Raw genomic sequence first — 57,671 nt, 5'->3', positions numbered from 1 at the left:
CTCGCATACAGCGATTTAGGCGCCCGGCCCGTTTTTTCGATTTTGAATCCGGAGCTTACTTTTTCTGTCCCGGCTTACCATACGGCAGCGGGAATATCAGATGCGATTGCCCATATTATGGAGCGCTATTTTACAAAAACAGAGCATACCGACGTTGTAGACAGGATGTGCGAATCGGTGATGCGCGGCTTGATGCGCAATGCAAAGGCGGCAATTACCCAGCCGGAAGATTATAATGCACGTGCGGAAATTATGTGGGCGTGCAAGGTGGCTCACGACGGCTTGCTTGGCATGGGGCGTGAAGAGGATTGGGGCTCCCATGCGATTGAGCATGAAGTATCCGCTGTTTTTGACGTTTCCCACGGCGCAGGGCTTTCGGCCATTTTTCCGGCGTGGATCAAATATGTCTATAAAAATAAACCACAGCGGTTCATCCAGTGGGCGATGCGGGTGTTTGATGTGGAATACGATGTAACTGATCCGGATTGGACTGTCATGCAGGGGCTCAAGCGTTACCTTGGCTTCCTCAAATCGATCAACATGCCAACCTCCCTGCGCGATCTGGGCGTTACAGATAAAAGCGTATTGGATGAGATGGCGCATAAGTGTGCTGAAGATAATGGCGGTACAGTAGGACATTTCGCCGTATTAAAGGAATCCGATATCCGTAATATTTACGAGCTGGCATATTAATCCAAAGAAAAGATGAAAAGCTTCCGGGCGTTCCGGAAGCTTTTTTGTTAGGACGATTTGCATTTCAAAACCAAAAGCAGGGGCTTAAATAATCTGGCCGGTCCATACAATTTAAAAATGAAATATGATATGATAATCATATTGTTACTATGCTGTAAATGGAGGAAACGCAATGCGGATATTACATACATCGGACTGGCATCTGGGCCTTAGCCTCAATAATACCTCTTTGCTTGAAGAGCAACGCCATTTTATTGGAAGGCTACTGGAAATCGTGGACGAGGAAAAAATCGATGTGGTGATCGTTGCTGGAGATGTGTTTGATAACGCCGTATCCAATGCAGACGCGATCGCTCTATATAATGAAGCAATGACACAGCTTTGCATTGAAAAAAAAGTTCCCGTACTGGTTTGCGCCGGCAACCACGACGGCGCTGCGCGTCTTGCATCGTGCGGCGCGCTTCTTGAAAAAGCAGGTCTTTATATTGCAGGCAGTGTCAGGGATGGACTCAAAACTGTTCTGATCAAAGATACGGCGTTCCATTTGCTTCCGTTTTTTTCAATCGAAGAGGTTCGGTTCCTGTATCCGGACGAAGAAATAAAAAGCTATGATGCGGCGATGCGTGTATTGATGGAGAATGAAAAAAAGGAAAAGGGAAAAAATGTTCTTGTAGCACACTGTTTTGTGACAGGCGCGCAGGTTTCGGACAGCGATCATTCCGCTATGGTTGGCGGCGCGAATATGGTAGGCTGGGATGCCTTTCAGGGATTTGATTACGTGGCGCTGGGGCATCTGCACCGCGCGCAGGATGTTGCAAAAGGCGTGCGCTACAGCGGCGCGCCCGTCAAATATTCCTTTGGGGAAGCGAACGCGCAAAAAAGCGTGACAGTAATCGACACGGAGGATTTTTCGTATCGGGAGGTACCTCTTGAGATGTGTCATGATGTGCGGGTAATCAAGGGAGCCTATGAAGAGATACTGGACTTTGCACAAAACGATCCGCGCAGGGAGGACTACGTCAAAATAGAGCTGACCGACGAATATGCGCATATGGAGATTATCAACACATTTCGTAACTTTTACAGAAATCTGCTTTCGTTTGCAGGAAAACAGCTTTCTGATGGTAATGATGAAACAACGCTTACCGTGGACGAAACCGTAAGCCTGCATCCGGAAGAGATCATGAAAATGTTTTACAGTGAGTTTACCGGAGGGGAAGAGCCGTCGGAAAATCAATTAAGCTGGTTCCGAAAGGCGCTTTTCGCAAAAAAGGGAGGTGACGCGCAATGATGCCGGAGGTTTTGACATTCGAAGCGTTTGGCCCTTATGTAAAAAAGCAGGAGATCAATTTCCGCGATTTTCGCAAAGCGGGGCTTTTCCTGATTCATGGAAAGACAGGGGCGGGAAAAACAACAGTTCTCGACGCGATGACCTATGCACTCTTTGGAGAAAGCAGCGGCGGAGGGCGCGGGGATATTACCGCTATGCGCAGCAATTTTGCAGCAGAGGATCAGGATACGCAGGTAAGCTTTGCCTTTCAGGTAAACGGCAAACGTTATCGCTTCACGCGCGGAGTACGCGTACACGTCAAGCGAAGCGGAGAAAAAGAATTGCAGGCTTATCAGAGCGCGTTTTTTATGAACGATGAGGGTGAGTACGAGCCGTATTTTGAAAATCCGGGACTGAGAAACGTACGCCAAAAGGCGGAGGAAATATTAGGGCTCAGCTATGAGCAGTTCCGGCAGATTATTTTATTGCCCCAGGGTAAATTTGAACAGCTTCTGGTTGCGGATTCCGCAGCCAAGGAGGAAATTTTAGTGACGCTGTTCAAGGCGGAACGGTGGAGTGAGATTACGGAGTGGCTGGCGGAGCAGGCGCTGCGCTTAAAGCGTGAAAAGGAAGCGGAGGCACAAACAGTAAAAACAGTTTTGGAGCAGTTTGGATGCACATCCCGCGAAGAGCTGGAGGAATTGACCGCGCAGAAACAAAAGGAGCTTGAGGAGCAGGAAGCAGACAGCGGATCGGCAGAGCTGGCAGAAAAAGCGGTTCAAAATGCTTTGCAAAACGCATTGGCAGTACAGGAACTGTTTGACGAATGGGAGCGGGTGCTCGCAAAGAAAAAGACGGTTGAAGCACAGGCGAAGGAGGCTGCGGAGCTGGAGGAAAAATGCAGGCGCGCGCAGAGCGCAGCGCAGCTTTTGCCACGAAGGAAAGAAGCCTCGGCTTTGCAAAAACAAATGCAGGAACGTGAAAAAATGCTTTCTGACGCGCAAAGGAAGGCGGAGGAAAGCCGAAAAGCAGTGTCGGAATGCGTAGAGAACCTAAGGGGGATTTACGCCGCAATCCAAACGGAGGAAAGCCTGCTCAGGGAAAAAGAGCAGGGCCTTAAGAATGAAATCAAAAAACAGGAGCAGGAGTACCGGAGGCTGTTTACGGCATATGTGAACGACGCGGCTTATATGCTGGCAGGGGAGCTTGAGGAAGAAAAACCGTGTCCTGTTTGCGGAAGTACGCATCATCCAAAACCGGCGGCGCAATCGGATATAAAAGCAACTGCGCAGGAGGTGGAGGCGGCGGAGCAGCAGGTGAAGAATTTGCAGCAACAGCTGGCGCAGCTTGACAAGGAGCTTTTTGCAATCGCGCAGGATATGCAGGTGTGCGGGAACGGGCTGAAAAAATTTGGGCAGGGTGCCGTGGGCGGCAGGCAACGAAAGGCAGGGCGTAAGCAGCTTGCTTCCGTTCTGGAAGAAGCCGAAGCAGCATACAGTGCGCTCAAAACATCGGAAGCGTCCTGCGAATTGTTTGCGGGAGAGCTTGAAAAGGCGAAGCTGGCATTCGAAGAAGCAATGGAAGACTTCAAACAGGGATGTTTAAAGAGGGGATTCCAGACGGATGAGCAGTTCAGGAGCAGCTGCATGACAGAGCAGGAAATTGCAGCGGCAAGGGAAAAAATACAGCAGTATAAAATAGAATACGAGCTGGTGCAGAGCCGGATAAAAACATTGGAAGAAAAACTGGAAGGAATTAAGAGGCCTGAAACTGACGTATTGAAAAAAGAGCTTAAGGAAAAAGAGGAATACAGGAAGGCGGCGGATGCGAAGGCTGCCCAAACAAAGGCGCGGCTTGAAATGATGCAGCAAGCTGTATCGCGACTCGAAAAACAGGAGAAATCCCTGCGTAAAAGGACGGAAGAATATGTGGAGCTTGACCAGTTTTCACGATTGCTGCGCGGCTCGAATGGCGTAAGCTTGCAGCGGTATGTACTGGGGGTGATGCTGACCGCGATCACACGGGAGGCAAATACGCTGCTTTCAAGAGTGCACGACGGGCGCTACCAGCTTTTCCGTACGCTTGAAGGAGTTGGACGAACCAGACGGGCAGGGCTTGACCTCGAGGTTTTTGACGCGTATTCAGGGGAGCGGCGCGGCGTGGGAAGCCTTTCCGGTGGGGAAAAGTTTCTGGTTGCACTGGCGCTTTCTTTGGGGCTCTCTACTGTGGTACAGGCGCAGAGCGGGGGAATCCATATTGATGCGATGTTTATTGACGAAGGCTTTGGATCGCTTGATCCGGCTTCGATCGAAAATGCGCTTGACGTTCTGGCAAGCGTACGCGGGGGCTCTAGGCTCGTGGGAATTATATCCCATGTCGAGCTCCTGAAAGAAAATATTGAAGCGACGATAGAAGTCCAAAAAGGACGGACGGGAAGCGATTTGATAATAAATTGTTAACTTTGGAAAGAAGTATTGAAATATGCCATAGCGTAAGGTATGATGTGAATAAATACAGGGGGTGTTTCAATGGCATTTGATAAAATGGATTGGCACGCAGTAACTTTTCCGGACAGCATCCCATACGAAAATGCGGGGACGCATATTGGAATGTATCTTGCGTGGCTTGTGAACAATGAAATGATCCAAAAAGAATGGTATGATGATTTTTCAGATGAATTTGAACGGGTGAAAAATCGCGATATGTCGGGCAGGGACATGCTGATGGAGTGTTTTGATGAAACGCTGCTGGAGGATCTGATGACGGACGAGGCCCTTGAATTTACCAGCGATTACTATGATTCCGCATATGTGGACGACTATGCGCAGGTCCTGTCTGGCGAGGATACTGACAGTGAATTTGCGGTATACCTGCACGAAGACAGCTGGGAAAACTACGATAAGGTTGAGGCTGTAATCAACACAAAGTTTGAACAATGGAAAAACGGACAATTTGAATAAATAAAAAAACCTCCTGAACAGGAGGTTTTTCTTTTATATAGCATTGCTTATTTCACGCCGCGCGTGAAATGCCCGCGCGTGAAATCACTGGGAGGGGAAACAGGCTTTCCTGCCATCGCGTCACGGTATTCCCGGGTGATTTTAACGCATTCCTGAGGAGTTTCGATGGTAAACAGAAGCCGTATTACATTCGCGCTTACCTGTGAAAGCCTGTCGGCCATGTAAATTGGCGCGCTGTTTAGGATTTCAACCCGGCAACCGCTTCCGGTTTTGCGGAGCGGAAAGCGTTTTCCCATACGGTCGGTAAGCAATTCCCTGCCGGAAGCAACGCGGCAATTTTTTTTGTCACAATGCAGTGGGCAGTGCATGGTCGTCATGAGCGTCAGCCGTCCGTAGGCAATCATCTCAGTAGGCATTACATCCGGAAGGTCGGTGATCTGCGCGGCGTTGAGCTCAACACTCACCGTCGCGCGTTCAAAGCCAAGAGACCGCAGCGTTTTAAGCGTTTCGCCGTTTGTCACGTGCAGGGAAGCGTCGGAAATTTTGTGTTCGGCGTTTGTTTTGGTAAGCGTTCCAAACAATTCGCCGTCAAAGAGGGAAGCGTCAAAACCTGTCTGTTCGCCTTCATGTGAAATCAATGGATGTACGCCGATAAGCTGCGGTGAGCCTTCTTTTTGCATTTGCTTCAGCTCTACGGCCCATTTTGCATCAATGGGAATGTAGAGAATGTCCACAAGCGGCAGCACTGCCTTTGCCTGCGACAGGTTTTGCACCTGTGCGGCGAGTTTGCGCGGCTTTTTCCGTTTTCCCTTTTTGAGAGGTTTATAAGCATCAAAACAATTATCCTTTTTGACAGGCGGGGTGGGAAGGGGCATGGAGATTGGAGCGGTTGTTTTCATATTGCCGGTAAACGGCAGGTTTGTAAACCCGCGGCGGCTGTATGCGCGCAGCAGGTCTTCCTTATCCTGCTTTGTGATTTGCCCGCCGTCCAGTGCCTTGCGGTAGATACGCGTAACCGTGCCGACATACCCGGCAGGCTTCATGCGTCCTTCAATTTTGATACTGGCGATTCCGGCCTGCCTGATCCTGAATATATGATCGATAAGACATAAGTCCCTTGTACTCAAAAGCCTTCCGGATTTATCGCCCGCCCGGTAATCCAGGCGGCAGGGCTGCGCGCACAGGCCGCGGTTGGCGCTTCTTCCTCCAAATATACTGCTCATCAGGCACTGGCCTGAGTAACAGGTGCATAGCGCGCCGTGAACAAAAATTTCAAGCTCCGCACCGGTGCGGCTGCTGATAGCGTAGATTTCAGAAAAAGAAAGCTCGCGGGAGAGGATAATGCGTTCAAATCCCAATTCCTGCAGGCGCCTGACATGATCCGCGTTGTGTGCGGTCATCTGAGTGCTCGCGTGCAGGGGAATGGAAGGGCATAGCGATTTGAGAAGCATCGCGCAGCCAAGGTCCTGCAGGATAAAAGCATCGACGCCCGCGTCTGCGGCGGCCTGCGCTGTCTTGAGCCAGGGTTTTATTTCCCGGTCGCGCACAAGCGTATTGAGCGCAAGATAAAGCTTAACGCTGGAGGCATGGGCATATGATGCGGCTTTGGAAAGATCGGAAAAATTATCCGCAAGGTTGCGCGCGCTGAAATTTTGTGCGCCGACATACACCGCGTCTGCGCCGTTCTGGACTGCTGCAATGAGACTGTCAAAATTACCCGCAGGCGATAAAAGCTCCATAAAAAACTCCTTATTGAATCAATTCCTTCGTTTCTATTATACATCATCCTGTCAAACCGCGATTTTCCTTGATTTAAAGCCCTTTTTGGTATATAATAAATTGTTTGAAAAGAAAGGGAGAATAGAATTGGTTAGAGAAGATTTGAGAAATATCGCGATTATCGCGCACGTAGACCATGGAAAAACAACGCTTGTGGATGAGATGCTCAAGCAGGGGGGGAGCTTCCGCGACAATCAGGTGGTTGCAGACCGTGTAATGGATTCCGGCGACCTCGAACGGGAACGCGGCATCACGATCCTTGCTAAGAATACGGCTACTTATTATAAGGATGTAAAAATAAATATTGTGGATACACCCGGCCATGCGGATTTTGGCGGGGAAGTAGAACGCGTACTTAAAATGGTCAACGGCGTTGTGCTTTTGGTGGATTCCTTCGAAGGGCCGATGCCGCAGACGCGTTTTGTATTGCAGAAGGCTCTGGAACTTAACCACAGGGTGATTATTGTGATCAATAAAATGGATCGCCCGGACGCGCGTCTCAATGACGTGGGAGACGAAGTTTTGGAGCTGCTTTTGGAGCTTGACGCTACAAACGAACAGCTTGACAGTCCAATCGTTTATTGCTCGGGACGCGAGGGAACGGCGACGATGGATCCCAATGCACCCGGGACAGATTTAAAGCCGCTGTTTGATACGATTTTGGATTATATTCCCGCACCCCAGGGCGATCCGGATGCGCCGCTTCAAATGCTTGTGTCCTCTATTGACTACAATGATTATGTCGGAAGGATCGCCGTAGGGCGCATCGAGCGTGGGACGATTAAAACAGGGCAGGAAGTGTCCCTGTGCGACTTCCATGTCGAGGATTTGTGCACAAATGGAAAAGTGACGGCAATCTATCAATACGACGGGCTTAAGCGTGTTGCCGTCCCCGAGGCGAAAGCGGGCGATATTGTTGCGTTTTCCGGTCTTGACACGGTGAATATCGGTAATACGGTATGTGCGCCGTATGAATTCGAGCCGATTCCATTTGTTAAGATATCGGAGCCGACGGTGGAAATGACCTTTTCCGTAAATGACAGCCCCTTTGCGGGCAGGGAAGGGAAGTTTGTCACATCGCGGCACCTGCGCGACCGCCTGATGTCAGAGCTGCGTAAGGACGTATCTCTGGGTGTGCATGAGACGGATAAAGCGGAGGCGTTCCGTGTGCTTGGGCGCGGTGAAATGCACCTTTCGATCCTGATTGAAACAATGCGCCGCGAGGGATATGAATTCCAGGTTTCGCCGCCTAAAGTGTTATATAAGACGATCGACGGGCACATGTGCGAGCCAATCGAGCGTTTGCTTGTGGATGTACCGGCAGAGAGCGTAGGGGCTGTGATCGAAAAGCTCGGTTCGCGCAAATCGGAGATGATTCACATGACGCCGCAGGGCGAGCGAATGAGAATCGAATTTAAGATACCTGCACGCGGCTTGTTTGGATACCGTGGAGAATTCCTGACAGACACGCGCGGCGAAGGAATTCTCAATACCGTATTTGACGGATATGAACCGTATAAGGGAGAAATCGAAAAGCGCAGCGTGGGATCGCTCATTGCCTTTGAAACAGGCGACGCGGTTACATACGGACTATATAACGCACAGGAGCGCGGAACGCTCTTTATTGGGGCCGGCGTCCCGGTTTATATGGGGATGGTTGTAGGCAGCTCTCCCAAAAACGAAGACCTTGTGGTCAATGTATGCAAGAAAAAACACGCATCCAACGTCCGCGCGTCGGGAAGCGACGATGCGCTGAGGCTGGTTCCGCCGAAGAATATGAGCATGGAAGAGATGCTTGAATTTTTAGGGGAAGACGAGCTCCTGGAGGTAACTCCTGAAAGCCTGCGGATTAGGAAACGTGTGCTGGATCACCAACTGAGGATGAAATCGAATAAAAAATGAAAACGCCGGATAACGTATTGCAAAATTGTAAAATGCCACAGGGGAAGCTTGGAGAAGAGACGCTTAGCCGCATGAATGAAAGCCATGCGGCGCTTACGGAATGGGCATTTTCGCATATCGATATGAAAGATGACGCTATCGTGCTCGATGTTGGGTGCGGAGGCGGGAATGCGCTTAAGATGCTTTCGAACCGCGTGAAAAGCGGAAAGCTCTATGGGATCGATTATTCCGAAACTTCTGTAGAGGTCGCGGCAAAAGAAAACAAAGGAGATGTGGCAAGCGGTAAGATGGAGATACTCCACGGCAGTGTGTCCGAGCTTCCGTTCCCGGACGATATGTTTGACGTGGTCACAACGGTGGAAAGCTATTATTTCTGGCCGGATCTGCCGCATGACTTTGCCGAAATATGGCGCGTCTTAAAACCGGGCGGCACATTTGTAATCGTTGCCGAGATGTATACCCATGAAGGGCAGGACGAGGAACAAAAGCGTATTGTAGATGTGCTGGGAATGCACAATAATACGCCCAAAGAGCTGGAACAACTGCTGGCGGGGGCAGGGTATTCCAGCGTGAAAATAGAGCTTGATGAAGGGCGCGGCTGGCTGTGCGCGCTTGCAGGCAAAGAATAACAGAAAATAAGAAATGGCTCTATACATTTTGTATAGAGCCATTTGCGTTATTTGCTGTAATAATTCATGGATCGCAGCATTGCAGACCCTTTCGCGCACCGGAATTAGTCCCAATAGGGGTGCGCAGGTTGACAAACATCTTATTTGTGAAGCAATACGTTCAGTCTGATAGCTTTTGTATAAGCCATGCCATATTTTCGCCCAAATTGGTAAGGGTTTCAATGCCTTCGACGTCATTTTGCCATTCGCCGGGCTCACCGGCCATCACATAGTTCCAGTTTGAAGAGCAGGGTACGATCATCTGGTTTGCATGAAATAAATAGTTGATTGCTGAAAAAGCAAACGCTCCGCCGTTTCTGCGCGCTGTGACCACTGCTGCTGCAGGTTTTCGTTTCAACAGGTAACCATTGCTGCGTGCGACGCGTCCAAGCCTGTCGATCAGGCATTTGGTTTCAGGTGTTATATTTCCATAAAAAACAGGCGAACCGATCAGCAGGCCGTCAGCGTCAAGTGCGCTTTCTATCAGCGCGTTCATATCATCCGATGCAATTCCACAGCGGCGGTCATTGATATTTCGGCAGTGCCGGCAGTCGATACAGCCCTGCAGAAGCCTGCCTCCCAACTGTATGATTTGGGTATCGATCCCATGCTTTTCCAGTGCATCACATACGATGAGAAGGCCTTGGTAAGTATTTCCTTTTTTGTGCGGGCTTCCGTTAAACGCGACGACTTTCATGCCGATTCCTCCAAAATAGTAATCAAAATGGTTTTCTCACGGAACAAATGATTATATAATTATATACAAATCTATCAATAAGATAAACAGGAAAAAGGCCAAACAACATATAAAATGTTTCTAAAATGTATTTTCATTGAATTGATAGAATGATATACTAAATTTTGTATGTAAAAACAATATAAGGAGAAAGCGATGGATTTTCTAGTAGAAGGTTTTATGGCTCTCACATGGCAGCAGGTTGTGATGTTTATTGTTGGAATTGTCCTCATTTACCTTGCAATCTCAAAAAAACTGGAACCGGCGTTATTATTACCGATTGGATTCGGCGCAATTTTAGTAAATATTCCATTTTCCGGTGCAGTTGACCAGGTGATGGCAGGAGTAGGGCCGGTTCAGGGTATTATTGACTGGCTGTTCAGCGTTGGGATCAACGCCAGTGAGGCGATGCCGCTGTTGCTGTTTATTGGAATCGGCGCAATGATTGATTTTGGACCGCTTCTTAAGAATCCCAAGCTGCTGTTTTTTGGCGCTGCGGCACAGTTTGGTATCTTTTTTACGATCCTTGCTGCCGCGGGAATGGGATTTTCGCTTACAGACGCTGCTTCGGTCGGCATCATTGGCGCTGCGGACGGCCCTACGTCTATACTGGTATCGCAGGTGCTTGGCAGCCAGTATATGGGAGCGATCGCGGTTGCGGCCTATTCGTATATGGCGCTCGTGCCGATCATACAGCCCCTTGCGATCAAGCTCGTAACGACAAAGAAGGAACGGGCAATCGAAATGAAGTACGACGGGGGAGATATCCCCAAGATTGCAAAAATCTTATTCCCGATTGTGGTCACGATGATTGCGGGACTCGTGGCTCCGGCTTCTATCGCGCTTGTAGGCTTCCTGATGTTTGGCAACCTGCTTCGTGAATGCGGCGTGCTCGATTCACTTTCCGATACGGCGCAGAAGGTTCTTGTAAACCTGATTACGCTGCTGCTGGGAATTACAATCGCTTCGACGATGAAGGCGGAAAATTTTGTCAATATACAGACGCTTATGATTATGGCGCTCGGCCTGATTGCATTCTTCTTCGATACGATTGCGGGCGTGATGTTTGCAAAACTGATCAATTTGTTCAGCAAGAAAAATAAACTGAATCCGATGATTGGCGCGGCGGGCATATCGGCGTTTCCGATGTCGGCACGGGTTGTACAAAAAATGGGTCTTGAAGCAAATAACCAAAACCACCTGTTGATGTTTGCGGTGGGGGCGAATGTTTCAGGACAGATCGCTTCGGTCATCGCGGGCGGCGTAATTTTAGGGCTCGTGCCCGCGCTTCTGTAAAGGAGGATTATTATGGATGTAGTTGGTGCTTCGCTGCAGCTGATGTGGCAGGGAATGGTTTCGATTTTTGTAGTCATGGCGGCAATCTGTATTGTCGTATTGATTGTAAATAAGGTTACGACAAAAAAGAAAAAACAATAGAATGGACTATCGGCAAATATTGGATGAAAAGCTTGTCCCGTTATACGGAACAGCGCGTCTGCCACAGGGAATGGAAGTCTATCCCGGGCTGCGTAACGTAATTTCTTTTGCACTGCCGCTTCCGCGCATAATTATTGAAGGGATTCGCAAACACGGACCGGATAAAGCTTATTTTCACCATTACCGTACGTGTAACGCGTATATCGATCATGTGTCCTTCACGTTAGTGCTTGCGCTTGAGCGGGAAGGCTACGCAGCCGTATATGTACCCGCTTCACAGTCTGTGAGCGATGACGGCCTGCGCGGAATGCTTTCCCATAAGGCTGCGGCGGTTTTGTGCGGGCTTGGAGGGATCGGCCAAAACGACCTTCTGGTCACACGCGAATATGGCTGCGGCGTGCGCCTTGGAACGGTGATGACGGATTATCCGGTGGAGGAAAGCGGGGTTATACAAAATCCATGTACAAATTGCGGGAGCTGCGTGAAGCGGTGTCCGTCCGGCGCGCTCGTAGGAACAGAGTGGAGTATCGATACGCCGCTTTGCGATATCATCGACGCTGAAAAGTGCAGCCGGTATATGAAAAAGGCCTTCCAAAAAATTGGAAGGGGAGCGGTCTGCGGAATCTGTATGGCGGCGTGCCCGGTGGGAAACAACCGCAAATGACCATCCTTTTTGAAAAATCTGTTAATAAATTATTACGAAACTATTTACAAGACAAGAAAAAGGATGTATAATGATCAAAGTTATAAAAATGGGTAAAACCTGTTTAGAACGAAAAAACAGAGGAGATTAATATGAACCATATTATATCTAATGTTAAGAAAAGTTTTTCTAAAACGGTAAAAACCATGAAAAACAAGCTTGCGAGTATGAAAAGCGGCTTTTCTAACATGAGGACAGTAACCAGAAAAAGTACCCACAGGCGTGGCAGCGTCGGTATTCATCCGGTAAGGGCATCACGGACGGGCAGGGCATCGGTTGTGATGCAGGCCGCACCGCGTAAAACGCGCAGATATGCTACAAGAAGAGTAAACCGGAAACGTTTTACTGTAGTTGTAGCGATCGCCACTGTGGCAATTATGGTACCGGTAATGGTTATGGCTGCGAACGGCGATACGGGCGTACCAGCTGCGCAGAATGAGCCGGAGGCAGTTGTAGAGCCGGTTGCAGAGCCAGTGCAGAAGGCAGCTCCTTCAGCAGCTGCGGCAACGCCAGCTCCCGAGCTTACTGATATGACGGAAGCAGTGACTCCGGCGGCAGAGGATGCAACTGTAGCGGAAGCCACAACGGAACCGGAGCCGACTCCGGAACCGACTCCACAATATGTGACATTGACGGCAGGAATGAATGATCCGTCGGTACCTGCGCTGCAGGAAAGACTGATGGAGCTCCATTATATGTCTCAGGATCAGCCGACCGATTTCTTTGGCCCGGCTACACTGATGGCGGTTCAGGCATTCCAGCGTAAAAACGGTCTTGATGTAGACGGAGCTGCAGGCCCGGCTACACAGGCGGCTATCTTCTCTGACTCGGCGAAAGAATACACGGCAGCTCTTGGAGCTGAAGGTGACGATGTATCGAAAATTCAGGACAGGCTGCAGCAACTTGGATATTCTGTGAGCGTTACTGGTTACTTTGGCGAGGATACGGAAAAGGCAGTGAAATATTTCCAGCGCATGAACGGACTTACGGATGACGGCAGCGTTGGCAACCAGACAAAAGAGATGCTTTTCTCTGATAATGCTGAACCGGCTGAGGAGAAGAAGGCAGAAGATAAGAAAAAAGAAGAAGAGAGCAAGAAGGAAAACAGTTCTTCTGGCAATAAGGGCAACAGCTCAAGCGGAAATAAGGGCAATAGTTCCTCTTCCGGCGGAAGCAGTTCGTCAGGTTCCTCTGGCGGCGGAAGTGCTCCTTCGGCAAATCCTGGTGATGTAGAAGCGTTTATTGACGCGGCTATGGCTCAGGTTGGCAAGCCGTATGTGCTTGGCGGAAAAGGCCCGGATTCGTTTGACTGCTCTGGATTCGTATACTATGCGCTCAAGCAGAGTGGTAATGGTATCGGGTACATGACCTCCGGCGGTTGGGCAAGTTCTGGTTACACCTCGGTAAGCTGGGATAACCTCCAGCGCGGTGATATCGTATGCGTGTCCGGTCACGTTGGTATCTACCTTGGCGGAGGACAGATCGTAGACGCTTCGTCAGGTTCCGGACAAATCGTTGTCAGAAACATGGGTTCCTGGTTCCAGAGCAGATTTATCTGCGGGAAACGAGTCCTGTAACATTAAAAAGTAAAACAAAAATACGGGAACGGACGCTTAAAACAGTGTCCGTTCTTTTTTATGTTCTTGTATAGTTCACATATATTTGCTATAATATTTTGTCAGCAGGAGGTTAGTATGGCAGGTTATAAGTTAGGTTTGGATATAGGCTCTACGACGATCAAGCTTGTATTGATCGATGATAACAAAAATATATTATTTGAGCGCTACAGAAGACATTTTTCGGATGTGCGCGGGGAATTATTAAATTTATTCAAAGAAATAGCAGAAGAATGTGGAGAATATGAAGTGACGTCTGCCGTTACCGGCTCAGGCGGCCTTTCGGTTGCGAATTTATTGGGGCTTCCCTTTACGCAGGAGGTTGTGGCAGGGGCAAAAGCCACGCAGGAATTCATTCCGCAGGCTGATGTTGTACTCGAGCTTGGCGGCGAGGATGCAAAGATTACTTATATGAAACCCTCCCTCGAGCAACGTATGAACGGTACATGTGCGGGAGGAACGGGCGCGTTTATCGACCAGATGTCCACGCTTCTGAATATGGATCCGATGGGCCTGAACGAATACGCAAAAACCTACAATACAATCTATCCGATTGCGGCCCGTTGCGGCGTATTTGCAAAAACAGATGTTCAGCCGCTGATCAACGAAGGCGCTGCAAAGGAGGATATTGCTGCGTCAATATTTCAGTCTGTGGTGAACCAGACCATTTCAGGCCTTGCCTGCGGCAGGCCAATCAGGGGAAATGTAGCCTTTCTGGGCGGACCACTGCATTACCTGACCGAGCTGCGGAAGCGATTTATCGAAACGCTCAATTTGCATGACGAGGCAATTATCCATCCGGAAAATTCCCATTTGTTTGTTGCAATGGGTGCGGCGCTTATGGCGGAAGGAAGAAAGTTTAAACTTAAGGATTTGCCGGAAATGCTGCAAACGGCTGGGGAAGGCGAGCATGAGACGCGCCGGCTGCAGTCGCTCTTTGCATCGCAGCAGGACTATGATGAGTTCGTAAAGCGCCATGCACAAAAAAATGTGCAAAGAGCGGAGCTTTCGCAGGCGCAGGGCGAGTGTTTTCTTGGTATGGACGCAGGCAGCACGACCATCAAAGCTGTCTTAATCGATGGGGAAAGCAGGCTTTTGTATTCCCATTACCATTCCAATGAAGGCAATCCGCTTGATTCGGCGGTTCAGATTGTACGGGATATTTACAGTAAGCTGCCGGAAAAGGCTTATATTGCAGGCGCTTGCGTTACAGGCTATGGAGAGGCGATCATCAAGGAAGCGCTGAAGCTTGATCTTGGAGAGATCGAAACGATGGCGCATTATAAGGCTGCGGAATTCTTTAACCCGGATGTTGATCTTATCATTGATATCGGCGGACAGGATATGAAATGCCTGCGTATCAAAAACGGTGTTGTGGACGGTATTATGCTCAATGAAGCATGCTCCTCCGGTTGCGGAAGCTTTTTACAGACGTTTGCGCAAAACCTGAGTATACCCATTCAGGATTTTGCTCAGGAAGCGCTGAAAGCAAAAAACCCTGTAGACCTCGGTACGCGTTGCACGGTGTTCATGAACAGCCGCGTTAAACAGGCGCAAAAGGAAGGCGCAACAGTTGGAGATATTTCTGCGGGGCTTTCCTATTCGGTCGTGAAAAATGCCCTGTATAAAGTTATCAAGGTGAAAGATCCGGCAGACCTTGGGAAGAATATCGTAGTGCAGGGGGGGACCTTTAAAAACAATGCGATCCTGCGCACGTTTGAGCTTGAACTGGGACGGGATGTTGTGCGCCCTGATATCGCCGAGCTTATGGGCGCGTTTGGCGCTGCGCTCCTTGCAAGAAAGGAAATGCGCGGCAGGAAGAGCTCCATATTGACCGTAGAAGAGCTTGCGGCTTTCAATTATAAAGGCAGCTTTGCACGTTGTGGGAAATGCGAAAACCGTTGTATGCTTACGATAACGACCTTTGACGACGGCAGGAAATTTATTTCCGGGAACCGTTGTGAGAAGGGCAGCGGCATGATGAAAAAGAACGATCTGCCGAATCTTTATGATTACAAATTAAAGAGGGTATTTGATTACAAGTCCCTTGATGAAAAAGATGCGCCCAATGGTACGATAGGGATTCCACGCGCACTCAATATTTATGAAAATTATCCTTTCTGGCATGCGATGTTTACAAAACTTGGCTTTCGCGTGGTTCTTTCCGATCCTTCGAGCCATTCGATGTTTGAAAAAGGAATGGAGACGATTTCATCCGATACGGTCTGCTATCCTGCAAAGCTTATTCACGGGCATATTGAAAACCTCGCGGAAAAAGGCGTAGCGAAAATATTCTATCCCTGTATTCCCTTTGAACGCAAGGAATTTGGGGATTCTAACAATCACTATAATTGTCCGGTTGTCACATCTTATCCAGAGGTAATCAAGAGCAACATGGATGTGCTGAAGGAACGTGAAATTGAATTTATTAATTTCTTTGTGGCTCTTGATGAGCGGGAGTTTATGCCGGCAAAGATCATGAAGGAATTTGGAAAATACGGCATAACAGAGCAGCAGGCGCAGGAAGCCTCTGACGCTGCCTATGAGGCGCTTGACCGCTTCAAACAGGATATGCGCGAGCAAGGCGAAAAGACGATCAAATGGCTTCAGGAGACAGGAAATACGGGCATCGTGCTTGCAGGAAGGCCGTATCACGTGGATGCGGAGATAAACCATGGGATTCCGTCGCTTATTACAAGCTATGGGCTTGCGGTATTGACGGAAGACAGCGTGGCCCATCTGGGGCACTTGGAGCGTCCGATCCGCGTCATGGATCAATGGGCGTTCCATACGAGGCTTTATGAAGCGGCGGCGGCAGTGGGCAAATATGACTGCCTGCAGATGGTGCAGCTCAATTCATTTGGGTGCGGACTTGACGCGATTACGACAGATCAGGTGCACGAGATCATTGAGGCTGCCGGAAAGATTTATACGGTGCTGAAGATTGACGAGATCAGCAACCTGGGCGCGGCAAAAATCAGGCTCCGCTCATTGATTGCTGCCCTCAAAGAGAAGAAGGAAGAAGAAGCGGAGCATCCAAGACAGGAAACAGAGCATAAAAATGCGGTCTGGAAGCGGCGCATTTTTACCAGGGAAATGCGGGAAAAGGGAACGATTGTCTGCCCGCAGATGGCGCCTTTGCAGTTCCAGTTCTTAAAACAGGCGTTTGATCCGACAGGATACAACTTCACGGTGCTCACAGAGGTAACCAAGGAAGATATCGACGTGGGACTGAAGTATGTCAACAACGACGCGTGCTATCCGACGATTATCGTTGTAGGGCAGCTCGTGAATGCGTTTCTGACGGGAAAGCTTGATCCGGACAATACGGTCATTATGCTCACGCAGACGGGCGGTGGCTGCCGTGCGTCCAATTACCTTGCGTTTTTACGGAAAGCGCTTAAGGAAGCGGGGTTCCCGCAGGTGGTCGTGGTATCCATTAACTTCTCCGGCCTGGAGAAAAATCCTGGGTTTCGTTTTACGCCGGGGCTCGCGATGCGCCTGCTTCTTGCAATTCCGCTGGGAGACCTCTTGCAGAAGCTGCTTCTTGCAACCAGGCCGTATGAAAAAAATAAAGGCGAAACGGATGCGCTCTTTGATAAGTGGGTTGGAAAAGTACAGGATATTGTGGAACATACGCGATATTTTGGCTACCGCAAGGCGGCAAAACAGATGGTAAAGGATTTTGAAGCGATCGAGCGCACAAATGAGGTGAAGCCTAAGGTAGGTATTGTCGGCGAAATTCTGGTAAAATACCATCCGGACGCCAACAACCATGCCATTGAGGTCATCGAGCGGGAAGGTGGCGAAGCCGTGATGCCCGCGTTGATGGAATTTTTCACGTATAGTTTGTACAGCTGTAAGTTTAAATACGAGGAAATGGGAAAATCCAAAGGGGTGTATAAGGCGTCCATGTTTGGCATCTGGCTGGTCAACTGGTTCCGCAATCCCATCCAGCGCGCGCTCAGGAAGAGCAAGTACTATACGCCATATCCTGATATACGCCATTTGGCGGAGCAGTCCGAGCAGATGATTTCCTGCGGCAACTGTACGGGTGAAGGATGGTTTTTGACTGCGGAAATGCTCCACCTGATCGAGGAGGGCGCGCCGAACATCATCTGCGTCCAGCCGTTTGCCTGCCTGCCAAATCACGTTGTGGGCAAAGGGATGATCCGCGGCATCAGGAATACGTATCCGCAGGCAAATATAGTCGCGGTGGATTACGATCCTGGAGCGTCGGAGGTCAACCAGCTCAACAGGATCAAGCTGATGATCTACAGCGCTTTTGAGAACCTGAAGATGCAGCAGGAGCAAAAGCAGGGAAAATAATGACGATACAGAGAAGCGGCTCTTATTATGGAGAGTCGCTTTTTGTTATATTTATGGAACAATATCGCTGATAAATGAACAAAATGAAAGATGTATATTATGTAAAACAGGCTTTTTTGTAATTGACTGCGTTCATATTTAATGCTATGATTGTAAAATATAAGAAACATGTAAAAAGTAGGTAAGTGGAGAAATGGGTATGAAGCGGTTTTTCGCTGTTCTTTTGCTGGTTGTAATGCTTTTTTCCATGACGGGTTGTATGGGGAAGAGCGATAACACAGTGGTCATTTATTCGAGTGCGGAAATGTACCGCAATGAATACATCCAGAAAAGGCTGCGGGAGGAGTTTCCGCAGTATGATATTATCGTAGGATATATGCCTACCGGAAACCAGGCTGCAAAGCTTCTTGTCGAGGGCGAAAGATCGGAATGCGATATTTCTTACGATCTTGAATATGGATATGTGGAAAAGCTCAAAGACGTACTTGCCGACCTTTCAGGCTATGACACCTCGCGTTACATGGAAGATATGCTCGATGAAAACCATCGCGTAATACCTGAATGCAGGAATGGTGGATGTATCGCAATCAATACTGAAATACTGGAAAAACATGGGCTGCCCGAGCCGGAAAGCTATGAAGATTTGATCAAACCGGAATATAAGGGGCTCATTTCAATGCCAAATCCAAAATCATCGGGAACCGGATATATGTTTTTAAAAAGCCTCGTGAACGTATGGGGAGAGGAGAAAGCGTTTGCGTATTTTGACGCGCTCTCCAAAAACATACTGCAATTCACTTCATCCGGATCGGGGCCCGTAAACGCGCTTGTGCAGGGCGAAGCGGCGATCGGCCTTGCGATGACAAGCCAGGCAGTCATGGAAAACAACAACGGTGCAAAGTTAAAAATCAAATTTTTCAAGGAAGGCTCGCCATATTCGAGATACGGCGCCGCAATGGTAGAAGGAAAACAGGACCGTCAATGCGTGCGGGATGTTTTCGAATTTCTGGATAGTACGCTGATAGCGGAGGATAAAGAGAAATTCTTCCCGGAAAAAATTTATAAGGATGTTGATTTCAAGGTGGAGGGATATCCGCAGGACATTCAGTACGCGGATATGAGTAACGATACAAAAGCGGAGAAAGAGCGTTTGCTGGAAAAGTGGGTATACTGATGGGGAAAGAAAAACTGGTCATTGAAGGAATTTCAAAGGAATTTGGGACAAACGAGGTATTGCGCAATATAAGCTTTACCGTTAACGAGGGAGAATTTTTATCGATCCTCGGCCCGTCCGGCTGTGGTAAAACGACGATACTGCGTATTTTGATCGGACTTGAGCAGGCAAGCAAGGGAACGATCAAAAAGGATGGAGTGGATATCACAGGGTTTGCTCCTGCAAAAAGGGGCATGGGAATCGTATTCCAGAATTATGCGCTGTTTGAAAATATGACGGTACTGGGCAATGTGGAATACGCGCTGAAAAGGAATCCTGAATTGAAAGGGCAATCACGTGAGATCGCAGAGCGCCTGATCGAACAGGTTGGCCTGAAAGAGCACAGCGCGAAACGCCCGCACAAGCTTTCAGGAGGACAGCAGCAGCGTGTCGCGATTGCTCGTACACTGGCGCTCAATCCGGACGTTATTTTATTCGACGAGCCCATGTCCGCGCTGGATGTGGATACGCGGCTTTCCCTTCGCGCAGAGCTGAAGAGTATTCAAAAGCAGTTTGGCTCAACGATGATCTATATTACGCACGACCAGGAGGAAGCGTTTGCCATGTCGGACCGTATCATGGTTTTAAATGACGGCAGGATACAGCAGATCGATACGCCAAGGAATATCATCGATCATCCGGCGAATGATTATGTGGAGCGCTTTGTCATCCATAATATACAGCTTAAAATAGATTCCCTGATTGGATTTGCGAGGGCAAAGCAATGAAGACTGCAAAGAAGGGCGTCAATGGTATTCATCTTTTGCTTGCGGCATTTTTTATTGTAGCCGTACTGCTTCCGCTGATCCGTATGCTGTCTTCCATGGCAGGCGAGGATGTTTCAGGCATTATCACGTCGGAAGCCTTTTTGACCGCAATGCAAAACTCGCTTTTGGTGTCAACGGTTTCCACGCTGATTTCCGTGGGACTTGCAACGGCACTGGCCTGGTTCATTGCACGTTCCGCAATACGTTTTAAAGGCCTCTTTACCATTCTGTTTACATTGCCAATGCTGATTCCATCTATTTCACACGGCATGGGCCTTGTCGTGCTGTTTGGCTCAAACGGCGTCATAACGAATCTGCTTCATCTGGAAGGAAACATATATGGCTTTTGGGGCATTGTGATCGGTTCCGTCATGTATTCGTTCCCGGTGGCGTTTTTGATGATATTGGATTTGCTCAAATATGAGGACAGTACGCCCTATGAAGCGGCGAGTGTGCTTGGAATATCAAAAGCCAGGCAATTTGGTGCAATCGGCTTTCCATACCTGCGTAAACCTATGATTTCCGTAATTTTCGCAGTTTTTACGCTGATCATAACAGATTACGGCGTGCCGCTTACCGTCGGAGGACAGTTTTCCACGCTTCCGGTTATGATGTATCAGGATGTAGTAGGTCTGCTGCAGTTTGGAAAGGGAAGTGTAATCGGCCTTGTTTTACTTGTTCCGGCGTTTGTGGCTTTCCTGATTGACCTGCTGGATAAAAACAAAGGAAATTTGTCGTTTGTAACGAGGCCGTTCAGAATCATCAAGAACAAAATAAGGGACGCGACTGCATACGTATCCTGTACGGCAGTCAGTCTGTGTATCCTGCTGCCGATTGCGGCGTTTGCGCTGTTAACCTTCGTAACAAAGTATCCGATCGATATGACGCTGACGCTTGATAACATCACGCGAACGCTTGAAATCGGAGCAGACCGATATCTTGCAAATTCACTGATTATTTCAGCGTTTGTGGCAGTGCTTGGCGTGGTCGTCGCGTATATTACAGCCTATATGACGGCGCGTATGCCGTCAAAATCTTCAAAGATGCTGCATCTTGTTTCGATCATTACGCTTGCAATACCCGGACTCGTGCTTGGGCTCTCCTATATGATGTTTTTCAATGGGACTCCCATCTATGGCACGCTTGCGATATTGATTCTGGTCAACATTATGCACTTTTTTGCTTCGCCCTACCTGATGATGTATAATACATTCGGAAAGCTGAACCAGAATCTGGAAGCGGTGGGAGCGACGCTGGGTATCAGTCGTGGAAGAATCATTCTGGATGTCCTGATACCGCAGTCAAAAGCGACGATTGCGGAAATGTTCGCTTACTTTTTTGTGAATTCGATGATGACGATTTCCGCGGTGTCGTTTCTTTCAACGCTCAGTACGCAGCCTTTATCGCTGATGATTACAATGTTTGAGGCGCAGATGATGCTGGAATGCGCGGCGTTTGTATCTCTGCTGATACTTGCGGTAAATCTTCTTTTAAAGGGCGGGATCAACTTGTATAAACGAAATTTAAGGAAAAAGGAACTGGCATGAATTTAACAAAAAATCAATTTGAACTATTGGCGGACCTGGAACAAAATAAAGAAGTGCTCACACAGCGCGAGCTTGCGCAAAAGCTGGGGAAAGCGCTCGGTACGGTTAATAAGACGATGACGCAGTTACAGAGCCTTGGCTATGCGCGGGAAGGGAAAATCACTCAGGAAGGGCTTTTGGCGCTGGAACCATACCGTGTAAAACGCGCTGTTTTTATTGCTGCGGGATTTGGCTCAAGGCTCGTACCGATTACGCTCAACACTCCAAAACCGCTTGTGCGGGTAAACGGCACGAGGCTGATTGATACGCTGATCGATGCCGTTATTGCTGCGGGAATTGAAGAAATATATATTGTGCGCGGATATCTTGCAGAGCAATTCGATCAGCTCCTATACAAATATCCGCAGATCAAATTTATTGAAAATCCGGTGTATAACGAGGCAAACAACATTTCTTCTGTGATGTATGCGCGCGACCTGCTTGAAAATTCGTATGTACTTGAAGCGGATTTGTTGTTGTATAATCCGAAGATAATTCGGAAATATCAATATTCCTCCAATTATCTGGGCGTGCCTGTAAAGGAGACGGAAGATTGGTGTTTTTACAGCAGTAACCATAAATATATCACGAAGCTTGGAATTGGCGGAACGAACTGCCACCATATGTTTGGAATATCCTACTGGACGGGCGAAGACGGAAAACGTTTGGGTGAATGCGTAAAACAGGTTTACGAGATGCCGGGCGGCAAAGAGCGGTACTGGGATCAGGTACCGCTTGAATATCATATCAGGGATTTTAAGGTTGCCATCCGCGAATGCACGTTCGACGACATTATTGAGATCGATACCTACAAAGAATTAAAATGCCTCGATCCAACATATGGCGAGGCATAAGGAAGTTTCGAATCATTTTATTTGATGGTCACATTTTCAACTCCCCGCAGAAATGCGAGGAGTTTTTCCTTTTGCGCCATTGCATCGTCATAGCCAACGTGATACTGTGCGGTCAGTTTCGCAGGATCTTTTTCCATCCGTCCTGCAATGATGGGCTTTGTGGGGCGGATGATAATTGCCTTTCCTTCTTTTTCCTGCCGTTCAGCGATTTGAATGCTTTCGTTATAATACGCATAACGGTTTGCGATTGTGTGTGCAAATTGCCTGTGGGAAGGGTAACGCACGTAGGGGAACCATGGCATTTTGCTCCTGTGCTGCTGAAAGCCTTCGCAACGCGTAAGCACAATTATATTTTTGCTGTTTCCTTTTTTCATGGAATATTCGATTGGGATCGAATCACTCGCTCCGCCGTCCATGAGTTTATGGCCGTCCACCTTTACAATCGTGGATGCCATGGGAATTGCCGCAGTAGCGCAAAGGTACTTCATGTCGGAATCGTTGGTGAGATCGTTAAGCTGATGGTAGAAGGGCGTTCCATCCTCAACGTTTGTCGCAACAATCGTCAGCTTTTGTTTGGAATCACAAAACGCGTCATAATCGAAGGGGATGATGTTGCGCGTCACCTCGTAAAAGACATATTTCATACCAAAAAACGAGCCGGTGGTAATAAAATTCCACAAGCTCAGGTATTTCCTGTTGATACAGGTGTTGTAGATAGCCAGGTTTCTTCCGTGCTGCCCGGATATATAAGAAATCGCGTTTGCGGCTCCAGCAGAAACGCCAATGATATCGTTCATTTCGATTCCCATATCGAGAAATGCGTCCAGAACGCCGGCGGTGTAGCTGCCGCGCATTCCGCCGCCCTCCAGAACCAGTCCTGCATTTGTCATTTGTCTCACCTCGCATGATCGATATACGCAAACAGGCGTATTTTATTATTATAACTTTTCTGAAAAATAAAATCAAAAGTATGGTACAATATGATCAGGAGTTATGTGATATGTTTTGGATTATTTTGCTTGCGGCGGTTTTGTGCCTGATCGTGTTTCTTTATTATTTTATGACAGCGGGAAAGCCGGTACGGTCATGGCTCGAGGATTACGCTTATGCCCATCGCGGGCTGCATACAGGGGAATTTCCGGAAAATTCCCTTGCCGCGTTTCAAAACGCGGTTGCTCATGGATATGCCATCGAGCTTGACGTTCATCTTTCACGGGATGAGGTTTTGGTTGTATTTCATGACGAAAGCCTCAAACGGATGACGGGCTTTGACGGAAGAATAGAGGATTTGACGCTCGAAGAGCTCAGAACGCTGCGGCTTGCAGGTACGCAGCACGGTATACCAACCCTGCAGGAAGTGTTTGACACTGTAGATGGAAAGGTACCGTTGCTGATTGAACTGAAAAATGTCGGAAGGGCGGGAAAGCTTGAGATGGCGCTGTTCGAAGCCCTCAGTACATACCGTGGCAAATATGCGGTGCAGTCATTCTCGCCGTTCTCAGTTCGGTGGTTTCGTAAAAATGCGCCGGGCGTTCTCAGGGGGCAACTTTCCGCAACCTTTTCGCAGTATGCCGACGAATTTCCAAAATGGAAACGCCGGGCCCTTAAGCATTTAATTGTGAACGCCATCAGCCGTCCAAACTTCATCAACTATGAGCTTGACGGGCTGGAAATGCCGGTCATAAAGCGCCTTCGGAAAAGAGGTATCCCAATTTTTGCGTGGACGGTGCGTACTGGTGAGGAGGAAGAACGGGCGTTGAAGTATGCCGATGTAATGGTGTTTGAAAATATTGAGGTGAAAAACATTGAAAAATAAGATTCTGTCCTTTTTAATCATATTGTTTGGCGCGCTGTCTTTTTTGATTTTTGTGCCGACCGTGTGGTGGCTTGGACTTGCCTTCGCGATTCTGGCGGTGGTGATTGGCGGGGCGATGCTAAAGACGGTGCATATTTTTGCGGTCGTTGGAATGCTCCTTGCGATTGTTGCCTGCGCAATCTATCTTTTTATGATGAATGCGGCGGGAATTTCTGTCTTTAGCTGATATTAGAAAAATAGTTGTTTTAATGTGTTCCCTTTTTCTTATAAATAAGCTGCACATATCTGTATATGCAGGTGTGGAGGAATAATTAGAACAGGAGATGCCAATCATGAATATTTATGATTTCAGTGTGAAAAAGATGGACGGCGGGACGCAGCCGATGAAAGACTTTGAGGGCAAGGTTGTGTTGATTGTGAACACAGCGAGCAAATGTGGTTTCACGCCACAGTTTGAAGGTCTGGAGAAATTATATCAGGATTATAAGGATAAGGGACTTGTGGTGGTTGGTTTTCCGTGCAACCAGTTTGCAGGACAGGATCCGGGCTCCAATGAAGAGATCAAGGAATTTTGCAGCCTGAACTACGGCGTTACGTTTCCAATGATGGCAAAGATTGACGTAAACGGTGAAAATGCCGATCCGCTTTACGATTACCTGAAATCCCAAAAGGGCTTTGCGGGCTTTGATCCGGCCCATCCGATTGCCGCGAAGCTTGATGAAATTCTGCGTGCAGAGAATAAAGATTATGACAAAGACAGCAGCATCAAATGGAATTTCACAAAGTTTTTGGTGAATAAGGACGGAGTCGTGGTAGAACGCTTTGAACCCACGTCAACGCCCGAACAAATTGCTCCGCATATCGAAGCGCTTTTGTAATGATAATTTAAAACGCCGCCGCTTGACGGCGTTTTTTTGTGCATTCCCGTAATAGATTAAAAAAGTATGGAATTTCATGACAGTATCATATAGAATAGAATTAATATTTGTATCAACATATTTTGGGAGGGGCCGACGTTGCTGAAACTATACAAAGGATTAAAAAAATATACCGGGCAACTGGTTTTGATGATCATATTGATGCTGGGCCAGGTGTTCTCCATGCTGATGCTTCCCAATCTGATGTCTTCTATCATAGATAAAGGTGTGATTGCAGGCGATATCGGCTTCATTACCACGACGGGTATTATTATGCTTTGTATAACGCTGGTTGGCTCTGCGAGCGCGATCGGCGTAGGTTATTTTGCTTCGAAGATCGGCGTGGGATTTTGCACGGATGTGCGTAAAAAGCTTTTCCATAAGGTGGGGCAATTTACAATGGCGGAGTTTGATAAAGTTGGAACGTCTTCGCTGACTACGCGTACCACCAACGATATTATGCAGATACAGGATTTTTCGATTATGATGTTTCGTGTGGTAATCCTGGCTCCATTGATGTGCGCGGGAGGAATTGCGCTCGCCATACAAAAAAACATGCAGCTTGCATGGGTTATTATCGCCTGCATGCCTCTTATCCTGGTGTTTCTGATCATCGTTATGAGGAAGGCATTCCCTGTATTCCGCTCGATGCAGTCCAAGCTTGACGGACTCAACGTCGTTATGCGTGAGAATATCACCGGCGTACGCGTGATTCGCGCATTTACGGCAGAGCAACGCGAGGAGAAACGTTTTGAGGATGCAAACCGGGTTTTGACAAAAACGTCGGTTCGTTCGCAGGTACTGATGTCTACGCTTATGCCGCTTTTGATGCTGATTGTCAATCTGGGAACGATCGCCGTTGTATGGTTTGGCGGGCAGCAGATCGCGCAGGGGACTCTGGAAGTGGGAGATTTGATGGCGTTCATCCAGTATCTCGTGCTGATCATGTATTCGCTTGTTATGATGTCCCTTATTTTTGCGATGATGCCGCGTGCGAGCGTGTGTGCAGACAGGATCAACGAGGTTATGGATATTGATATTGATATCAGGAACAAGGAGCATACCGAAAAACCGCAGGCAAAATCTGGCGTTGTGGAGTTCAGGAATGTTACTTTTAAATATGGCGATGCGGAAAACCCCGCGGTTTCCAATATCAGTTTTACGGCGATGCCCGGGCAGACCACTGCGATCATCGGTTCTACGGGCAGCGGAAAATCATCTGTGATTATGCTGATACCCCGGCTGTACGACGTAACAGACGGAGCGGTTCTTGTAGACGGCGTTGATGTTCGTGATTACGACATACACGAGCTCCGCGACCGTATTGGCTATGTGCCGCAAAAAGCGGTGCTGTTTTCTGGAACGATCAGGGAAAATATTGCTTATGAAAACGAAGATATGCCTATGAGCCAGGTAGAACGCGCAGCGCGTATCGCACAGGCGGATTCGTTTATCGAGCAAAAACAGTCGAAGTACGACGATCCGATCGCGCAGGGAGGCTCGAATGTTTCGGGCGGACAAAAACAGCGGCTTGCGATTGCGCGGGCGCTTGCGGGGGATGCAAGCATATATATATTTGACGACAGTTTTTCTGCGCTTGATTTCAAGACAGACGCGACGCTGCGAAAAGCAATCAAGGAAAATACAAAAGACGCAACGGTGATTATTGTTGCGCAACGGATTAATACGATTATGGACGCGGATAACATTCTCGTGATCGATAAAGGTAAAATTATCGGACAGGGTACGCATGACCAGCTCGTAAAAACGTGTGACGTTTACGCGGAAATCGCGCGTACGCAGATGTCGTAGGGGGTGTTTTGAAGTGAAAGTCGGAAAAGGACAACCGGTTCCGGATGAAAAAGCAAAAAATATCGGCGGAACGACAAAACGTCTTCTTGGATTTTTCATGCCCTATAAAAAACAGCTCTTTGCGGTGCTTATTCTGGCCGCGTTGGGAACGCTGTTTTTGATTATTGGCCCTAAAATGCTTGGAGAAGCGACCAATACGATTTTTGCAGGCATCGCGAGCACCGCGGATGGTAATAATTCCTCCGCGAATATCGACTTCCAGAAGCTGTCTTCAATTTTGGCGACGCTTGTAGTGGTGTATGGGCTTTCGGCCATGTTTACGTACCTGCAGCAGAGAACCACTGCCAAGGTAGCCCAGAACACGATTTTTGATTTGCGCGAAGCGGTGGACAGGAAAATACAGCGGCTGCCGCTTAATTATTTTGATACGCATACGCATGGGGACGTGCTCTCGCGCACCACTACGGATATTGAGCGAATCAGCACGACAATCCAGCAAACGATGACGCAGCTTATTACGGCGGTGTTTACGATTATTGGTATTATCGTCATGATGATCTCTATCAGTTGGCAGATGATGCTGATCGCGCTTCTGGTACTGCCGATTGCAATGTATTTGTCCTCGCTTGTAGTCCGCAAGTCGCAGAAATATTATATTGGTCAGCAGGACAAGCTTGGATCGGTGAACAGCTATGTGGAGGAGATGTACTCCGGGCATAATATTATCAAATTATATAATACGGAAGAGCGTACGGAGAAAGAATTTGATGAAATGAACGACGCCCTTTATGAGGACGCGCGGCGTTCGCAGTTTGCGTCGAGTATTATCATGCCGATTACAAATTTTGTGGGTAATCTGGGATATGTCGGGATTTGTGTGCTTGGCGGGGTGCTCACCTCAAACGGGACGCTTACGGTTGGCGCAATCCAGGCGTTTATTCAGTATATGCAGCAGTTTACACAGCCAATCGTACAGACGGCGAATATCGTTAACCTGATGCAGTCCACGATTGCGGCGGCAGAACGCGTGTTTGAGTTGCTTGACGAGCCCGAGCAGGTGCCTGAAAACAAAGAACTGAAAGTCATTGGCCATACGAATGGAGAGATTACTTTTGACCATGTTCGTTTTGGCTATACGCCGGATAAGATACTGATTTCCGATATGAACCTGCATGTAAAGCCGGGGCAGAAGGTTGCCATCGTCGGGCCGACCGGCGCGGGAAAAACGACTCTCGTTAACCTTCTGATGCGTTTTTACGAGCTCTCCGGTGGCAGCATAGCGATCGACGGAACCGACATCAGGGATATTTCCAGGCAAAACCTGCGCGGCCTTTTTGGCATGGTGCTACAGGAAACATGGCTTTACTCCGGGACGATTCGTGACAACATTCGCTACGGCAAGCCGGATGCAACGGACGAAGAAGTACTTGCGGCGTGTAAAATGGCGAATGTAGACAGCTTTATTCGTACGCTGCCGGGGGGCTACGATATGGAAATTAACGAGGAAGCAAGCAATATATCGCAGGGACAAAAGCAGCTGTTGACGATTGCGCGCGCATTTTGTGCGGATCCGCAAATACTGATCCTTGACGAAGCGACAAGCTCGGTAGATACGCGCACGGAAAAGCTTATTCAGGATGCAATGGAAAAGCTGACGCATGGACGGACCAGCTTTATGATAGCGCACCGCCTGTCAACGATTAAGGACGCGGACGTGATTCTTGTGATGAAGGACGGAGATATCATAGAGCAGGGAAGCCACGACGAGCTTATGGCAAAGAACGGTTTTTATACGGGACTATATAACAGCCAGTTTTCATAAAAAATGAAAGGCAATGCAAATAGACGGCTTGAGATTACATAAAAGGATTGTATTGCAACGGGAGGGGCAATGGCAGAGGATTTTTATGATTTTACAAGCGCGAGGATCAGTTCGCTTTCCAATACGGAAAAGCAGATATTCAATTATGTTGTGCGTAATATGCACATTGTAAAAGGAATGAGCATCCGAGACCTTGCCGCAGCCTGCTTTGTCTCGACCACAACTTTGTTTCGTTTTGTCAAAAAGCTTGGATTCTCCGGTTATTCAGAATTTACGGCGATGATTCGGTTGACGGAAATGACATCGAAGAATATTGCTATTCCAAATGTAATCAGCAAAAAGGATTACCAGGAGGATTACCTGAAAAACGTAATCGAAGCGGTGAAGGTAATCAGCAACGATAAAATAGAGCTTTTCAACCGTATCATGGACCGCTATCCAATCGTTTATATTCTGGGGATTGGCCTGAGTGCCGATGTGGCGCAATACCTGCGCCGGATATTAACTGTGCTTGGCTACCATGCGGAAACGCCGATCGAGGATTACGAAATCAAATCCATATTAAAACGCATTAAGCGTGACGACGTGCTCATGGTATTATCTTATTCCGGAAATAACCAGACGCTTGCGCGTTATATCGAACAGATTGTCACTGTGGCAACTCCTACGATTATTTCCATCACAAGGGCGGATAACAATATCATCCAAAATATGAGCGATTTGAATTTTTATGTGTTTGCGGACGATATTTCGTTCGACGGAATCGATATCACGTCGCGCTGCGGAATGATTGCCGTGATTGAGACGCTGATGTATAAGCGGATCACGGACCGAAATAAATAAAAAAAGAGCATCCGGCCGGATGCTCTTTTTGGTTTGCTTAAAACAGGCCGACTGTATTTCCGTTTTCGTCAAGATGTATGCCGGTTGCAGCCGGTTTTTTTGGAAGGCCGGGCATGCGCATGATAGTCCCGCACAGGGCTACAATAAAGCCCGCGCCGGAGCATAATGCAAGATCGCGCACCTCCATTACAAAATCGTCAGGCGCGCCAAGCTTTTTGGGATCGTCTGAAAAAGAATACTGCGTTTTTGCGATGCACACAGGAAGGTTTGTATATCCCTGCTTTTCGAACATGGCAATTTTTGCTTTCGCCGCCTTGGAATAATCGACGCGTTTCGCTCCATAGATGCGCGAGGTAATATCGTTGATCTTATCCATAATTGGCGCAGCGTAATCGTATGGATGGCTGGGAGAGGAATGATGCAGGATAGACTGGATTACTTCTTCGCCAAGCTCGATCGCTCCGTCGCCGCCTTTTGCCCAAACGTCGCAAAGCACGGCTTTGCCTCCTGCTGAAGCAACATGTTTTTTTACCAGTTCAATTTCAGCTGGAGTATCGCTCACAAAGCGGTTGATTGCAACCACTACGGGAAGCCCGTAGACATTTTTGAGCGTGGAAAGATGCCGGTCAAGGTTTACGATGCCTTTACCGACTGCTTCGAGGTTCTCCTCTTGCAGTTCGTCTTTTTTTGCGCCGCCATGATATTTCAGGGCGCGGACCGTTGCGACAAGTACAACGGCATCCGGCCAGATGTCCGCATTGCGGCACTTGATATCCAAAAATTTTTCCGCGCCGAGGTCAGCGCCAAAGCCTGCCTCAGTAACAGTGTAATCAGCAAATTTCATTGCCATTTTTGTCGCAATGATACTATTGCAGCCATGTGCAATGTTGGCAAACGGGCCGCCGTGCATCAGCGCCGGGGTATGCTCGAGCGTCTGTACAAGATTTGGCTTAATCGCTTCCTTTAAAATGACGGACATTGCGCCGCCCGCCTCCAGGTCGCGCGCGTAGACTGGCTCGCCGTCAAGATTGTAGCCGATTGTGATATCGTCAAGCCTGCGCCGCAGGTCGTCAAGATCCGTGGAAAGGCACAGGATAGCCATGATTTCTGAAGCCGCCGCAATATCGAACCCATCCTGACGGGGAACGCCGTCCGTGCGTTCGCCAAGACCGCAAACAATATTTCTGAGCGCACGGTCGTTCATATCCATACAGCGCTTGAAAGTGATGCTTTTTACGTCGATACGAAGCTCGTTTCCCTGATAGATATGGTTGTCGATCATGGCGCATAGCAGGTTATTTGCCGTTGTGACCGCGTAAATATCCCCTGTAAAGTGCAGGTTGATGTCTTCCATGGGAATAACCTGTGCGTGTCCGCCTCCGGTCGCGCCGCCCTTGATCCCGAAAACAGGGCCGAGGGAAGGCTCGCGCAGGGCAAGGCAGGTCTTTTTTCCCAGTTTGGCAAGGCCGTCCGCAAGGCCGATGGAAACAGTGGTCTTGCCTTCGCCGGCAGGCGTAGGATTGATCGCCGTTACAAGAATCAGCCGCCCGGGCTGTTTTTCTTTCAGTTGGTCCATATAAGTAAGCGGAATTTTCGCGATATCCTTTCCGTAGGGAATTAATACGTCCTGCGGAATATTCAATTTTTTTGCAATATCAGCGATTGGAAGAGCTGACACTGAATTTGCTATCTCTAAATCATGATTCATATGGTTTTCTCCTAAAATGTATTCCATTCTCTATTCTCATATATCTGTTTGGGTTTGTCAATAAGAAGATAGGCGAGCAAAAATTACACCGGTGTGATATAATCTAAGGTATGAAAAAAGAGCTTGCATTTGTGACAATCGACGATACATACTATGGCGGCGACCAGAACTGGCACACGCATAAAATGATGAAGCTTGGCGGGTGTTCCGCTGTGTGCGCGTGTGAGCAGTGTATCCAGCTTGCAAAAACCTACCCGCATTTACGCGGGTTGTATCCTTATGATCCGGAGCATGTTTCCCGGCAGGATTTCCTGCGCTTTTTTGAGACGGTGTACCAGTTTATCCATCCGGGGATCGGCGGCCTTACCAGTATCGATAAATTTGAGCGGATGTTTATGCAGTATGTCAAAACGACAGGAATCAGCCTGGCGCTCGATAAAATGGACGGTTTTGCGGATGCGCGCGAGGCTGCAGGGTTTGTCAGGGAGGCGATTGACCGCGGACTACCTGTGATGTACCTGATGCTTCGCCATGCGGATAAGGAATTTGACGAGTATGAGTGGCACTGGTTTAACCTCACGGGCTACGAAACCCATGAAGATGGCGGCATGCAGGTAAGCTTTGCGACGTGGGGCACGAAGTGTTCTTTTGATTTTATGCGCGCGTGGGATACACGCAGGTTCTGGCGCGGCGGTATGCTGCGTGTAAGCAGCGGGAGCCTGAAAAAGTAGGCCTTTACATATCGATGGATTTTTAATATACTAATATGAGGTATTTTTGGCGTTTTGCGAAAGGGGCAAACATATTAAGATGAAGAAAAAACTAGCACTTTTATTGGTTATTGTGGTCGCGTTGGTGACTGTTTTGGCAGGCTGTGGAGGTCCGGCACAAATAGAAAAGCCGAAACCGGACGAGGGAGCGACCGTTTTTGATGTGACTGGTTCGTGTAAGGCAGAGCTCAATGGCGATACCTTAATCGTTTCAGGCGAGACAAACCTGATGGATGGAACCAACGGCGTAATTGCAGTTTTCAATTCAGACGGGACGAAAGCCGCAGACCAGAAGTTTACAAAGCAGGGAAATGAAATCAAGGCGGAGTTCAAGGTGGGCTCTGACTGGTCGGACGTTGTATACGGTAATATCATGTTTGACAATCAGAAATCGGACGGACAGCCGGACGCCGTAAAGGAAGCGTACGGTAAGCACTTCCAGAATCTTACGGGAAACGCTATTATCTGGGATAAAAATGGAAACATTGTCGTGTTCCAAAGCGAAGAAGTAAAGATAAAATAAAACCAAAAACGCCCCACGCTTCTGCATGGGGTTTTTCTCGTTTAAAGGATGGTGGCCGAAATGAATGAAATCAAGGAAATCGCAGAAAGGATTCGTGCGCTGCGTGAGATTGAAGAAATCGAGCTCAGTGAGATGGCGAAGCTGACTGGAAAAACGGTGGAGGAATACCAGGAGTATGAAGCCGGGAACAAGGATTTTTCGTTCAGTTTTTTATTTACGCTTGCAAACAGGTTTGGCGTTGATATTACGGAGCTTTTGACGGGCGATAACGCCAAGCTCAAAACCTTTTCCCTTGTCAGAAAAGGCGAGGGTCTTAAAATGGAGCGCAGGAAAGCGTATAAATACCAGCATTTGGCGTCAATTTTCAAAAACAGGCACATGGAGCCGTTTCTTGTGACGGTGGAGCCTAAGGATACGGAAGCTGTTAAAAAGAACGCGCATGAAGGGCAGGAGCTCAATTATGTCGTGGAAGGAAGCATGACGATCTTTATCCATGATGCGGAAATACGCCTGAATGAGGGCGATACCGTTTATTTTGACGCAAGCACGCCGCACGCAATGCGCGCAGAAGACGGAAAGCCCTGCAAATTCCTGGCGATTATTTCAAAGTGAGGATACCACAGATGAGAATATATGAGAAATACAGCACAACAGGCTTTGAAAGCTATGAAGATTTTGCGGCAAATTATAAAACGATTGTCCCGGATAACTTTAACTTCGGTTTTGACGTGGTGGACGAGCTGGCGAAGGAAAAGCCGGACAAACGCGCACTGCTGTGGACAAACGACAGGGACGAAGACCGCACGTTTACATTTGCGGAGATAAGTGCGCTCAGCAACCAGGCAGCCAACTTCTTCAAAGCGGAGGGGATCAAAAAGGGCGACAAGGTGATGCTGATTCTAAAGCGCCATTATGAATTCTGGATTGCGATCATCGGCCTGCATAAGCTGGGGGCGATTGCAATACCGGCGACGCACCTGCTGACCAAAAAGGATATCGTATACCGCAACAATGCGGCGGATGTTAAGATGATCGTCTGCACAAGGGACGATGAGCTCAAAGAGCATGTGGAGGCCGCGGAAGCGGAGTCTCCAACGCTGGAAAAGAAAGTAATTGTAGGGGAAAAAAGGGAAGGCTGGCTTGAGTTCTGGGAGGAAATGGAAAAGCATGGCAACGAGTTTGCGCGACCGGTGGGCGAGGATGCGACGCATAACGACGACATCATGCTGCTTTATTTCACGTCCGGAACAACAGGAATGCCCAAGATGGTTGCACACAATTTTGTGTACCCGCTGGGGCATATTGTAACGGCGGTTTACTGGCATAATGCGGATCCGGAAGGCCTGCATCTTACCGTGGCGGACACCGGCTGGGCAAAAAGCGCATGGGGAAAGCTCTATGGGCAGTGGCTGGCGGAAACCTGTATCTTCGTTTATGATATGGATAAATTTGTTCCGGACAAGCTGCTGAAGAAAATCGAGAAATACAGGGTGACGACGTTTTGCGCGCCGCCCACCATTTATCGCTATTTCATCAAAGAGGATCTCACAAAATACGACCTTTCGTCGCTTAAGTATGCGACGATTGCGGGCGAACCGCTCAATCCGGAGGTGTATTACCAGTTTCAGGAGGCGACGGGGCTCAAACTGATGGAAATTTACGGACAGACAGAGCTTACGGTTACGATCGGAAATTTTGTCTGGATGGAGCCGCGTCCAGGCTCAATGGGAAAGCCGAACGCAATGTACGATCTTGATATTGTCGATGAAAACGGCGACAGCTGTGCGCCGGGAGAGACAGGGGAGATCGTTGTGTATACGGACAAGGAAATCCCCACGGGAATGTTCCTTGGTTATTACAGGGATGACGAGCTTACGAAGCGCGTCTGGAATTATGGCGTTTACCATACGGGAGACGTTGCATGGAAGGATGAGGACGGTTACTTCTGGTATGTGGGCCGCGCAGACGACGTGATCAAGTCGTCGGGCTACCGCATCGGGCCGTTTGAGGTGGAAAGCGCGCTGATGGAGCATCCCGCGGTGTTGGAAACGGCAATTACCGGCGTGCCGCATCCGGAGCGCGGGCAGATTGTGAAAGCAACAATCGTTCTGGCGGAAGGTTATGCGGGTACGGACGAGCTTAAAAAAGAATTGCAGGATCATGTGAAAAAAACCACGGCGCCCTACAAATATCCGCGGGAAATTGAATTTGTGACGGAGCTGCCAAAGACGATCAGCGGCAAGATACGCAGGGTAGAGCTTCGTGAAAACGATCAAAAGAAAAATATTGAAAAATAAAGGAATATAAGAAAGGTTGGTAGTGTTCATTATGGAAGAAACGATTACGAAAAAAACAAATAAAATACCGTTTATTATTTTAGCAATCATAACCCTGTTGGCGTGTGTTTTGTACTTCGCGTCGATTGGAGGATATGTGTCGACGGTTGTGGAGTCCACCCAGGCTTCCGGCGGAAGCGTCACGGTTGACTTCGGAACGATTACGAATGTTCTTTACAGTACGGGCGGAATGCTTGTAATTGCCGCAGCAGCGCTTATGGCGGTAGTGCTCTTGCTGAAAAACAAACGCGAGTTATGGGCCAAGATTTTCGTTTGGGCGGGCCTTCTTTTGGCGACAATGCTTGGCGCGGCATTTTTCTCGAGCCTTGCAAGCGTTGCAACAAACGGCTTTTCCGTGTTGTTGCCATATATTCCGCAGGTTGCGCTCGTCGTCGGTTCTGTTGCGCTCATCGCAAAATGGGACAGCGGCGAGAAAAAATCGGCGAATATCGTTATACTGGTAAGCCTGATTGTTTCGATCATTGTGTCAATCGCATTCACGGTGACATTATATTCGCAGGCAAAGGCGGCGCTTGATTCTCTTGGAGAACTGGAGCCGATGTATATTTTCCAGTACCTGATCCTTGCTGCGGTTCCTTATGTGGCGACGCTGGTTCTGGCAGTTTATTATGTGGCTACCATGAGCAGGCGTAAATTCGATTGCTTTATGCTGGCAATGACCGATGAGGAAGCGCAGATCGTTGAAAGAATCGAAAAGCGCGTAGATGAAATTGCAGATGAAGTAGAAGAGATGGCCGTTATGGGCGAGGCAATCATCGAAGCGGAAAAGGAAATTGACAGGGAGATCGACGAAGCGGTTCAGGAAGCAATCGACGAGGCGGTGGAAGAGGTTGTGGAAGATGATGCGGCGGTGACGGTGGAAGTGGAAGTCACCGGGGAAGAAGCGCCTGAGAAAAAGGACGAAGATTCCGGGGAAAAGTAAAGGAAACGACTGTGTTTTGCACACCTGCCGCAAGCTTGCGGCAGGTGTTTTTTACTTGGAAAAATAAGTGATACGTGCTATAATATAATATCTATCATTTCGGAGGAAAAGGATTTATGAAAAGCTATCGCGAAGTTCTGGAAATGAACCTGCCCCAGCGCAGGCAGTTTGTAAATATCACGCCAAATGTGGAAAAAGCGCTAAAAAAAAGCGGCATCAAGGAAGGGCTTTGCCTTGTAAATGCCATGAATATTACGGCGAGCGTTTTTATCAATGACGATGAAAGCGGGTTGCACGCAGATATGGAAAAATGGCTTGAGGGGCTGGCTCCGGAAAAACCGTATAGCCAGTACGCGCACAATGGCTACGAAGACAATGCAGACGCGCATTTGAAGCGTTCTGTTATGGGCCGCGAGGTTGTGGTGGCGATTACGGAAGGCAAGCTCGATTTTGGTACATGGGAACAGATTTTTTATGGGGAATTTGACGGAAAGCGAACAAAACGTGTCATGATTAAAATGATTGGGGAATGATTGTTTTGCAGGAAGAGCTGGAAAAAATAAAAGAGAAGGAATCGATAAAAGAAGAAGCGCCGCAGGAGTCTACGCAGTTCAATGAAAAAGCCAGAACGCGCAGGAAGGGCCCTGCGGAACGTATGTGGGCGCCAATCAAGCTGCACCTCAATGAGGACTACCAGTACATGACCAAAAATCTTTTTTTGAGGTTTTTGTACTATTTTGCAATGTTTGTTGGAATGCCGTTTGGATATTTGTTTTTCAAAATTCGTTGGGGCTTTGGGGTGATCGATAAAAAGAACGCCAAGCTTGTAAAAAAGACGGCGGCGATCACTGTGGCAAACCATGTGCATAATATGGATTCTCCTATGCTGACCTATGTTTTTTATCCGAGCGCTCCATATTTTGTCGCGCTGAAGCATAATTTTGAAGCGTTTATCATCGGAGGGCTTGTGCGCGTGTTAAGGGGTGTGCCGCTGCCGTCTGATTTAAAGAATTTTGAACATTTTTCTGAGCAGATGAACGACACGCTGACACATACCACACGTAAGGTGCATATGTACCCGGAGGGGGAAATCGCACCGTATTGCAAGGAGTTACGCAGGTTTAAGAACGGCGCTTTTCATTTTGCGATTAAAAATAATGTGCCGGTGCTGCCGTTGGTATTTGTCTTTCCAAAGAAGAAAAAGGTGAAGCTGATCGTCGGAAAGCCGGTTTATCTAAAGGATGTTCCGGGAACGGAAGGAGAAAAACCGCCCAAGCAGACCGTACTCATGGGGCGTTTTGTAAAAGCGAAAATGCAGCAGATGCTGGATGATTATTACGGAGGGCTTAAGCAAAAATGAAGATAAGAAAAGCAGTGATACCGGCCGCGGGCCTTGGAACCCGTTTTTTACCCGCAACGAAAGCCCAGCCAAAAGAAATGCTGCCCATTGTGGATAAACCGACGATCCAGTATATTGTGGAGGAAGCGGTTGCAAGCGGTATCGAAAGCATTGTGATCATAACAGGGAGAAGCAAGCGCGCGATTGAAGATCATTTCGATAAATCGATCGAGCTTGAGCTGGAGCTTACCAGGAAAAATAAGTGTGAGCTTTTAAAGATCGTTGAAGATATTTCAGATATGGTCAACATGATGTATGTTCGCCAAAAGGAACCGCTTGGTCTTGGACACGCAATCTGGACGGCGCGCGACTGCATTGGAAACGAACCGTTTGGCGTTATATTGGGCGACGATGTTGTCAAAGGCGAAAAACCAGCGCTGAAACAGCTGATGGATGCTTACGGGCAGAGTGGATCGTCGATACTTGGCGTGCAGCGCGTTGCGATGAAGGATACGGATAAATATGGCGTAATTGCGACGGATGACATGGATGGAAGAATGCACCGTGTAACCGGGCTTGTTGAAAAGCCGGGCGCGGGAGAGGCTCCGTCGGACCTTGCGATTTTGGGCCGCTACGTACTGACGCCGGATATTTTTGATGCGATTGAGCAAACTCCGCCCGGAAAAGGCGGAGAGATTCAGCTGACCGACGCGATGTGCCGGTTGCTTGCCACGCAGCCGATTTATGCGTATGAGTTTGAAGGAAAACGCTATGATGTAGGCGATAAGTTGGGTTTTCTGAAAGCGACATGCGAATTTGCGCTTGACCGTGAGGATTTAAAGGATGATTTTGAAGCCTACCTGAAGGATTTGGTTGGAGGATTAAAATGAGCGATATCAGGGATATTAAGTTAGCGCCTTCGGGCAAACAGAAAATAGCATGGGTGAAAAGGTATATGCCGGTGCTGCGCAGCTTTGAAGAGGAGCTTGCGCCGGAAAAGCCCTTCGCAGGTTACAGGATGTGCGTGTGCTGCCATTTGGAAGCAAAAACGGCTTACCTCATTCAGGTGATTCAGGCCTGCGGCGCAAAGGTTGCCGCCTGCGCTTCCAATCCGCTGTCAACACAGGACGACGTTGTTGCGGCGCTTGCAGCCGGCGGGGCGGATGTTTACGCGATCCACGGGGAAACACCGGAGCAATACGAGGAACATATCAGAAGCGTACTGAAAACAGAGCCAAACCTCATTGTAGATGACGGCGGCGATGTGATTACAATGCTGCACGAGGAGTTTCCGCAGCTTCTTAACAGTGTGATCGGCGCGAGCGAGGAAACGACGACAGGGGTTTTGCGGCTTAAAGCAATGGAAAAGGCGGGAACGCTCAAAATTCCGGTTATTCCTGTCAACGATGCGCAGTGCAAATATATGTTTGATAACCGCTATGGCACGGGGCAGTCTGTGTGGGATGGAATCATGCGCACCACAAACCTGATCGTGGCAGGCAAGCGGGTGGTGGTTGCGGGCTACGGCTGGTGCGGAAAGGGCGTTGCAAAACGTGCGGCTGCGCTGGGCGCAAGAGTCATTGTTACAGAAATCGATCACATCAAAGCGACAGAAGCGCTGATGGATGGGTTTGATGTGATGAGCATGGACGATGCTGCAGCCTTAGGTGATATTTTTGTAACCGTAACCGGCTGCGAGGATGTAATTGTAAAACGTCATTTTGATAAAATGAAGGACGGTGTGCTGCTTGCAAACGCAGGACATTTTGATTGCGAGGTTAAGGTGTCTGAGCTTGGTGAAATCAGCGAAAGAGTTGTGGAGATGCGCCATAACGTCGAGGGTTATGTGCAGAAGGACGGCAGGATACTGAATGTAATAGCGGGCGGCAGGCTCGTAAACCTTGCGTCCGGCGACGGGCATCCGGCTGAAATCATGGACATGAGCTTCGCGCTGCAATTTCTGGCGCAGAAGTACATTAAGGAAAACCATGCCTCTATGAAACCGGGGCTTATGAATCTGCCGGAGGATATCGATTACAGCGTAGCAGTACGTAAGCTCAGAGCTATGGGCGGAAACGTAGACGTTTTAACGCCGCAGCAACACAAGTATTTATACGGAGAGTAATTATGATAGAGATTCGCCATGCAACACTGATCACGAACAACGACAACAACGAGGTGATCGAAAATGCGGTCGTACAGATCGCGGACGGTAAAATAGCCTATGCGGGGCTTTCCGCTTCCGCCCCGACCTTTCATGCGGAGCGTGTGATTGATGCGCGGGGAAACGTTGTAATGCCCGGGTTTGTGAATACGCACACCCATGTTCCAATGAACCTGTTTCGCTCTTATGCGGATGATCTGGACCTGATGTCATGGCTTAACACCAAAATTTTCCCGGCGGAGGATAAGCTTAACGAGGACAGCGCATATTGGGGCAGTATGGCTGCAATGTGTGAAATGGCTGCGGCGGGAATCGTAGCATTTAACGAGATGTATTTTTTCGTTGATTCCATCGCCAGGGCGGCCCGGAAGAGCGGACTGCGGGGAATCCTTTCGCGCGCGGTGGTTACGCCTGCGCCGGGCGTTGGGGAACGTATGCTGCAGGAGAGCGTAGAGCTTTTCGAGAAATATAATGGCGTGGGCAGGCTGAAGGTCTATCTTTCCCCGCACGCGCAGTATACGGTGAATAATGCCATGCTCGAGAAGCTTGCTCAGGAAGCAAAGCGGCTGGGGACAGGCGTACATATGCACATTTCGGAAACGCGTGGAGAGCACGAAACATGCGTAAAAGAGCAGGGGCTGACGCCGATTGGCCTGTGCGAAAAAACCGGACTTCTGGACGTGCCGTTTTTGGGCGCGCATTGCGTATGGGTGAGCGATCACGATATCGAGCTGATGAAAGAGCACGGTTCTTCGGTACTGAGCTGCCCAAAGAGCAACTTAAAGCTTGCAAGCGGGATCGCTCCGCTTACAAAAATGATACAAAAGGGTGTTAACGTTACTTTGGGAACGGATGGCGCCGCATCCAATAACAAACTGTCCATGATGGAAGAAATGACTTACGCATCTATGCTGCAAAAGGGTACGACCTATGATGCAAAAGCGGTTCCGGCAGCATTGGCGCTAAAGCTTGCTACGCGCAATGGGGCGCAGGCGCTGGGCCTTGACAGCGGCGTGATAGAAGAAGGAAAAGATGCGGATATCATTATGATCGACACAAGCGGTATCCGCTACACTCCGGATTATGATATTGTGTCTTTGCTCGTCTATGCAGGCAGCGATGCCGATGTTTGCATGACGATGGTGGGCGGGGATATCATTTATGAAAACGGTGAATTCGCATTTGCAGATATTGAAGAGGTCAAAGCAAGGGTCTGCGGTTATGCGGAGGAAATGAAAAACATTTAAGGAAAAGGACAAAATGCGAAAAAGATTTAGCTTGTTTATCGTGATGGGACTTATATGCGCGCTTTTGCTCGCGGCATGCAGCAGCGGGGGGCAGGATACTCCTGCGCCTACGCAGGAAGCCGCGATAGTAAACGGTACGCTCGAGGGTGGGGACGATTCGCTGGGTTCGGATATAAACCTGAAAGATATCAATATCGAAATGCAGGGAGAAAATACGGTTATTACAATGTATTTTCTGAACGGATCCAGGATTGCAGGGGTGGATGAATCCAAAATCTCCGCGGTGCCTTCCTATAAAGTTACGCAGCTGCCTGCGCCGTTCCGTTTGCAGGTAGATCTTAAAATCGGGTTCTGGGATTATGCGGATAATAATGAAACCTACAATAACAGTATTATTTATGGGTTGTTTAATACCGCGCATTCCGACAGCGACGAGGTATCGATCTTTTTCCAGTTGAACGAAGATGTCCAGACCACGGTGAAGGAGGATTCGGATAAGCTCGTTATTACGATGTCGCCCAAGCCTTCTGTGGCAGAGAGCGCTTTTTTCGTAGGGTTAAACGCCTATGAAGCATATGAACAGAATCTGGTTCCGCAGGATATTGGTATGACGCCGACAATGTGCGACGGCCTTACCGACCTGATGCTGATCTCAAAGCCGCTCAAAGACGAAGCGTCTGCAAATAAGCTTGCCGAAGAAGTCAACCTGAAAATCGCGGGGGCGGTGCCGGCAAAGCAGGCTTATGTATTTCAAATGAGTACGGACGCTTTGCCGCAATACAATAAATCAATGGATGCGGAATCCGTGAAGGAAGAGCCTGTGATGATGAAGGACGGCGTGGCAACGTCACTCGCGGTAATGGTGGAGAACGGCAGATACCTTTGCACAATGGCGGACGGCAGAATATTATATGCGCGGTCTTACGTGCCGGACAGCACAGAGGATACCGAGCAGGTACTGAAGGAAAAATTGTGGATTATTGAAACGAACGGCAAAAAAACGCAGCTTGAGCTTCCGTATTTTTACAGCGTGGAAAAAGCGGCTGCGTCGGCAGACGGGAGATACATCGCGATTCTGGATTCAGGCATCGAAAATAAAGTGCTGTACGTTTACGATACGCAGGAGGGAATGCTGAGAAACCTTGGCGAGGAAGGACTGGGCCGCCTTACGACGTCCTTTGCATGGGATCCGGAGCAGCCGGTGATTTACGCGATGACAGGCGAAGATTCCCTGCAACTGAAAAAATATGATGTGACGCAGCCAGGCGCTGTGGAGGGCGTAGAAGAACAGCCGGGCGCGGACAGCAAGATCGAACTGGCGGGCGGTAAGGTTTATTTTGCGGATAAGTCGGCAAACGACGGAGCCGGAATGATTTACTCTGTGGATATTGCTTCACAGGAACGCAAAGAGATAACGCAGGGTGTGGATTTTACAATCTCAAATGACGGCGGATATCTCGCGGCTGTCGTTCCTGTAAAGAATGAAGAGGATCCCGAGGCGCTCAGCTATGCGGTTACGATCAAAAACCTCACGACGGAAGCGGAACCGGTAGAGGTTATTTCAAATGTCAGCGTAGAGAGCCTTGGCTTTGGAGCGGATAACAATACGCTGTATATTACGACGCCGGATTATGAAGGGGTGACAGAGGAGTACCCGTTTGCGCTGCTGCGCTATGTATTATCAACCCAGCAGTTTGCTCCTGTGGAATTTTCCAAGACCTCAAGGATCATTCCGGGCGTCAATGCGGGCGAGGTATATGTGATCGATTATTTCAGCCAGAATGGAAACAGTTTCTATGTGACGTATATCGATCAGGAGAAGTAAAGGTGTAATGATCGGAAAGCCGCAACACGGTTGCGGCTTTTTTCTGTATTGGGAGAAAATATGAAAACAGTTCTTTGTGCAGTCAATTCAAGCTATGTGCATACAAATCCGGCAGTCCGCTCGATTGCCGCGGCAGTGGGCGGGAACGCAGTTTTTTGCGAATTTAACATCAACCAGATGGCCAGCGATGTTTTACGCGCGTTACTCCTCCAGGAGGGCGATGTTTACGCGTTTTCCTGCTATATCTGGAATATTGCATATGTGCTGCGTCTCGCCGAGGATATAAAAAAGGCCGAGCCGGAAGCGGTGATCACGTTGGGAGGCCCGGAGGTTTCCTTTCGTGCAAAAAGTGTAATCGAACAATACTGGTTCGTGGATTATGTGATTTGTGGCGAGGCTGAGGAATGCCTGAAACCATTTTTGGAGGGAATCAAGCGAAACGCGCGGGTTGATATGCCCGGGATTGTATTCCGCGAGGGAAGGGCTGCCTGTGGAGACGACGCCTATCAGGTGGTCTCAAATCTGGATACGCTTCCGTCCCCGTTTGCCGCGGTAGGGGACGAATACGATGAAAATAAAATTTACTATTATGAATCATCCCGCGGCTGCCCGTTTTCATGTGCCTATTGTCTGTCGGGAGATTGTATGGGCGTGCGGGAAAAGTCGCTGGAGCATGTCTTTGACGAGCTTCAAATATTTGTAAAAAAGGGCGTAAAGCTCGTTAAATTTGTAGACAGGACGTTTAACGCCAACAAAACCCGCGCAAAAAAGATTGTTGAATACGTGATTGGGAAAACAGAAAATACTTCTTTTCATTTCGAAGTGGCTCTGGACTTGATGGACGACGAGTTGCTTTGCTTATTGGCAAGCGCTCCAACCGGAAAAATTCAGTTGGAAGGCGGAGTGCAGACAACCAATAAAAGGACGCTTGATGCAGTGGCGAGAAAGACGGATCTATCAAGACTGAAGGAAAACGCAAAAGCTATTTTAAAAGCCGGAAATATTCATTTGCATTTGGACCTTATTGCGGGTTTGCCTTATGAAAGCATGGAGCGCTTCGCTTTGTCCTTTGACGAGATTTATGAGTTGTACCCGGACGCGTTGCAGCTTGGTTTCCTGAAGGTTCTGCATGGAACAAAGCTTGAACAGCAGGCAGGAGGCTGGGGCGTTATATCGCGCAGTTATCCGCCGTATGAGGTAATCAGGACAAAGGATATCAGCGCACGGGAATTGCTGTACCTAAAAGGGATTGAGGAGCTTTTGAACCGCTATTACAATACGGGAAGGGCAAAATATTCATTGCAGTACCTGACGCAGGAGCAGATTTTTTCCCCGTTTGAGTTATATGCAAAACTTTATGATTTTTGTGTGCGTAATGATTACACCGGCAGGCCTGTCTCTGCGCGCAATCAGTTTGTGCTGCTCATCGAATTTGCAAAGGAAACGCTTTGCCGAACCGAGCAAAATGTATTTTTAAAACGGCTCAGGACCGATTATGACCGCACCAAAATCAAGGGAATTATTCCTCGCGAATTACAAGAAACAGATTAAAATTTTTTTATAAAAGGTGTTTACAGATAAAAATTTTCGGTTATAATAATTATGAAGGTCAAAGAAAGTCAAAGATAGGAGGCGAGCAAGGGTGTCGATTTTAAGCGATCATATAGAAGAGTTTATTAAAGAGCTTTTGATTGAAGACGAAGGCATGGCGGAGTTACAGCGCAATGAGCTGGCACAGAAATTCAACTGCGCGCCATCCCAAATCAATTATGTTCTGACAACGAGGTTTTCGCCAAACAGGGGATATGTCACCGAATCGCGAAGAGGCGGAGGTGGATATATCCGTGTCATACGTCTTGATATCGAGCGGTGTGATTATATATCGGATATCATTGACGAGCAGCTAAGCAGGCCGATTAATATGCGGCAGGCTGCGGAGCTGGTGGAAGGACTCATGCAGACGGGGCTGATTGACTGTAAGACAAAGAATGTTTTACTTGCGGCTGTTTCAGACAGGGCGCTGGCTGCTGCGAAGGAATATAAAGAAGAGCTTAGAAGTACGATTCTAAAAGAAATTTTGAGCACAGTTCTTTTGAAGGAGGACAATTAATTATGTTATGTGATAAATGTAAACAAAGAGAAGCGAATATTCATATTAAGCAGAGCGTCAATGGCGTGACGACAGAGAAAAATTTATGCGAGGTTTGCGCACGGGAAGAGCAGGGACTGATGAATGTGTTTTCAGGGGATGGATTCTTTGACAATTTGTTTGAAACCAGCCTTTTAAAGCGCGGATCAGGCAGACTGGGAAGTTTGTTTGGAACGGACTTCGGACTTCCTGAAAATCAGCCTGTTTCAAATGACAGGTATCAGGCGGAGTTTATGGGCGGGCACGATCCCTATGCCCAAAGCATCGAATTGCCGGAAATCAAACTGACTCCCCGGAACCAGGCGGAAGCAAAGACTGAAAAAAAAGAAGACCTGAAAGCGCAGCTTGACCAGGCGATCAAAGATGAAAACTATGAAAAGGCTGCGGAGCTTCGGGACCGCATCAAAAAAGAAGGGGAAGAAAAAGGTAAAAAAACAGAGGGCTAAAATGTTTGCGTAAAGTTCATAGCGGTTACATTAAGGCCAAAGGAACATAGTCGTAAAAGACGGTTTAAAAGAAGATTGGCGTGCCGCCCGCCGAAAAAGCGGCAGCTATCGTGATTTGTGAAGCGGTAGTTTAAGGAGGATATTGTGATGAATAATATGTCTAGGTTTACTGCAGGCGCACAGGAGGCTGTCAATCAGGCGGCACAGTTCGCAAGCAGTATGGGTGAAAATTATGTGGGAACCGAGCATTTGCTGCTTGGTATGATACTGGAAGGCGGAACCGCTGCGGAAATTCTTTCGAAGCAGGGAATCAATGCGGATAACGCAAGGGAATATATTGTTTCAGTATCGACCGACGGCGGTTATGGTAACCCGCAGGTGATTGGCTATACGCCAAGAACCAAAAAAATTATTGAAATGAGCGTTGCTTTCTCGCGGCAGCTTGGGCAGAATTTTATTGGTACGGAGCATATGTTGCTCGCAATCATCAATGAAAGGGAAAGTATGGGATACCGTATGCTGCATGACCTGAACGCCGATATGGCGGCGATGCAGCAGGAGATTCTTGCCGTTGCGCAGGGCGCTCCGGTGAGCAGCGATGAACATTCGAAATCGACGACGCCAAAACTTGATAAGTTTGGACGCGATCTGACGCTTGCGGCAAAGAACGGCGAGCTCGATCCGGTAATCGGCAGGTCTGAGGAGATCGAAAGGATTATCCAGATACTGAGCAGGAGGACAAAAAACAATCCTGTTTTGATCGGTGAGCCGGGTGTTGGTAAATCTGCAATCGCGGAAGGGCTCGCGCAAAAGATCGTAGAAGGGAATATTCCTGATATGCTCAAAAACAAGCGTGTGATTATGCTTGATCTCGCGGGGATGCTCGCAGGTTCCAAATTCAGGGGCGAATTCGAAGAACGTTTGAAGGACGCTCTCGAGGAACTGAAAAAAGACGGAAACGTTATTATGTTTATCGACGAGCTGCACACGCTGATCGGCGCGGGCGCTGCGGAAGGCGCAATGGATGCTGCAAACATCTTAAAGCCAATGCTTGCGCGCGGCGAAATTCAGGTGATCGGCGCGACCACGATTGACGAATACAGGAAGCACATCGAAAAGGATGCGGCGCTCGAACGCCGGTTCCAGCCGGTAAATGTAGGCGAGCCTACGCCGGAGGAAGCGCTCCAGATTCTGGAAGGACTGCGCGACCGGTACGAAGCGCATCATAAGGTGACAATTACGGACGAAGCATTGAGAGCGGCTGTAGATCTCTCCACGAGGTATATTATGGACCGTTTCCTGCCGGATAAGGCCATCGACCTTATTGATGAGGCGGCTTCAAAAGTCAGGATTTCGATGTTTACTTCTCCGCCGGATTTGAGGGAGCTGGAAGAAAAGCTCGAGCAGATCGGCAAAGAGAAGGAAAGCGCGATCGCGCATGAAGACTTTGAAAAGGCTGCAAAATTGCGGGATCAGGAGTCTGACATCAAACGTGATATCGAGCATTGTTCGGAAGAATGGCGTAAAGCGGTTGCGAAGGAAAAAGGCGTTGTGACCGAAGAAGATATCGCGCAGATCATTTCAAGCTGGGTACACGTCCCGGTCAGCAAGCTGACGGAGGATGAAAGTAAAAAGTTGCTTGGACTTGAAAATATGCTGCATGAACGCGTCATTGGACAGGACGAGGCAGTATCCGCGGTCGCAAAAGCAATCCGCCGTGCAAGAGCGGGCCTGAAAGATCCGGCAAGGCCGATTGGTTCCTTTATTTTCCTGGGGCCGACAGGCGTTGGTAAAACGGAGCTTACAAAGGCTTTGGCAGCGGCGATGTTTGGTGATGAAAACGCAATGATCCGCCTCGATATGTCGGAGTATATGGAGAAGCACTCGGTATCCAAACTGGTGGGTTCGCCTCCGGGATATGTTGGATACGACGAGGGTGGTCAGCTCACGCAGGCAGTCCGTACAAAACCGTATTCGGTGATCCTGTTCGACGAGATCGAAAAAGCGCATCCTGACGTGTTCAATATGCTGTTACAGGTCCTTGAGGACGGGCGGCTTACGGATTCCAAGGGAAGAACGGTTGACTTCAAAAATACGATCATCATCATGACCTCCAATGTTGGCGCTCATGAGATCGCAACGAATAAGATCGGCTTCGCAAAGGAAGACGACACCGATATGGAGAAGCTCAAAGAGTACGACGAGATGAAGGAACGCATGATGGAAGCGCTCAAAAACACCTTCCGTCCGGAGTTCATCAACAGGATTGACGACATCATCGTATTCCACAAGCTCACGGAAAAGGATACGCAGCAGATCGCAGAGCTTATGCTTGGCAGTGTGGCGAAGAGGCTGCATGACAGGGAAATTGACCTTACCTACACAAAGGATGCTGCAAAACTGATGGCAAAAGACGGCATGAGCGACCAGTACGGAGCCCGGCCTCTGCGAAGGATGATTCAGCAGACCGTGGAGGACAAGCTTTCCGAAGAGATTCTTTCCGGAAAGATAAGCATCGGCGATAAAGTCAAGATGTTCGTAGAAAACGGAGATGTTGCATTTAAAAAAGAAAGTNGATATAATAGAGCAAAGTAACAAGTGCGGCAAATTGTATTTGCCGCTCTTGTGATATTTGTGAGGAAAGAGGGCTATCCCTGATATGGAATTTCGTTCAGGTATTTTGATTGTAATTGCGTTGCTGTTTACGTTTTTTGTAACGTATACGACAACCCCGCTTGTTCGCAAGCTTGCATTCAGAGTCGGAGCAGTGGATATCCCCAAAGATAACAGGCGTATGCATAGCAAGCCAATCCCAACAATGGGAGGGCTTGCTATATTTGTTGCTTTTGCTTTTGGCGTACTTGCGTTTGTAGACCTTGATCCCACCTTTATTGGGCTGCTGATCGGTGCATTAATGATTATCATCCTTGGGATTCTTGACGATATCTACAACCTGAAACCGTATATCAAGCTGCTCGGGCAGATTTGTGCGGCGCTTGTCGTTTGTTTTTCAGGCGTTGTAATCGAAAAGATTACATGGTTTGACCAGATTATCTTTTTTGGAAATTGGGCGATACCGATCACGGTTATCTGGATTGTGGGCATTACCAATACAATCAACCTGATCGACGGCCTTGATGGACTTGCGTGCGGCGTCGCGGCGATTTCCTCGTTTGCGCTCCTTGCCGTGTCTTTGCTTTCTGCGGGAAATCCAACGGTAACGGTGGTTGCGGCTGTACTTGCAGGCGCGTGCCTTGGCTTTTTGCCGTATAACCTGAATCCGGCAAAGATATTCATGGGGGATGCGGGCGCGATGTTTTTGGGGTTTGTGCTGTCCGTTATTTCTATACAGGGCTTCTTTAAGGTCAATGCGGTGGTATCCTTTGGTATTCCATTCCTCGTGATGGGGCTGCCGATTGTCGATACGCTGTGGGCGATTCTGAGAAGACTTGCAAAAGGGCAGCATCCGTTCCATGCGGATCGTAAGCACCTGCATCACAGGCTGATTGATATGGGTATGAACCAAAAGCAATCTGTTACTCTGCTTTATGCGATTTCTTCGCTGCTTGCGATTGCCGCGATTTTATTTGCGGAGCGTCAGTTTACCGGAGCGATTATCGTTCTTGTTCTGTCTTTTGTTGTTGGCGCAATCAACTGGATGGTCATCAAAAGGGAACATATACAATATCTGGATGAGCACCCGGAGTTAAAGCCGGAGGAGTCTTCCGTGGAAGAGCATGACCAAAACACGCCGCAGGTTTAGAAGGCCAGCTGCGCGTTTTTTTGTTACAAAAAATCAGCGCTGTCATGTTTATGTCAGACAGTATGATGGTTTTGCAGAGAGAATAAGTATATGCTTTTGTATACTTATGATAAATTTATAAAATGGATAGGATAAAAAAAGAAAGGATGAAACGCATATGAAAATTACAGAGGGTCTTACATTTGATGATGTATTGCTCAAACCAAAGAAGAGCGCTGTCACCCCCAACGAGGTGGATGTATCCACGTATATTACGCCGAAAATCAAGCTGAATATACCGATTATGAGCGCGGCGATGGATACGGTTACAGAAAGCGGTCTCGCAATCGCGATTGCGCGTGAAGGCGGCATGGGGATTATTCATAAAAATATGTCGATTCAAATGCAGGCAGACAACGTAGATAAGGTAAAACGCAGCGAACACGGTGTAATTACCGATCCGTTTTCGCTGTCTCCCAATCACACCGTAAACGATGCGGATCAACTGATGGGCAGATATAAGATTTCCGGGGTGCCGATTGTAGAAAAGGACGGCAAGCTCGTTGGAATCATTACAAACCGTGATATGCGTTTCGAGACGGATTATTCGCGTAAGGTATCCGAGGTAATGACAAGTGAAAACCTGATTACCGCGCCAATCGGAACGACGCTTGATCAGGCCCAGCAGATTTTGAGGAAATATAAGATTGAAAAACTGCCGCTTGTGGATGATAATGGCAAGCTGATGGGGCTGATTACCATTAAGGATATTGAAAAATCAATCCAGTATCCGATGTCCGCAAAGGACAGCGGCGGCAGGCTGCTTGTCGGTGCGGCTGTCGGCACAGGAAAGGGAACGCTGGAACGCGTAGAAGCGCTGGTTGCAGCAAAAGTTGACGTGATTGCGATCGATACTGCGCATGGCCACCAGAAAAATGTACTTAATATTGTGGAACAGGTACGCAACAAATTTCCTGATCTTGATATTATTGCCGGAAACTGTGCAACGAAAGAAGCGACGCATGACCTGATCGCGGCAGGTGCAACTTGCGTTAAGGTTGGTATCGGGCCGGGTTCTATCTGCACGACGCGTGTTGTGGCGGGCATTGGTGTTCCGCAGCTTACCGCAGTGCTTGACTGTGCGGAGGAGGCGGCAAGGTATAACGCAAAAATCATTGCAGACGGCGGCATCAAATACAGCGGAGATATCACAAAGGCCATTGCGGCGGGTGCGGCGGCCGTTATGATCGGAAGCCTGTTTGCGGGAACGAAGGAAAGCCCGGGCGAAATGGAAATATATCAGGGCAGGAGCTTTAAGGTATACCGCGGTATGGGCTCGATTGCGGCAATGCAGCAGGGCAGTGCAGACCGTTATTTCCAGGAGAGCACGCAAAAGCTCGTGCCGGAAGGCGTGGAAGGGCGCGTTCCGTTCAAAGGGCCTCTGGCGGATACGACGTACCAGATGGTGGGCGGCCTCAAATCCGGTATGGGGTACTGTGGCGCGGCGAACATCGATCAGCTGCAGGATAACGCGGAGTTTGTGAAAATTACGAGCGCAGGACTTTTGGAGAGCCATCCGCATGATATCAATATCACAAAGGAATCTCCGAATTACAGCGTAAAATAATCCCAATGACTGCACAGGAAAAATTCAGCAGGCTTGTGGAATTTATTTATCAATATAATGACGCGGCAGTGGCGTTTTCCGGAGGAACGAAATCGTCCCTGCTGCTTTGTGCGGCACAGGAAGCGCTTGGAAAGGATATACTTGCTCTGACTGCAAACACTGCGTTTATGACGCAGGAGGTGCTTTACAACGTACACGAGGTACTTGACGACTATAAGCTTCGCGATGCGCGAGTTCCGGTGTTTATTTTGGAGAATAGCGAAATCGCCGATAATGGCACAGAGCGCTGCCATTCCTGTTCCGGCATGATTTCAGAAGAGCTTCTGAGGGCGGCAAAGGGCATGGGCGCGTGCGTGCTGCTTGACGGCAGGACAAAAGGACAGACACAGGTCAGCTGTATTCGCGAGGTGGACGGGGAGGTACCGCTCGTGAGCCCGTTTGTTTCACTTGGCTATTCGGATGACGATGTCTGTGAAATGCTCCGGGCGGTAGGTAGGGCGTATTATATCCGAAAGCCTTGGGAATGTATGGCGGGGCGTTTTCCGTTGGGAGAAAAGCTCAGCGCGGAAAAACTTGATTTTCTGGAGGAAGCCGAAAAATTTGCAAGAGGCCATATAAGCGGCGGCGTTCGCATTGATTGTTGTGGATGGAATATCAGCGTAAGATCAAAAAAAGCACCCTGCAAAGAGACTGAGGAAGTCATTCGGAAAAAATTTTCAGAGAATGGAGCGAAATCCGTGCAATTTGAGGTGGATTTCGAGTAAAGATACCTGTAGAATAAGAAAGACGAAATAATCTGGGGGAACACGATAGATGAGAGAAACTGTGATCGTGCTTGACTTTGGCGGGCAATACAACCAGCTGATCGCGCGGCGTGTGCGTGAAGCGAATGTTTATGCAGAAATGCTGCCATATCATGCAAGCATAGAGCGGATCAAGGAAAAAAATCCAATCGGAATTATTTTTACGGGAGGGCCGAAGAGCGTATATGAAGAGGGCGCTCCGGTGTGTGATTCCAAAATACTCGAGCTTGGCGTGCCGATTCTCGGCATTTGCTATGGAAGCCAGCTGTTAAGCCTTAAGCTTGGCGGAAACGTGGCCTCTGCGCCGGCTGGCGAATACGGAAATACACAGATCAAATACGATACGGATAATGTCCTTTTGCAGGATATGGATGACGAGTCTGTTTGCTGGATGAGCCATATGGATTACATTGACAAAGCGCCGGAAGGGTTCGATATTCTGGCGACAACAAGCTCCTGTCCGGTTGCTGCGTTTGGCAATGCGGATAAAAAGCTGTACGGCGTACAGTTTCATCCGGAGGTGCAGCATACGGTAAGGGGACAAAATATTTTAAAACGCTTTCTATATGATATATGCGGGGCGAAGGGAGACTGGGATATGAACGATTATGCAAAACAGGCGATTGAAGAGATTCGCGAAAAGGTTGGAGACAAGAAGGTGCTTTTGGCGCTGTCCGGAGGTGTCGATAGCTCTGTTTGCGCGGTATTGCTGCATAAAGCGATTGGGAAAAATCTGACCTGCGTTTTTGTTGATACCGGACTGATGAGGAAATATGAACCGGAAGAGGTAGAAAACGTTTTCCAAAAGCAGTTTGATATGAATCTTGTGCATGTGAAAGCGGAGGAGCGTTTCCTTGCAAAGCTTGCGGGAGTGACAGAGCCGGAAAAGAAACGTAAAATCATCGGCGAGGAATTTATCCGTGTGTTTGAGGAAGAAGCCAAAAAGATTGGGAAGGTTCATTTCCTTGCACAGGGCACCATTTATCCTGACGTTGTGGAAAGCGGGGTAGGCGACGCCGCACTCATAAAAAGCCATCACAATGTAGGCGGGCTTCCGGACCATGTTGATTTTGACGAGATCATCGAACCGCTGCGCGAGCTTTTTAAAGACGAGGTGCGCGAGCTCGGCGAAGAGCTTGGACTTCCGCGTCACATGGTATGGCGCCAGCCGTTCCCGGGCCCGGGCCTTGCAATCCGCGTGATTGGCGAAATCACAAAAGAAAAGCTTGATCTCTTGCGCGATGTGGACTTTATCTTCCGCGACGAAATCGCCAAAGCGGAGCTGGATGAAAAAATCTGGCAGTATTTCGCGGTGCTGACCGATATGCGTAGCGTGGGCGTAATGGGTGACGAGCGGACATACGATTATACGGTCGCGCTTCGCGGCGTAACGAGCGTGGACGCGATGACAGCGGACTGGGCGCGCATCCCGTACGACGTACTGGGGGTGATTTCGAACCGCATCATCAACGAGGTACCGCACATCAACAGGATTGTTTACGACATTACGAGTAAGCCGCCGGCCACAATCGAGTGGGAGTGAGAAAACAGAAAAGTGATAATTATCGTATATCTTGATTAAAATAAGGCTCGCCGTTTACGGCGAGCCTTATTTTTCTGTGTTTTCCGACGGAAGTTCGATTTTACCATGCTTTTCTTCAAATTCCCTGATGCAGTTATTGATCAGATACATAATTTGTCCGCTGGCAGAACGATCTTCATATTTTGATACATAGTGAAATTTTTGCAGTACGTCTTCATCAATTCTAATGCTAATATGTTTGTTTTTCTTCATACGAATCATCCTTTAAAATAAATATGCACTTAATACACCTTTATTTTAAGTAAATAGTATGCTATCATCCTTATTATGCACTAAAAATTAGTGCATAATATTTTAAAAGGAGTTAAGAATTATGAAAAAGAGTAAATATCAAACATGTTGCTTTACAGGACATCGTAAATTACCACAAGATAAAATTGAGCAGATACTAATACGTCTTAACCAAGAGGTTGACAATCTGATCAGTCAGGGCGTAACAGATTTTATATCTGGAGGCGCACTCGGATTTGATCAGCTCGCGGCTTCGTTGGTAGTGGCAAAAAAAGAAATGGGAAATAATATTCGGTTGATATTTGCTTTACCATGTAAAAATCAGGATATGCTTTGGAGTGCGGAACAGAAAAGGCTTTATCGTGGATTGCTTGATGAGGCAGACGAGATTATCTATGTATCAGAAGAATATACTGATGGCTGCATGAAAAAGCGAAACTGCTACATGGTAGATAGATCAGCGCATTGTATTTGTGCACAAATCTATGAGACTGGTGGAACGGCGCAGACGGTAAAATATGCTGGAAAGAAGAACATTAAAGTCATTAATGTCACGAACTGATATAAAAGCTGGTTGAGAGTTTCAAAATGGTGCGACAAAATGATATTTGTAATATGTAAGTGGAGGATAAAATATTTTAAAACAGATGGACCAATGATTAACAGAAGCAAAGATAAATTGGGTCTTAAAATTTGTTGATAACATAGAAAAATCATGATTTAACGAAAACAACGATCAGAGTACCTTTTATATGATATAATAAAGTAATCAGATTTAGGAACGGTAGCAGAAGAAACGAATGAAAGATACTATTCTCAATTTTGAATGAGGAATAATGGAACATATTTTTACAGCGAAAATTGAACGCTTTGAAATGCAGGGAGGCTGGCACTATGTGCTTGTGCCAATCGAATTGAGCAAGCCCCTTGAGTACCTTGCTATTAATTTTGGGTTTATTGCGGTCAATGCAAAGATTGGCAGTTCAAGCTGGGAGACGTCGTTATTACCCAAAGGCGATGGAAGGCATTTCATTGCGTTACCTGCAAAAATACGTTCAAAAGAAAAGCTGTCGCGTGGAACGGAGATTGAAGTATCCTTCGAAACAAGGACAGGGAAAAAGAAATAAAGCCAGAAGCATACAGGGAATCTGAATTTGGAGGGGTTCAAACAATGGAGAACGAATTGAAAATCAAATTGTACACATTTACGGTAGACTGCCTGGAGCCTTATGAATTGGCTAAATTCTATGCTGCTCTTCTCAAGTGGGAAATACCGTTTCATGATGAAGATTGGGCATGCGTAGGCGCTCCGGGAACGGAGCAGGGGATGTATCCTGGAATTATGTTTCAGCGGAATCCTGCGTATGAACCGCCGGTGTGGCCGGAAAAGCCGGAAGCCCAGCAGCAAATGGCGCACTTGGACTTTGCCGTTAACGATTTGGAAAAAGCGGTTCAATATGCAGTCGATTGCGGAGCGACGATTGCAGATGATCAATTTTCTGATGGTTGGAGAGTGATGTTTGATCCGGCAGGGCATCCATTTTGCTTATGCCAGATGAAATCAATCATTGAAAACGCCAATTTTGCGTTGCTATAGAAAGCATTAAGCGGAATAGGCTTGCAGCAAAGAAAATAACTCTATCCTTACACTTAAAAGGGCTAAATGGCTGAACTGTCGGGGCCCTTTTTGGTTTCTGTTTTTTAGTCTGGGATGGTAAATAATCTAGATACGTAAAAAAGAAAAAACAGAAAAGAGAAACGCCTGTATAAAAGAAATATTAAAAAAGACGAATAATAATATTCGTTCCATTGCGATATATAAAAAATATATTAGGCAAATAATTCGGTAATACGTTGCGGGGACGGGCTGTTTTTAGTATGATATTGATATGAGTTTTTATACTTATTTTTTATCTTAATTGTAGGAGGTATCATATGGAGAAGTTTTTCAAGCTGAAAGAAAACGGCACGAAGGCGTCAACCGAAGTGATCGCGGGACTGACCACATTTTTTGCGATGTCCTACATCATTTTTGTTAACCCGAGTATCTTATCAGCAACAGGAATGCCGACGCAGGCAGTATTTTTGGCAACGATCATTGCCGCTGCGATCGGTACGCTCGTTATGGCATTGTTTGCGAACGTGCCATATGCACAGGCGCCGGGCATGGGCCTCAACGCATTTTTTACCTACACGGTATGTTTTGCGCTGGGATTCACGTGGCAACAGGCTCTCGCAATGGTTTTCATCTGTGGTATCGTAAACATCCTGATTACGGTCACAAAACTCAGAAAAGCAATTATCAAATCTATTCCGGAATCATTGCAGCACGCGATCGGCGGCGGTATCGGCATCTTTGTCGCCTATATCGGAATCAAAAACGCCAACCTGGTGCAGTTCACATCTGATCCGGGTACGATTATGTCTATCAACGGTTCGGCTTTTTCCGCAGGCGCGACTTACGAAGGAATCACAAGCGTAGTATCGAGCGGCGGAGCGGTTCCTGCACTGGCGGTGTTCAATTCGCCGGCGCTTATCCTTGCGCTGATCGGCCTTATCCTTACGATCATCCTGCTCGTTGCAAAAGTGAAGGGTGCGATCCTGATCGGTATCGTTGCTACGACAATCATTGGCATCCCGCTGGGCGTTGTAGACCTTTCCGCCATCAGTCTCTCTGCGGACAGCCTTTCCGCTTCCTTTCAGGATTTGGGAGTAACGTTTGGCGCGGCGTTTGGGCCGGAGGGGATGCAAACCCTATTTGCCGATCCATCCAAGATACTAATGGTCATTATGACAATTTTTGCATTCAGTATATCGGATACGTTTGACACGATCGGTACATTCATCGGTACGGGCCGCCGCAGCGGAATCTTCAGCGCGGACGATATGAAGACGATGGAAAACAGCAAGGGATTCAAATCCAAAATGGATAAAGCGCTGTTTGCGGATGCAATCGCTACTTCAATCGGTGCTGTTGTGGGTACGTCCAATACCACAACCTATGTAGAGAGTTCGGCAGGTATCGGCGCGGGCGGCCGCACGGGACTAACGAGCCTTGTAACGGCGATTGCGCTATTAGCGTGTATGTTCCTTGCGCCGGTTATGGGCATTGTGCCGTCGGAAGCGACAGCGCCGGCGCTCATCGCAGTCGGTATCATGATGATGTCCGCATTCAAGGAAATCAAGTGGGGCGACTTTGAAGAAGCGGTTCCGGCATTCTTTGCAGGAGTGTTCATGGCTCTCTGCTACAGCATTTCCTATGGTATCGCGGCAGGCTTCCTGTTCTACTGCATCGTGAAAATCGTTCGCGGCAAGGCAAAGGAGCTTCACCCGATCCTTATCGTTTCTACAATCCTGTTCATCCTGAACTTCATTGTACTGGCGGTTATCTAAAACAGAATAGAATTTGTTTATAAGCCGGCATCTGCCGGCTTATAAACTTAATTCAGATTAGTAAGTAAAACTGAAGGAGAAACAGAAATGAAAGTTGCAGTGATTATGGGATCAAAAAGCGACCTGCCGGTATTGCAGCCGACGATCGACACATTGAAGGATTTTGGGATTGAGGTAGAGGCGCATATCATGTCCGCACACCGGACGCCGGAGCTTGCTGCAGATTTTGCAAACCACGCGAAGGATAACGGCGTGGAAGTGATCATTGCAGCCGCAGGAAAAGCCGCGCACCTTGCAGGGGTGATCGCCGGACACAGCATTTTACCTGTAATCGGACTGCCAATCAAGTCGTCAACCATGGACGGACTCGATTCGTTGTTATCCACGGTGCAGATGCCGGAGGGGATTCCGGTGGCTACGGTAGCCATCAACGGCGGAAAAAACGCCGCTTTATTAGCAGTGCAGATTCTCGCGTTAAAATATGATACATTAAGCGATTTATTATATAAGTTTAAAGAAGACATGCAGCTTAAAGTTGTGGCTGCGGACGCTGAACTGAAAAAGGAGTTATCAAAATGAACAAGACAGAGCAGATGTATGAGGGAAAAGCAAAAAAAGTTTTCAAAACAGACGATCCGAATTATGTAATCGTGGATTATAAGGACGACGCAACAGCGTTTAACGGTTTGAAAAAAGGTACGATCGTAGGCAAGGGCGTCGTCAATAACAAGGTCTCGAACCATATGTTCAAGATGCTTGAAAAGCATGGCATTCCGACACATTTTGTAGAAGAAATTTCTGATCGCGAGACAATCGTAAAAAGCGTTTCTATCGTTCCGGTAGAGGTGATCGTACGTAATATCGCGGCAGGAAGCCTTTCCAAGAGACTTGGCATTCCGGAAGGAACCAAGCTCAAATCCACAGTGCTTGAATACAGCTATAAGGACGATGAGCTTGGCGATCCGATGATCAACGATTATCACATTTATGCCATGGAGCTCGCGACACCGGAGGAAATGGCAAAAATCGCAGAGTATTCCTTTAAAGTAAATGAAGTGATGACCGAATACTTAAAGCAGTTTGGGATTGAGCTCATTGA

Annotated in this window: 51 protein-coding genes (2 of these 51 running past the window's edge); 46 read left to right on the top strand and 5 right to left on the bottom strand. The window is 48.1% G+C overall.

The window, feature by feature from the left end; translation table 11 throughout:
• The 4 genes from CHK_RS05875 to CHK_RS05860 form a co-directional block, all read left to right on the top strand.
• A protein-coding gene (locus CHK_RS05875; protein WP_046443091.1) for an iron-containing alcohol dehydrogenase crosses the window boundary here: on the top strand, window positions 1-693 show its 3' portion. Its footprint begins 480 nt before the window's first position; the window shows 693 of its 1,173 coding nt (coding positions 481-1,173); the start codon falls outside the window, past its left edge; its stop codon occupies window positions 691-693.
• 172 nt (window positions 694-865) lie between these two features.
• The gene (locus tag CHK_RS05870) at window positions 866-1,984 is read left to right on the top strand and encodes an exonuclease SbcCD subunit D (protein ID WP_046443090.1); all 1,119 of its coding nucleotides are present in this window, start codon (window positions 866-868) and stop codon (window positions 1,982-1,984) included.
• Complete coding sequence (locus tag CHK_RS05865; protein ID WP_046443089.1) at window positions 1,981-4,422, top strand: AAA family ATPase; 2,442 nt, start codon at window positions 1,981-1,983, stop codon at window positions 4,420-4,422. The genes CHK_RS05870 and CHK_RS05865 overlap by 4 nt, the downstream gene beginning before the upstream one ends.
• 69 nt (window positions 4,423-4,491) lie before the next feature.
• On the top strand, window positions 4,492-4,923 hold the full coding sequence (locus CHK_RS05860; protein ID WP_046443088.1) for a DUF7832 domain-containing protein: 432 nt from the start codon (window positions 4,492-4,494) through the stop codon (window positions 4,921-4,923).
• A gap of 47 nt (window positions 4,924-4,970) precedes the next feature.
• Here CHK_RS05860 and CHK_RS15625 read toward each other — a convergent pair whose 3' ends face one another.
• On the bottom strand, window positions 4,971-6,662 hold the full coding sequence (locus tag CHK_RS15625; protein ID WP_052740401.1) for a U32 family peptidase: 1,692 nt from the start codon (window positions 6,660-6,662) through the stop codon (window positions 4,971-4,973).
• A 127-nt stretch (window positions 6,663-6,789) separates the two neighbouring features.
• On the opposite strand from CHK_RS15625, the gene typA reads away from it, so the two are divergent.
• Together typA and CHK_RS05845 are read left to right on the top strand one after the other, a co-directional pair.
• On the top strand, window positions 6,790-8,604 hold the full coding sequence (gene typA / locus CHK_RS05850) for a translational GTPase TypA (protein ID WP_046443087.1): 1,815 nt from the start codon (window positions 6,790-6,792) through the stop codon (window positions 8,602-8,604).
• Window positions 8,601-9,233: a class I SAM-dependent methyltransferase gene (locus CHK_RS05845; RefSeq protein ID WP_046443086.1), complete on the top strand. Its 633-nt coding sequence runs from the start codon at window positions 8,601-8,603 to the stop codon at window positions 9,231-9,233. Before typA ends, CHK_RS05845 begins: the two co-directional genes overlap by 4 nt.
• Window positions 9,234-9,393: 160 nt before the next feature.
• On the opposite strand, the gene CHK_RS05840 is transcribed toward CHK_RS05845, so the two are convergent.
• Window positions 9,394-9,969: a flavodoxin family protein gene (locus CHK_RS05840; RefSeq protein ID WP_046443085.1), complete on the bottom strand. Its 576-nt coding sequence runs from the start codon at window positions 9,967-9,969 to the stop codon at window positions 9,394-9,396.
• A 195-nt stretch (window positions 9,970-10,164) separates the two neighbouring features.
• On the opposite strand from CHK_RS05840, the gene CHK_RS05835 reads away from it, so the two are divergent.
• The 9 genes from CHK_RS05835 (at window position 10,165) to CHK_RS05800 (ending at window position 22,513) form a co-directional block, all read left to right on the top strand.
• Window positions 10,165-11,304 carry a sodium ion-translocating decarboxylase subunit beta gene (locus CHK_RS05835; RefSeq protein ID WP_046443084.1) on the top strand — a complete coding sequence of 380 codons (1,140 nt, stop codon included), beginning with the start codon at window positions 10,165-10,167 and terminating at the stop codon, window positions 11,302-11,304.
• A 12-nt stretch (window positions 11,305-11,316) separates the two neighbouring features.
• Complete coding sequence (locus CHK_RS16995) at window positions 11,317-11,445, top strand: hypothetical protein (RefSeq protein WP_268872442.1); 129 nt, start codon at window positions 11,317-11,319, stop codon at window positions 11,443-11,445.
• Between the two features lies 1 nt (window position 11,446).
• Window positions 11,447-12,109, top strand: a complete 663-nt coding sequence (locus CHK_RS05830) for a 4Fe-4S double cluster binding domain-containing protein (protein ID WP_046443083.1) — start codon at window positions 11,447-11,449, stop codon at window positions 12,107-12,109.
• Between the two features lie 227 nt (window positions 12,110-12,336).
• On the top strand, window positions 12,337-13,725 hold the full coding sequence (locus tag CHK_RS15620; protein ID WP_160295599.1) for a C40 family peptidase: 1,389 nt from the start codon (window positions 12,337-12,339) through the stop codon (window positions 13,723-13,725).
• Between the two features lie 117 nt (window positions 13,726-13,842).
• Window positions 13,843-18,093, top strand: a complete 4,251-nt coding sequence (locus tag CHK_RS05820) for a 2-hydroxyacyl-CoA dehydratase (RefSeq protein ID WP_046443082.1) — start codon at window positions 13,843-13,845, stop codon at window positions 18,091-18,093.
• A gap of 199 nt (window positions 18,094-18,292) precedes the next feature.
• On the top strand, window positions 18,293-19,267 hold the full coding sequence (locus tag CHK_RS05815) for an extracellular solute-binding protein (RefSeq protein ID WP_046443081.1): 975 nt from the start codon (window positions 18,293-18,295) through the stop codon (window positions 19,265-19,267).
• On the top strand, window positions 19,267-20,034 hold the full coding sequence (locus tag CHK_RS05810) for an ABC transporter ATP-binding protein (protein ID WP_046443080.1): 768 nt from the start codon (window positions 19,267-19,269) through the stop codon (window positions 20,032-20,034). The genes CHK_RS05815 and CHK_RS05810 overlap by 1 nt, the downstream gene beginning before the upstream one ends.
• A complete protein-coding gene (locus CHK_RS05805) occupies window positions 20,031-21,620 on the top strand; it encodes an ABC transporter permease subunit (protein WP_046443079.1) in 1,590 nt (529 codons plus the stop codon). Before CHK_RS05810 ends, CHK_RS05805 begins: the two co-directional genes overlap by 4 nt.
• On the top strand, window positions 21,617-22,513 hold the full coding sequence (locus CHK_RS05800) for a sugar phosphate nucleotidyltransferase (protein WP_046443078.1): 897 nt from the start codon (window positions 21,617-21,619) through the stop codon (window positions 22,511-22,513). Before CHK_RS05805 ends, CHK_RS05800 begins: the two co-directional genes overlap by 4 nt.
• A 17-nt stretch (window positions 22,514-22,530) precedes the next feature.
• Here the strand turns inward: CHK_RS05800 and CHK_RS05795 are convergent, their stop codons facing one another.
• Window positions 22,531-23,403, bottom strand: coding sequence for a patatin-like phospholipase family protein (locus CHK_RS05795; RefSeq protein ID WP_046443077.1), 873 nt, complete (start codon window positions 23,401-23,403; stop codon window positions 22,531-22,533).
• 110 nt (window positions 23,404-23,513) lie between these two features.
• Here CHK_RS05795 and CHK_RS05790 point away from each other — a divergent pair, with 110 nt between their 5' ends.
• From CHK_RS05790 to CHK_RS05765, 6 genes are all read left to right on the top strand, one after another.
• The gene (locus CHK_RS05790; protein ID WP_052740393.1) at window positions 23,514-24,329 is read left to right on the top strand and encodes a glycerophosphodiester phosphodiesterase; all 816 of its coding nucleotides are present in this window, start codon (window positions 23,514-23,516) and stop codon (window positions 24,327-24,329) included.
• Window positions 24,319-24,555: a hypothetical protein gene (locus CHK_RS05785; protein WP_046443076.1), complete on the top strand. Its 237-nt coding sequence runs from the start codon at window positions 24,319-24,321 to the stop codon at window positions 24,553-24,555. The genes CHK_RS05790 and CHK_RS05785 overlap by 11 nt, the downstream gene beginning before the upstream one ends.
• A gap of 106 nt (window positions 24,556-24,661) precedes the next feature.
• On the top strand, window positions 24,662-25,207 hold the full coding sequence (locus tag CHK_RS05780; protein ID WP_046443075.1) for a glutathione peroxidase: 546 nt from the start codon (window positions 24,662-24,664) through the stop codon (window positions 25,205-25,207).
• A 138-nt stretch (window positions 25,208-25,345) separates the two neighbouring features.
• A complete protein-coding gene (locus tag CHK_RS05775; RefSeq protein ID WP_046443074.1) occupies window positions 25,346-27,058 on the top strand; it encodes an ABC transporter ATP-binding protein in 1,713 nt (570 codons plus the stop codon).
• Between the two features lie 13 nt (window positions 27,059-27,071).
• Window positions 27,072-28,880 carry an ABC transporter ATP-binding protein gene (locus CHK_RS05770; RefSeq protein ID WP_046443073.1) on the top strand — a complete coding sequence of 603 codons (1,809 nt, stop codon included), beginning with the start codon at window positions 27,072-27,074 and terminating at the stop codon, window positions 28,878-28,880.
• A gap of 69 nt (window positions 28,881-28,949) precedes the next feature.
• Window positions 28,950-29,723, top strand: coding sequence for a MurR/RpiR family transcriptional regulator (locus CHK_RS05765; RefSeq protein ID WP_046443072.1), 774 nt, complete (start codon window positions 28,950-28,952; stop codon window positions 29,721-29,723).
• Window positions 29,724-29,760: 37 nt separating this feature from the next.
• Here the strand turns inward: CHK_RS05765 and CHK_RS05760 are convergent, their stop codons facing one another.
• Window positions 29,761-31,431, bottom strand: a complete 1,671-nt coding sequence (locus tag CHK_RS05760) for a formate--tetrahydrofolate ligase (protein WP_197408915.1) — start codon at window positions 31,429-31,431, stop codon at window positions 29,761-29,763.
• Window positions 31,432-31,541: 110 nt separating this feature from the next.
• Here CHK_RS05760 and CHK_RS05755 point away from each other — a divergent pair, with 110 nt between their 5' ends.
• From CHK_RS05755 to guaA, 19 genes are all read left to right on the top strand, one after another.
• Window positions 31,542-32,162, top strand: coding sequence for a hypothetical protein (locus tag CHK_RS05755; RefSeq protein ID WP_046443070.1), 621 nt, complete (start codon window positions 31,542-31,544; stop codon window positions 32,160-32,162).
• Between the two features lie 79 nt (window positions 32,163-32,241).
• Entirely contained in the window at window positions 32,242-32,724 is a 483-nt protein-coding gene (locus tag CHK_RS05750; RefSeq protein ID WP_131924837.1) for a hypothetical protein, read from the top strand.
• A gap of 60 nt (window positions 32,725-32,784) precedes the next feature.
• Window positions 32,785-33,336: a helix-turn-helix domain-containing protein gene (locus CHK_RS05745; RefSeq protein ID WP_046443068.1), complete on the top strand. Its 552-nt coding sequence runs from the start codon at window positions 32,785-32,787 to the stop codon at window positions 33,334-33,336.
• 17 nt (window positions 33,337-33,353) lie between these two features.
• Entirely contained in the window at window positions 33,354-35,021 is a 1,668-nt protein-coding gene (locus tag CHK_RS05740) for an AMP-binding protein (RefSeq protein WP_046443148.1), read from the top strand.
• A 31-nt stretch (window positions 35,022-35,052) separates the two neighbouring features.
• A complete protein-coding gene (locus CHK_RS05735; protein WP_131924843.1) occupies window positions 35,053-36,003 on the top strand; it encodes a hypothetical protein in 951 nt (316 codons plus the stop codon).
• A gap of 116 nt (window positions 36,004-36,119) precedes the next feature.
• The gene (locus CHK_RS05730; RefSeq protein ID WP_046443066.1) at window positions 36,120-36,536 is read left to right on the top strand and encodes a secondary thiamine-phosphate synthase enzyme YjbQ; all 417 of its coding nucleotides are present in this window, start codon (window positions 36,120-36,122) and stop codon (window positions 36,534-36,536) included.
• Window positions 36,533-37,363 (top strand): lysophospholipid acyltransferase family protein, encoded by an 831-nt coding sequence (locus CHK_RS05725; RefSeq protein WP_046443065.1) that lies wholly within the window; start codon window positions 36,533-36,535, stop codon window positions 37,361-37,363. Before CHK_RS05730 ends, CHK_RS05725 begins: the two co-directional genes overlap by 4 nt.
• On the top strand, window positions 37,360-38,232 hold the full coding sequence (gene galU / locus CHK_RS05720) for a UTP--glucose-1-phosphate uridylyltransferase GalU (protein WP_046443064.1): 873 nt from the start codon (window positions 37,360-37,362) through the stop codon (window positions 38,230-38,232). Before CHK_RS05725 ends, galU begins: the two co-directional genes overlap by 4 nt.
• The gene (locus CHK_RS05715; RefSeq protein ID WP_046443063.1) at window positions 38,229-39,467 is read left to right on the top strand and encodes an adenosylhomocysteinase; all 1,239 of its coding nucleotides are present in this window, start codon (window positions 38,229-38,231) and stop codon (window positions 39,465-39,467) included. The genes galU and CHK_RS05715 overlap by 4 nt, the downstream gene beginning before the upstream one ends.
• Window positions 39,468-39,469: 2 nt before the next feature.
• Window positions 39,470-40,753: an amidohydrolase gene (locus tag CHK_RS05710; protein WP_052740391.1), complete on the top strand. Its 1,284-nt coding sequence runs from the start codon at window positions 39,470-39,472 to the stop codon at window positions 40,751-40,753.
• A gap of 13 nt (window positions 40,754-40,766) precedes the next feature.
• Window positions 40,767-42,578, top strand: a complete 1,812-nt coding sequence (locus tag CHK_RS05705; protein ID WP_046443061.1) for a putative periplasmic lipoprotein — start codon at window positions 40,767-40,769, stop codon at window positions 42,576-42,578.
• A gap of 60 nt (window positions 42,579-42,638) precedes the next feature.
• Window positions 42,639-44,129, top strand: coding sequence for a B12-binding domain-containing radical SAM protein (locus tag CHK_RS05700; RefSeq protein ID WP_052740389.1), 1,491 nt, complete (start codon window positions 42,639-42,641; stop codon window positions 44,127-44,129).
• 91 nt (window positions 44,130-44,220) lie between these two features.
• Window positions 44,221-44,688, top strand: coding sequence for a CtsR family transcriptional regulator (locus tag CHK_RS05695; RefSeq protein ID WP_046443060.1), 468 nt, complete (start codon window positions 44,221-44,223; stop codon window positions 44,686-44,688).
• A 2-nt stretch (window positions 44,689-44,690) separates the two neighbouring features.
• Window positions 44,691-45,173: a UvrB/UvrC motif-containing protein gene (locus CHK_RS05690; protein ID WP_046443059.1), complete on the top strand. Its 483-nt coding sequence runs from the start codon at window positions 44,691-44,693 to the stop codon at window positions 45,171-45,173.
• Window positions 45,174-45,320: 147 nt separating this feature from the next.
• Window positions 45,321-47,768, top strand: a complete 2,448-nt coding sequence (locus CHK_RS05685; protein ID WP_082103421.1) for an ATP-dependent Clp protease ATP-binding subunit — start codon at window positions 45,321-45,323, stop codon at window positions 47,766-47,768.
• A gap of 64 nt (window positions 47,769-47,832) precedes the next feature.
• Complete coding sequence (locus CHK_RS05680; RefSeq protein ID WP_046443058.1) at window positions 47,833-48,936, top strand: MraY family glycosyltransferase; 1,104 nt, start codon at window positions 47,833-47,835, stop codon at window positions 48,934-48,936.
• A gap of 157 nt (window positions 48,937-49,093) precedes the next feature.
• Window positions 49,094-50,542, top strand: coding sequence for an IMP dehydrogenase (gene guaB, locus CHK_RS05675; RefSeq protein ID WP_046443057.1), 1,449 nt, complete (start codon window positions 49,094-49,096; stop codon window positions 50,540-50,542).
• A gap of 5 nt (window positions 50,543-50,547) precedes the next feature.
• Window positions 50,548-51,306: an adenine nucleotide alpha-hydrolase family protein gene (locus CHK_RS05670; RefSeq protein ID WP_046443056.1), complete on the top strand. Its 759-nt coding sequence runs from the start codon at window positions 50,548-50,550 to the stop codon at window positions 51,304-51,306.
• Window positions 51,307-51,355: 49 nt separating this feature from the next.
• A complete protein-coding gene (gene guaA, locus CHK_RS05665; RefSeq protein WP_046443055.1) occupies window positions 51,356-52,888 on the top strand; it encodes a glutamine-hydrolyzing GMP synthase in 1,533 nt (510 codons plus the stop codon).
• A 66-nt stretch (window positions 52,889-52,954) separates the two neighbouring features.
• Here guaA and CHK_RS05660 read toward each other — a convergent pair whose 3' ends face one another.
• Window positions 52,955-53,140 (bottom strand): hypothetical protein, encoded by a 186-nt coding sequence (locus CHK_RS05660; RefSeq protein ID WP_046443054.1) that lies wholly within the window; start codon window positions 53,138-53,140, stop codon window positions 52,955-52,957.
• A 121-nt stretch (window positions 53,141-53,261) separates the two neighbouring features.
• Between CHK_RS05660 and CHK_RS05655 the strand changes: the two genes are divergently transcribed.
• The 6 genes from CHK_RS05655 to purC form a co-directional block, all read left to right on the top strand.
• Window positions 53,262-53,741: an SLOG family protein gene (locus CHK_RS05655; protein ID WP_046443053.1), complete on the top strand. Its 480-nt coding sequence runs from the start codon at window positions 53,262-53,264 to the stop codon at window positions 53,739-53,741.
• Between the two features lie 274 nt (window positions 53,742-54,015).
• Window positions 54,016-54,306, top strand: a complete 291-nt coding sequence (locus CHK_RS15615; protein WP_052740385.1) for a DUF1905 domain-containing protein — start codon at window positions 54,016-54,018, stop codon at window positions 54,304-54,306.
• Between the two features lie 44 nt (window positions 54,307-54,350).
• Window positions 54,351-54,776 carry a VOC family protein gene (locus CHK_RS05645; protein WP_046443052.1) on the top strand — a complete coding sequence of 142 codons (426 nt, stop codon included), beginning with the start codon at window positions 54,351-54,353 and terminating at the stop codon, window positions 54,774-54,776.
• A gap of 338 nt (window positions 54,777-55,114) precedes the next feature.
• The gene (locus tag CHK_RS05640) at window positions 55,115-56,572 is read left to right on the top strand and encodes an NCS2 family permease (RefSeq protein ID WP_046443051.1); all 1,458 of its coding nucleotides are present in this window, start codon (window positions 55,115-55,117) and stop codon (window positions 56,570-56,572) included.
• An 87-nt stretch (window positions 56,573-56,659) separates the two neighbouring features.
• A complete protein-coding gene (gene purE / locus CHK_RS05635) occupies window positions 56,660-57,151 on the top strand; it encodes a 5-(carboxyamino)imidazole ribonucleotide mutase (protein WP_046443050.1) in 492 nt (163 codons plus the stop codon).
• Window positions 57,148-57,671: the 5' portion of a phosphoribosylaminoimidazolesuccinocarboxamide synthase gene (gene purC / locus CHK_RS16340; RefSeq protein WP_046443049.1), read on the top strand. 184 nt of this gene lie beyond the right edge of the window; only the first 524 of its 708 coding nucleotides appear in the window; it begins with the start codon at window positions 57,148-57,150; its stop codon lies beyond the right edge, outside the window. The genes purE and purC overlap by 4 nt, the downstream gene beginning before the upstream one ends.

Origin of the sequence: Christensenella hongkongensis (assembly GCF_000981035.1) — a bacterium.
Lineage (GTDB): Bacteria > Bacillota > Clostridia > Christensenellales > Christensenellaceae > Christensenella > Christensenella hongkongensis.
This window is presented reverse-complemented; position numbering and strand designations above follow the sequence as displayed.

Excerpts from the sequence above, each read along its gene's own strand:
- galU (WP_046443064.1), top strand. The coding sequence starts at position 37,360 with ATGAAGATAAGAAAAGCAGTGATACCGGCCGCGGGCCTTGGAACCCGT.
- CHK_RS15615 (WP_052740385.1), top strand. The coding sequence starts at position 54,016 with ATGGAACATATTTTTACAGCGAAAATTGAACGCTTTGAAATGCAGGGA.
- CHK_RS05735 (WP_131924843.1), top strand. The coding sequence starts at position 35,053 with ATGGAAGAAACGATTACGAAAAAAACAAATAAAATACCGTTTATTATT.
- CHK_RS05660 (WP_046443054.1), bottom strand. The coding sequence starts at position 53,140 with ATGAAGAAAAACAAACATATTAGCATTAGAATTGATGAAGACGTACTG.
- CHK_RS05705 (WP_046443061.1), top strand. The coding sequence starts at position 40,767 with ATGCGAAAAAGATTTAGCTTGTTTATCGTGATGGGACTTATATGCGCG.
- CHK_RS05815 (WP_046443081.1), top strand. The coding sequence starts at position 18,293 with ATGAAGCGGTTTTTCGCTGTTCTTTTGCTGGTTGTAATGCTTTTTTCC.
- CHK_RS05765 (WP_046443072.1), top strand. The coding sequence starts at position 28,950 with ATGGCAGAGGATTTTTATGATTTTACAAGCGCGAGGATCAGTTCGCTT.
- CHK_RS05755 (WP_046443070.1), top strand. The coding sequence starts at position 31,542 with ATGAAAAAAGAGCTTGCATTTGTGACAATCGACGATACATACTATGGC.
- CHK_RS05700 (WP_052740389.1), top strand. The coding sequence starts at position 42,639 with ATGAAAACAGTTCTTTGTGCAGTCAATTCAAGCTATGTGCATACAAAT.
- CHK_RS05805 (WP_046443079.1), top strand. The coding sequence starts at position 20,031 with ATGAAGACTGCAAAGAAGGGCGTCAATGGTATTCATCTTTTGCTTGCG.
- CHK_RS05725 (WP_046443065.1), top strand. The coding sequence starts at position 36,533 with ATGATTGTTTTGCAGGAAGAGCTGGAAAAAATAAAAGAGAAGGAATCG.
- guaA (WP_046443055.1), top strand. The coding sequence starts at position 51,356 with ATGAGAGAAACTGTGATCGTGCTTGACTTTGGCGGGCAATACAACCAG.
- CHK_RS16995 (WP_268872442.1), top strand. The coding sequence starts at position 11,317 with ATGGATGTAGTTGGTGCTTCGCTGCAGCTGATGTGGCAGGGAATGGTT.
- CHK_RS05835 (WP_046443084.1), top strand. The coding sequence starts at position 10,165 with ATGGATTTTCTAGTAGAAGGTTTTATGGCTCTCACATGGCAGCAGGTT.
- CHK_RS05640 (WP_046443051.1), top strand. The coding sequence starts at position 55,115 with ATGGAGAAGTTTTTCAAGCTGAAAGAAAACGGCACGAAGGCGTCAACC.
- CHK_RS05840 (WP_046443085.1), bottom strand. The coding sequence starts at position 9,969 with ATGAAAGTCGTCGCGTTTAACGGAAGCCCGCACAAAAAAGGAAATACT.
- CHK_RS05730 (WP_046443066.1), top strand. The coding sequence starts at position 36,120 with ATGAAAAGCTATCGCGAAGTTCTGGAAATGAACCTGCCCCAGCGCAGG.
- CHK_RS15625 (WP_052740401.1), bottom strand. The coding sequence starts at position 6,662 with ATGGAGCTTTTATCGCCTGCGGGTAATTTTGACAGTCTCATTGCAGCA.
- CHK_RS05810 (WP_046443080.1), top strand. The coding sequence starts at position 19,267 with ATGGGGAAAGAAAAACTGGTCATTGAAGGAATTTCAAAGGAATTTGGG.
- CHK_RS05710 (WP_052740391.1), top strand. The coding sequence starts at position 39,470 with ATGATAGAGATTCGCCATGCAACACTGATCACGAACAACGACAACAAC.
- CHK_RS05760 (WP_197408915.1), bottom strand. The coding sequence starts at position 31,431 with ATGAATCATGATTTAGAGATAGCAAATTCAGTGTCAGCTCTTCCAATC.
- CHK_RS05830 (WP_046443083.1), top strand. The coding sequence starts at position 11,447 with ATGGACTATCGGCAAATATTGGATGAAAAGCTTGTCCCGTTATACGGA.
- purE (WP_046443050.1), top strand. The coding sequence starts at position 56,660 with ATGAAAGTTGCAGTGATTATGGGATCAAAAAGCGACCTGCCGGTATTG.
- CHK_RS05745 (WP_046443068.1), top strand. The coding sequence starts at position 32,785 with ATGAATGAAATCAAGGAAATCGCAGAAAGGATTCGTGCGCTGCGTGAG.
- CHK_RS05820 (WP_046443082.1), top strand. The coding sequence starts at position 13,843 with ATGGCAGGTTATAAGTTAGGTTTGGATATAGGCTCTACGACGATCAAG.
- CHK_RS05715 (WP_046443063.1), top strand. The coding sequence starts at position 38,229 with ATGAGCGATATCAGGGATATTAAGTTAGCGCCTTCGGGCAAACAGAAA.
- CHK_RS05845 (WP_046443086.1), top strand. The coding sequence starts at position 8,601 with ATGAAAACGCCGGATAACGTATTGCAAAATTGTAAAATGCCACAGGGG.
- CHK_RS05645 (WP_046443052.1), top strand. The coding sequence starts at position 54,351 with ATGGAGAACGAATTGAAAATCAAATTGTACACATTTACGGTAGACTGC.
- CHK_RS15620 (WP_160295599.1), top strand. The coding sequence starts at position 12,337 with ATGAGGACAGTAACCAGAAAAAGTACCCACAGGCGTGGCAGCGTCGGT.
- CHK_RS05860 (WP_046443088.1), top strand. The coding sequence starts at position 4,492 with ATGGCATTTGATAAAATGGATTGGCACGCAGTAACTTTTCCGGACAGC.
- CHK_RS05750 (WP_131924837.1), top strand. The coding sequence starts at position 32,242 with ATGAAGAAAAAACTAGCACTTTTATTGGTTATTGTGGTCGCGTTGGTG.
- CHK_RS05680 (WP_046443058.1), top strand. The coding sequence starts at position 47,833 with ATGGAATTTCGTTCAGGTATTTTGATTGTAATTGCGTTGCTGTTTACG.
- CHK_RS05670 (WP_046443056.1), top strand. The coding sequence starts at position 50,548 with ATGACTGCACAGGAAAAATTCAGCAGGCTTGTGGAATTTATTTATCAA.
- CHK_RS05870 (WP_046443090.1), top strand. The coding sequence starts at position 866 with ATGCGGATATTACATACATCGGACTGGCATCTGGGCCTTAGCCTCAAT.
- CHK_RS05655 (WP_046443053.1), top strand. The coding sequence starts at position 53,262 with ATGAAAAAGAGTAAATATCAAACATGTTGCTTTACAGGACATCGTAAA.
- guaB (WP_046443057.1), top strand. The coding sequence starts at position 49,094 with ATGAAAATTACAGAGGGTCTTACATTTGATGATGTATTGCTCAAACCA.
- CHK_RS05780 (WP_046443075.1), top strand. The coding sequence starts at position 24,662 with ATGAATATTTATGATTTCAGTGTGAAAAAGATGGACGGCGGGACGCAG.
- CHK_RS05800 (WP_046443078.1), top strand. The coding sequence starts at position 21,617 with ATGAATTTAACAAAAAATCAATTTGAACTATTGGCGGACCTGGAACAA.
- CHK_RS05790 (WP_052740393.1), top strand. The coding sequence starts at position 23,514 with ATGTTTTGGATTATTTTGCTTGCGGCGGTTTTGTGCCTGATCGTGTTT.
- CHK_RS05690 (WP_046443059.1), top strand. The coding sequence starts at position 44,691 with ATGTTATGTGATAAATGTAAACAAAGAGAAGCGAATATTCATATTAAG.
- CHK_RS05865 (WP_046443089.1), top strand. The coding sequence starts at position 1,981 with ATGATGCCGGAGGTTTTGACATTCGAAGCGTTTGGCCCTTATGTAAAA.
- CHK_RS05795 (WP_046443077.1), bottom strand. The coding sequence starts at position 23,403 with ATGACAAATGCAGGACTGGTTCTGGAGGGCGGCGGAATGCGCGGCAGC.